The sequence below is a fragment of the Cryobacterium sp. Hz9 genome (assembly GCF_004402825.1).
In the GTDB taxonomy this organism is placed as follows: Bacteria; Actinomycetota; Actinomycetes; order Actinomycetales; family Microbacteriaceae; genus Cryobacterium; species Cryobacterium gelidum.
Genome location: NZ_SOFC01000023.1, coordinates 403,701 through 461,371, shown reverse-complemented (window position 1 = coordinate 461,371; position 57,671 = coordinate 403,701). Strand labels below are relative to the sequence as shown.

The 57,671-nt window shown below is 65.6% G+C and carries 49 protein-coding genes, 1 tRNA gene and 1 pseudogene (1 of these 51 only partly in view); 35 read left to right on the top strand and 16 right to left on the bottom strand.

Annotation, left to right across the window (positions count from 1 at the left end):
- Positions 1-149 precede the first annotated feature (149 nt).
- The 5 genes from E3N85_RS14585 to E3N85_RS14565 all read left to right on the top strand — a co-directional run bounded on the left by E3N85_RS14585 (position 150) and on the right by E3N85_RS14565 (position 5,796).
- The gene (locus tag E3N85_RS14585) at positions 150-1,316 is read left to right on the top strand and encodes an exonuclease SbcCD subunit D (RefSeq protein ID WP_134464348.1); all 1,167 of its coding nucleotides are present in this window, start codon (positions 150-152) and stop codon (positions 1,314-1,316) included.
- A complete protein-coding gene (locus tag E3N85_RS14580; protein ID WP_134464346.1) occupies positions 1,313-4,381 on the top strand; it encodes an AAA family ATPase in 3,069 nt (1,022 codons plus the stop codon). The genes E3N85_RS14585 and E3N85_RS14580 overlap by 4 nt, the downstream gene beginning before the upstream one ends.
- A 90-nt stretch (positions 4,382-4,471) precedes the next feature.
- Positions 4,472-5,011 carry a hypothetical protein gene (locus E3N85_RS14575; protein ID WP_134464344.1) on the top strand — a complete coding sequence of 180 codons (540 nt, stop codon included), beginning with the start codon at positions 4,472-4,474 and terminating at the stop codon, positions 5,009-5,011.
- 102 nt (positions 5,012-5,113) lie between these two features.
- Positions 5,114-5,503, top strand: a complete 390-nt coding sequence (locus E3N85_RS14570; RefSeq protein ID WP_241978526.1) for a hypothetical protein — start codon at positions 5,114-5,116, stop codon at positions 5,501-5,503.
- Complete coding sequence (locus E3N85_RS14565; protein WP_134464342.1) at positions 5,500-5,796, top strand: hypothetical protein; 297 nt, start codon at positions 5,500-5,502, stop codon at positions 5,794-5,796. Before E3N85_RS14570 ends, E3N85_RS14565 begins: the two co-directional genes overlap by 4 nt.
- A 25-nt stretch (positions 5,797-5,821) precedes the next feature.
- Here the strand turns inward: E3N85_RS14565 and E3N85_RS14560 are convergent, their stop codons facing one another.
- From E3N85_RS14560 to E3N85_RS14545, 4 genes are all read right to left on the bottom strand, one after another.
- Positions 5,822-6,691: an amino acid ABC transporter ATP-binding protein gene (locus E3N85_RS14560; RefSeq protein ID WP_134464340.1), complete on the bottom strand. Its 870-nt coding sequence runs from the start codon at positions 6,689-6,691 to the stop codon at positions 5,822-5,824.
- The gene (locus tag E3N85_RS14555) at positions 6,678-7,346 is read right to left on the bottom strand and encodes an amino acid ABC transporter permease (RefSeq protein WP_134464338.1); all 669 of its coding nucleotides are present in this window, start codon (positions 7,344-7,346) and stop codon (positions 6,678-6,680) included. Before E3N85_RS14555 ends, E3N85_RS14560 begins: the two co-directional genes overlap by 14 nt.
- Before the next feature lie 12 nt (positions 7,347-7,358).
- Positions 7,359-8,162: an amino acid ABC transporter substrate-binding protein gene (locus E3N85_RS14550; RefSeq protein ID WP_134464336.1), complete on the bottom strand. Its 804-nt coding sequence runs from the start codon at positions 8,160-8,162 to the stop codon at positions 7,359-7,361.
- Positions 8,163-8,324: 162 nt separating this feature from the next.
- Positions 8,325-10,472 (bottom strand): ATP-dependent DNA helicase RecQ, encoded by a 2,148-nt coding sequence (locus E3N85_RS14545; protein WP_134464334.1) that lies wholly within the window; start codon positions 10,470-10,472, stop codon positions 8,325-8,327.
- Positions 10,473-10,624: 152 nt separating this feature from the next.
- On the opposite strand from E3N85_RS14545, the gene E3N85_RS14540 reads away from it, so the two are divergent.
- The 4 genes from E3N85_RS14540 to E3N85_RS14525 all read left to right on the top strand — a co-directional run bounded on the left by E3N85_RS14540 (position 10,625) and on the right by E3N85_RS14525 (position 14,569).
- Positions 10,625-11,371: a hypothetical protein gene (locus E3N85_RS14540; protein WP_134464332.1), complete on the top strand. Its 747-nt coding sequence runs from the start codon at positions 10,625-10,627 to the stop codon at positions 11,369-11,371.
- 81 nt (positions 11,372-11,452) lie between these two features.
- On the top strand, positions 11,453-12,736 hold the full coding sequence (locus E3N85_RS14535) for a M18 family aminopeptidase (RefSeq protein WP_134464330.1): 1,284 nt from the start codon (positions 11,453-11,455) through the stop codon (positions 12,734-12,736).
- Positions 12,737-12,784: 48 nt separating this feature from the next.
- On the top strand, positions 12,785-13,423 hold the full coding sequence (locus tag E3N85_RS14530; protein ID WP_134464328.1) for a MerR family transcriptional regulator: 639 nt from the start codon (positions 12,785-12,787) through the stop codon (positions 13,421-13,423).
- A gap of 99 nt (positions 13,424-13,522) precedes the next feature.
- Positions 13,523-14,569 (top strand): hypothetical protein, encoded by a 1,047-nt coding sequence (locus E3N85_RS14525; RefSeq protein WP_174722494.1) that lies wholly within the window; start codon positions 13,523-13,525, stop codon positions 14,567-14,569.
- On the opposite strand, the gene E3N85_RS14520 is transcribed toward E3N85_RS14525, so the two are convergent.
- Positions 14,551-15,471, bottom strand: coding sequence for an oxygenase MpaB family protein (locus E3N85_RS14520; RefSeq protein ID WP_134464326.1), 921 nt, complete (start codon positions 15,469-15,471; stop codon positions 14,551-14,553). The genes E3N85_RS14525 and E3N85_RS14520 overlap by 19 nt on opposite strands.
- 124 nt (positions 15,472-15,595) lie before the next feature.
- Between E3N85_RS14520 and E3N85_RS14515 the strand changes: the two genes are divergently transcribed.
- Both E3N85_RS14515 and E3N85_RS14510 read left to right on the top strand, forming a co-directional pair.
- Entirely contained in the window at positions 15,596-17,059 is a 1,464-nt protein-coding gene (locus E3N85_RS14515; protein WP_134464324.1) for a sugar porter family MFS transporter, read from the top strand.
- Between the two features lie 105 nt (positions 17,060-17,164).
- Positions 17,165-18,403, top strand: a complete 1,239-nt coding sequence (locus E3N85_RS14510; RefSeq protein ID WP_134464322.1) for an exonuclease domain-containing protein — start codon at positions 17,165-17,167, stop codon at positions 18,401-18,403.
- Between the two features lie 49 nt (positions 18,404-18,452).
- Here E3N85_RS14510 and E3N85_RS14505 read toward each other — a convergent pair whose 3' ends face one another.
- On the bottom strand, positions 18,453-19,271 hold the full coding sequence (locus tag E3N85_RS14505; protein ID WP_134464320.1) for an RNase H family protein: 819 nt from the start codon (positions 19,269-19,271) through the stop codon (positions 18,453-18,455).
- Between the two features lie 281 nt (positions 19,272-19,552).
- Here E3N85_RS14505 and E3N85_RS14500 point away from each other — a divergent pair.
- From E3N85_RS14500 to E3N85_RS14475, 7 genes and pseudogenes are all read left to right on the top strand, one after another.
- Positions 19,553-20,963, top strand: a pseudogene (locus E3N85_RS14500) (MFS transporter).
- Between the two features lie 7 nt (positions 20,964-20,970).
- The gene (locus tag E3N85_RS14495; RefSeq protein WP_134464318.1) at positions 20,971-23,115 is read left to right on the top strand and encodes a molybdopterin oxidoreductase family protein; all 2,145 of its coding nucleotides are present in this window, start codon (positions 20,971-20,973) and stop codon (positions 23,113-23,115) included.
- The gene (locus E3N85_RS16885) at positions 23,108-23,749 is read left to right on the top strand and encodes an FAD-dependent oxidoreductase (RefSeq protein WP_370289346.1); all 642 of its coding nucleotides are present in this window, start codon (positions 23,108-23,110) and stop codon (positions 23,747-23,749) included. Before E3N85_RS14495 ends, E3N85_RS16885 begins: the two co-directional genes overlap by 8 nt.
- A complete protein-coding gene (locus E3N85_RS14490) occupies positions 23,664-24,749 on the top strand; it encodes an FAD-dependent oxidoreductase (protein ID WP_370289368.1) in 1,086 nt (361 codons plus the stop codon). The genes E3N85_RS16885 and E3N85_RS14490 overlap by 86 nt, the downstream gene beginning before the upstream one ends.
- A 130-nt stretch (positions 24,750-24,879) precedes the next feature.
- Positions 24,880-25,131, top strand: a complete 252-nt coding sequence (gene tatA / locus E3N85_RS14485; protein ID WP_134464316.1) for a twin-arginine translocase TatA/TatE family subunit — start codon at positions 24,880-24,882, stop codon at positions 25,129-25,131.
- 48 nt (positions 25,132-25,179) lie between these two features.
- Entirely contained in the window at positions 25,180-25,935 is a 756-nt protein-coding gene (gene tatC / locus E3N85_RS14480; RefSeq protein WP_134464586.1) for a twin-arginine translocase subunit TatC, read from the top strand.
- Between the two features lie 244 nt (positions 25,936-26,179).
- Positions 26,180-27,136 (top strand): ferritin-like domain-containing protein, encoded by a 957-nt coding sequence (locus E3N85_RS14475; RefSeq protein ID WP_134464314.1) that lies wholly within the window; start codon positions 26,180-26,182, stop codon positions 27,134-27,136.
- 202 nt (positions 27,137-27,338) lie between these two features.
- Here E3N85_RS14475 and E3N85_RS14470 read toward each other — a convergent pair whose 3' ends face one another.
- Positions 27,339-28,925 (bottom strand): molybdopterin-dependent oxidoreductase, encoded by a 1,587-nt coding sequence (locus tag E3N85_RS14470; protein WP_134464312.1) that lies wholly within the window; start codon positions 28,923-28,925, stop codon positions 27,339-27,341.
- A gap of 111 nt (positions 28,926-29,036) precedes the next feature.
- On the opposite strand from E3N85_RS14470, the gene E3N85_RS14465 reads away from it, so the two are divergent.
- Positions 29,037-31,535, top strand: a complete 2,499-nt coding sequence (locus E3N85_RS14465; protein ID WP_134464310.1) for an RNA helicase — start codon at positions 29,037-29,039, stop codon at positions 31,533-31,535.
- Between the two features lie 24 nt (positions 31,536-31,559).
- Here E3N85_RS14465 and E3N85_RS14460 read toward each other — a convergent pair whose 3' ends face one another.
- The 5 genes from E3N85_RS14460 to E3N85_RS14440 all read right to left on the bottom strand — a co-directional run bounded on the left by E3N85_RS14460 (position 31,560) and on the right by E3N85_RS14440 (position 37,533).
- Entirely contained in the window at positions 31,560-32,441 is an 882-nt protein-coding gene (locus E3N85_RS14460) for a sulfurtransferase (protein ID WP_134464308.1), read from the bottom strand.
- Positions 32,442-32,539: 98 nt separating this feature from the next.
- On the bottom strand, positions 32,540-33,079 hold the full coding sequence (locus tag E3N85_RS14455; protein ID WP_166783968.1) for a LysM domain-containing protein: 540 nt from the start codon (positions 33,077-33,079) through the stop codon (positions 32,540-32,542).
- Positions 33,080-33,150: 71 nt separating this feature from the next.
- Positions 33,151-34,536 (bottom strand): L-serine ammonia-lyase, encoded by a 1,386-nt coding sequence (locus E3N85_RS14450; protein WP_134464584.1) that lies wholly within the window; start codon positions 34,534-34,536, stop codon positions 33,151-33,153.
- Between the two features lie 182 nt (positions 34,537-34,718).
- Positions 34,719-35,819: an acyl-CoA desaturase gene (locus E3N85_RS14445; protein ID WP_134464304.1), complete on the bottom strand. Its 1,101-nt coding sequence runs from the start codon at positions 35,817-35,819 to the stop codon at positions 34,719-34,721.
- A 157-nt stretch (positions 35,820-35,976) separates the two neighbouring features.
- Positions 35,977-37,533, bottom strand: coding sequence for a dolichyl-phosphate-mannose--protein mannosyltransferase (locus E3N85_RS14440; RefSeq protein WP_241978523.1), 1,557 nt, complete (start codon positions 37,531-37,533; stop codon positions 35,977-35,979).
- Between the two features lie 52 nt (positions 37,534-37,585).
- On the opposite strand from E3N85_RS14440, the gene rsmI reads away from it, so the two are divergent.
- The 10 genes from rsmI (at position 37,586) to E3N85_RS14390 (ending at position 48,864) form a co-directional block, all read left to right on the top strand.
- Positions 37,586-38,464, top strand: coding sequence for a 16S rRNA (cytidine(1402)-2'-O)-methyltransferase (gene rsmI, locus E3N85_RS14435; protein ID WP_134464300.1), 879 nt, complete (start codon positions 37,586-37,588; stop codon positions 38,462-38,464).
- 56 nt (positions 38,465-38,520) lie between these two features.
- Positions 38,521-39,528: an NADP-dependent oxidoreductase gene (locus E3N85_RS14430; RefSeq protein WP_134464298.1), complete on the top strand. Its 1,008-nt coding sequence runs from the start codon at positions 38,521-38,523 to the stop codon at positions 39,526-39,528.
- Positions 39,529-39,567: 39 nt separating this feature from the next.
- Complete coding sequence (gene metG, locus E3N85_RS14425) at positions 39,568-41,142, top strand: methionine--tRNA ligase (protein ID WP_134464296.1); 1,575 nt, start codon at positions 39,568-39,570, stop codon at positions 41,140-41,142.
- On the top strand, positions 41,129-42,133 hold the full coding sequence (locus E3N85_RS14420) for a TatD family hydrolase (RefSeq protein ID WP_370289341.1): 1,005 nt from the start codon (positions 41,129-41,131) through the stop codon (positions 42,131-42,133). Before metG ends, E3N85_RS14420 begins: the two co-directional genes overlap by 14 nt.
- A 209-nt stretch (positions 42,134-42,342) precedes the next feature.
- On the top strand, positions 42,343-43,140 hold the full coding sequence (gene rsmA / locus E3N85_RS14415) for a 16S rRNA (adenine(1518)-N(6)/adenine(1519)-N(6))-dimethyltransferase RsmA (protein ID WP_241978545.1): 798 nt from the start codon (positions 42,343-42,345) through the stop codon (positions 43,138-43,140).
- Between the two features lie 51 nt (positions 43,141-43,191).
- Positions 43,192-44,118, top strand: coding sequence for a 4-(cytidine 5'-diphospho)-2-C-methyl-D-erythritol kinase (locus E3N85_RS14410; protein ID WP_134464580.1), 927 nt, complete (start codon positions 43,192-43,194; stop codon positions 44,116-44,118).
- A 41-nt stretch (positions 44,119-44,159) separates the two neighbouring features.
- Positions 44,160-45,953 carry an ABC-F family ATP-binding cassette domain-containing protein gene (locus E3N85_RS14405; protein ID WP_134464292.1) on the top strand — a complete coding sequence of 598 codons (1,794 nt, stop codon included), beginning with the start codon at positions 44,160-44,162 and terminating at the stop codon, positions 45,951-45,953.
- Positions 45,954-46,152: 199 nt separating this feature from the next.
- Entirely contained in the window at positions 46,153-47,043 is an 891-nt protein-coding gene (locus E3N85_RS14400; protein ID WP_134464290.1) for a MetQ/NlpA family ABC transporter substrate-binding protein, read from the top strand.
- 131 nt (positions 47,044-47,174) lie between these two features.
- Positions 47,175-48,203, top strand: coding sequence for a methionine ABC transporter ATP-binding protein (locus tag E3N85_RS14395; protein ID WP_134464288.1), 1,029 nt, complete (start codon positions 47,175-47,177; stop codon positions 48,201-48,203).
- A gap of 1 nt (position 48,204) precedes the next feature.
- The gene (locus E3N85_RS14390) at positions 48,205-48,864 is read left to right on the top strand and encodes a methionine ABC transporter permease (RefSeq protein ID WP_092340641.1); all 660 of its coding nucleotides are present in this window, start codon (positions 48,205-48,207) and stop codon (positions 48,862-48,864) included.
- A gap of 6 nt (positions 48,865-48,870) precedes the next feature.
- Here the strand turns inward: E3N85_RS14390 and E3N85_RS14385 are convergent, their stop codons facing one another.
- Positions 48,871-49,362, bottom strand: coding sequence for a MarR family winged helix-turn-helix transcriptional regulator (locus tag E3N85_RS14385; RefSeq protein WP_134464286.1), 492 nt, complete (start codon positions 49,360-49,362; stop codon positions 48,871-48,873).
- Between the two features lie 121 nt (positions 49,363-49,483).
- Between E3N85_RS14385 and E3N85_RS14380 the strand changes: the two genes are divergently transcribed.
- The 3 genes from E3N85_RS14380 to E3N85_RS14370 all read left to right on the top strand — a co-directional run bounded on the left by E3N85_RS14380 (position 49,484) and on the right by E3N85_RS14370 (position 52,011).
- Positions 49,484-49,555, top strand: a tRNA-Gln gene (locus tag E3N85_RS14380).
- 35 nt (positions 49,556-49,590) lie between these two features.
- Positions 49,591-51,033 carry a bifunctional UDP-N-acetylglucosamine diphosphorylase/glucosamine-1-phosphate N-acetyltransferase GlmU gene (glmU, locus tag E3N85_RS14375; protein ID WP_134464284.1) on the top strand — a complete coding sequence of 481 codons (1,443 nt, stop codon included), beginning with the start codon at positions 49,591-49,593 and terminating at the stop codon, positions 51,031-51,033.
- Positions 51,034-52,011, top strand: a complete 978-nt coding sequence (locus E3N85_RS14370; RefSeq protein WP_134464282.1) for a ribose-phosphate diphosphokinase — start codon at positions 51,034-51,036, stop codon at positions 52,009-52,011.
- 342 nt (positions 52,012-52,353) lie between these two features.
- Here the strand turns inward: E3N85_RS14370 and E3N85_RS14365 are convergent, their stop codons facing one another.
- The 3 genes from E3N85_RS14365 to E3N85_RS14355 all read right to left on the bottom strand — a co-directional run bounded on the left by E3N85_RS14365 (position 52,354) and on the right by E3N85_RS14355 (position 55,178).
- The gene (locus E3N85_RS14365; protein ID WP_134464280.1) at positions 52,354-52,719 is read right to left on the bottom strand and encodes a hypothetical protein; all 366 of its coding nucleotides are present in this window, start codon (positions 52,717-52,719) and stop codon (positions 52,354-52,356) included.
- A gap of 119 nt (positions 52,720-52,838) precedes the next feature.
- The gene (gene gndA / locus E3N85_RS14360) at positions 52,839-54,296 is read right to left on the bottom strand and encodes an NADP-dependent phosphogluconate dehydrogenase (protein ID WP_134464278.1); all 1,458 of its coding nucleotides are present in this window, start codon (positions 54,294-54,296) and stop codon (positions 52,839-52,841) included.
- A gap of 99 nt (positions 54,297-54,395) precedes the next feature.
- Complete coding sequence (locus tag E3N85_RS14355) at positions 54,396-55,178, bottom strand: FadR/GntR family transcriptional regulator (RefSeq protein WP_134464276.1); 783 nt, start codon at positions 55,176-55,178, stop codon at positions 54,396-54,398.
- A gap of 138 nt (positions 55,179-55,316) precedes the next feature.
- On the opposite strand from E3N85_RS14355, the gene E3N85_RS14350 reads away from it, so the two are divergent.
- The 3 genes from E3N85_RS14350 to E3N85_RS14340 all read left to right on the top strand — a co-directional run.
- Complete coding sequence (locus tag E3N85_RS14350; protein WP_198412121.1) at positions 55,317-56,609, top strand: sugar ABC transporter substrate-binding protein; 1,293 nt, start codon at positions 55,317-55,319, stop codon at positions 56,607-56,609.
- Positions 56,610-56,705: 96 nt separating this feature from the next.
- Complete coding sequence (locus E3N85_RS14345) at positions 56,706-57,629, top strand: carbohydrate ABC transporter permease (RefSeq protein WP_241978522.1); 924 nt, start codon at positions 56,706-56,708, stop codon at positions 57,627-57,629.
- Positions 57,626-57,671, top strand: partial view of a carbohydrate ABC transporter permease gene (locus tag E3N85_RS14340; protein WP_134464272.1) — the beginning only. It continues 836 nt past the right edge of the window; the window shows 46 of its 882 coding nt (coding positions 1-46); it begins with the start codon at positions 57,626-57,628; its stop codon lies beyond the right edge, outside the window. Before E3N85_RS14345 ends, E3N85_RS14340 begins: the two co-directional genes overlap by 4 nt.

Genomic DNA, 57,671 nt, shown 5'->3' with positions numbered 1-57,671 from the left:
GACTTTAGCTGTGTTTATTTTTGTTTGTCAAGAAAAAAGAAGATAAACAAAGAATAAAGCTGAGCGGCCGGGCGCGAGCAGCGTTGCGCGGATGCGGCGGTCGGCCCGGTCGGTGGGTCCTGTCAGTGGGCCCCGGTAGCGTGATTGGCATGAAGATTCTGCACACCTCGGACTGGCACATCGGGCGCACCTTCCACACCCATTCCACGCTCGAGCACCTCGGTGTCGTGCTGGATGCGCTCGTGCTGGTGGTGCAAGAGCGTGGTGTCGACGTCGTGGCCGTGGCGGGCGACGTATTCGATTCCGCCATGCCCTCAAAAGAGAGTTACGCGCTGCTGACCCGCGTGTTGCGGCGGATCAAAGCGGCCGGGGCATCCGTCGTGATGACGAGCGGCAACCACGATTCGGCCACCCGGCTCGGCTTTCAGTCGGAGTGGGCTGCCCTGGCCGGAATTCACATCGTGACCCGGCCCGAGCAGTATCTCGACCCGATCACCATCACCGACGAACACGGTCCGGTGCATTTCTACGGCATTCCGTATCTGGAGCCCGTGCTCATTCGCCACCGGCACCCCGGCGTGCTGTTGAAAACCCACGAGCAGGTTCTCAACTTCGCCATGACCCGCATTCGCGACGATTTGGCCGCCCGCGGGGGCCGCAGCCTCGTGCTCTCCCACTGTTTTGCGGCCGGCGTCGCCCCGGCCACCGAGTCGAGCGATGTGGAGCGCGATATCACCGCTGGCGGGCTCGACGTCGTGCCGCTGAGCGTGTTCGACGGCTGCGACTACGTCGCGCTCGGCCATATCCACGGGCGGGCCACTCTCACCGAGCGAGTGCGTTACTCCGGAGCGCCTCTGCACTACTCCTTCTCCGAGGTCGGCAAGCCGCGCGGAGCCTGGCTCGTCGAACTGGACGCCGCGGGCCTGGGCGCGGTCGAGTGGGTCGACCTGCCCGTGCCACGCCGGCTCGCGGTGCTCACCGGCGAACTCGTCGACCTGCTCGCTGACGCGGCGTGCGCCGAGAACGAGAGTGACTGGGTGAAAGCCGTTCTCACCGACCAGGTGCGACCGCTCGAAGCCATGCGCTCGCTGCAAACCCGTTTTGCGCACGCGGTCGCGCTCGAACACCGCCCGGCGATTCGGGTTGATCCGGGCGACACCAGCTACTCCGAGCGCATCGGCGCGGCCACGAGTGACCCCGAGATCATCGCCGGATTTCTCGCGTTCGTGCGAAACGGGGTCGGGCCGACCGTTTTTGAGAGTGCACTCGTGGCCGAACTGTTGACCGAACAGTCCGCGCAGGCGGTCAACTCATGAAAATTCTGCGCTTACGACTCGCCGGGTTCGGCCCCTTCAAGAACGAGCAGATCGTCGACTTCGAACGATTCGACGCCGACGGCATCTTTCTCATCTCGGGCAAGACCGGTGCCGGCAAGTCGAGTCTTCTCGACGCAATCTGCTTCGCCCTGTACAACTCGGTGCCGCGCTTTGACAGCGGTGAGCTCAAGCTGCGCAGCGACCATTGCGAGCCTGGCGACCCCACCTTCGTCGAACTGGACTTCAGCGTCGACGAGGCCCGGTATCGGCTGCGACGCAGCCCCGCCTATGAGCGACCGAAAAAGAGCGGAACCGGCGTCACCACGGCCGCTCCCACCGCGGTCTTGCAGATGTGGGACGACGGCGACTGGCGTGGAATCGCGGCCAAGCTTGTAACCGTCGGGCACGAGCTCGATGCCATTCTGCCGCTCAAGGTCGATCAGTTTCTGCAGGTGATCCTGCTCGCGCAGAACCGGTTCCAACGGTTTCTGCTGGCAAAGACCGAGGAACGCCGTGCGGTTCTGCGCAGCCTGTTCAACACGAGTCGGTTTGACCAGCTCGAGGCCGCGCTGATCCTGCGCCGCAAGGGTCTTGGGGAACGGCTCGCGATGGGCCAGCGCGACCTCGACGAGAACCAGGCGGCGGCTGCGCTGCTGTTGCAGAGCGAGGGTTCACTTGGCGCCCCCACCGCGCAGTGGTTCACCACCGCCCAACACGACCTCGAGACCCAGCGCGACGCGGCGACCGTGCTGGTCACACGCAGCAACGACCACCTGGCTGCGGCCACGGGCCGGCACGAGTCTCTCGTGCATACCCATGAGCGTCAGCTGCGGCGATCCAGCGCGATGATCGAGCTGACCGCGCTGCAAGCCAGACACGTCGACATCACCCGAGATCGCGCCGACCTGCAGTCCGCAGAGCGCGCGGCCCGGGTGTGGCCGCAGATTCGTGCGCGCCGCGATGCTGCGCTCGCCTGTGAGGTGGCAGAGGCGGCACTGGCGACGGCGCGGGCCGAGCGCCGGAAGAATCGAACGGCAGCGCCTCTGGCCGAAGATGCCGGTACTGCCGGTACTGCCGGCCTGCATCCGTCCGGTAGCGGTAATGACCACCCGCAAGCTCTGCCGCCCGAATCGCTCGAGCAGATCCAATCGGTGATTGACCTGCTGCTCGGCCGCCTCGGCGCTCTCGACAACGCCGTGGCCGATGAGCGCGCCATCCCCGGGCTCGACGTCGAGATCGCTGACCTGCTCGCGACACAGCAGGGGCATTCTCGTGCGCTCGATGCGGCGCGGGCTGAGTTGGAGGCCCTGCCCGAGCAGATTGCCACGCTCACGGCCGAGCACTCGGCGACTCTGCTGCTGGCCGCGCGCCGTCATGACACGACGATCGCGCTGGAGAGCGCACTGCTGTCCCTTGAGGCCGCGCAGGCCGTCGACCAGCTCAGCGCCACCCTGCTCACCGCGCAGCAGGAGGAATTGACCGCGAGCGGCGACAACGCTGCTGCGGCCACGCACTACGAGGGCGTGCTCGCACGTCGTTTCTCGGGTTTTGCCGCCGAGCTGGCCACCCGGCTGGTCACCGGCGACGCCTGCGCGGTCTGTGGGTCGACCGCGCACCCGCAACCAGCACGTCTCGAGCAAGAGTCGGTCGGGCCGCACGATTTGGAGGCTGCCCGCACCGCCGTTGCTGACCGGCAAGGTCAACTCGTGATCGCCCAGAGCGTCGTGCAATCGGTCGACCTTCGCCTCGCCGAAGCCCGCGCCCTGACCCGTGGCGGCGAGGTGCGTGCCCTCAAGGCCGAGCACGACGCGGCAACCACAGCGCACGAGCTGGCTGGCCGGGCCGCCACGCGGCTGCCCGCGATGCACGCCCAACTCTCTGATTTGCATGCCGCCATGACCCGGGCGACCTCGAACCTTGAGTCGATTCGGGAAGGCCGCGACCGCGCCGTCACGGCGCATGCCGCCCGGGTCAGTCAGCGAACGACCGTCGTCGACCGACTCACCGAGCAGCGCGGCGAGTTCGAGAGTGTTCAGGGGCAGGTCGCGTACCTGCGCGCTCACCTGGTCATCGCACGAACCTTGGCGGCAGCGTTGGTGCTGGTCGATCAGCGCCGTGCGCACCGGGATGCCGCCGAGACACACCTGTTTGCGCAACTCGTTGACGAAGGCTTCCTAACTGCCGAAGCAGCGCAGGCCGCCAAGCTCGACCAGACCGAGACCGAGCGGCGTACGAATGCCCTGCGCGTGCACGATGACGCTCTGGCGGCGGCCCGCGCGACCCTCGCCCATCCCGACCTAGCCGACCTGCCCGACGAAACGGTCCTCCTCGAACCGTCCAGGCTCGCTGTCGTCGCCTCGAGCACGGCCCGCGACGCCGCGTTGACGACGCACGGTTCCCTGCTCGATCGCACGCGCGCCCTCGCGGCCATCGTGGGCCGAGCCGCCGCTGTGCTTGCGGTGTCTGGTGCGGTGCAATCCGATTACCAGCAGGTGCGCGAGTTGGCCGATGCTATGCACGGTGACGAACCCAATACCAAGCGGATGCGACTGGAGAACTATGTGCTGGCGGCCCAGCTCGAAGAAATAGTGGCGGCCGCCAACACGCGCCTGCGCACCATGACCAGTGACCGCTACTCCCTCGAGCACGACGATTCGCTCGCCTTCGGCGGGGCACGGTCGGGGCTGGGACTCGCCATTCGCGATGAATACACCGGTCGCGCCCGCGCGACCCACTCCCTCTCGGGCGGCGAAACGTTCCTCGCATCCCTTGCCCTCGCTCTCGGACTGGCCGAGGTCGTGACCGGGCAAGCCGGCGGCATCACGCTCGATACGCTGTTCGTCGACGAGGGCTTCGGCTCGCTCGACAGTGAAACCCTCGAGACGGCCATGAGTACACTCGACACCCTGCGCGCCGGCGGACGTACGATCGGCCTGATCAGCCACGTCGATTCCATGAAGGAACAGATTCCGGCGGCGCTGCGTATCACGGTCACCGACGCGGGCTACAGCCGAATCGAGGCTGACCAGCCGCCGAGTGACCCCGGTGGCGGCGGCCAGTCGTGAGGGGGTTGGCCGCAGGTCTTGCCGTTCCGCTGCGACCCTGTCACGATCGAGGCGTTGCTGCAACGAAGCGCGCCGCGCCAGGGAGCCCGAATGAAGAAGATCCTCTACATCGACCTCGACAACACCCTCGTCAACGTGCAGTCGGGAATCGACCGACTCACCAACGCCGAGTACATCCGTTATGAGAAGCGGCTCGACGAAGTGCCTGGCATTTTCGCCCGGATGGAACCGATCAGCGGCGCCATCGACGCTTTTCACACCCTCGCCCAGTCCTTCGACACCTATATTCTCTCCATGGCTCCCTGGGGTAATGCGAGCGCCTGGCAGCACAAGCTCGAGTGGGTGCAGGAACATCTCGGAGCTGATACCGGCGGACCAGCCTACAAACGGCTGATCATCTCGCACCACAAGCATCTCAACCGGGGTGATTTTCTCGTCGACGATGGGTCAGCCATTGGTGCTGACCGGTTCGAGGGCGAGTTGATCAAGTTCATGACCCCGATGTTTCCCGACTGGAATACGGTGACCCGCTACCTGCTGGAACGAGCCGACAGCGCACCGTGCCCAGCGCGTGCACTTCGGTCGCTGCACCGATCTGCTCGGCAGGACTCGGCGGCGCTGCCTTGCTGACTCGGACGGCCGATTAGACATCGTTTAAATGTCCTGAATAGGGGTTTACCCACCTGTAAATCTGGGGTAATCTCACTTTTAGACAGGCGCTCGTCGGACGCGGTGATTTACCTCGACCGCTCCGCGCCACCAGATGATTGGGTGAAGACGATGGTGGAACTGAAGAAGATGACAGAACTGAAATCGGACTTCGTTCCGATGGGTGAAGTCAGTGCGGATGAGCGCTCCAGAATGGCTTTTGGTAAAGCTGGCGTGCACCGCGACGATCGTTACGCCGTCGCCGTGAACGCTGAGGGTGAAATTCTTCTGACTCCACTGGTATCCATTCCCCGTCGCGAGCTCCTGGTGTGGGACGACGAAGTTATCCGCGCCGCCCTGGTGCGTGGCCTTGAGCAGAGTAGTAACGACGAGACGAGCGAGGGCGGCGACTTCACCCGGTACGCCGACGAGGAGCCGGAGGAGGCAGCAGCGTTCGACGCGCCGAAGCCATGAGCTTCACCCTGCTCCTCACGCGGGAAGCGACGTCGGGGCTGTCACTTCTCGAAAAGAAACCACAGCTGATCGGTCGCCTCCAACGGGTGCGCACTGCGCTCGGTCGCCTGCAGCTGAATCCCGACGACCCCGCATTACGCTCGCACAAGTACGTGTCCCTGGCTGGCAAGAAGGGCGAGGCCGTCTGGGACTCCTATGTCGAGAACCAGACGCCCACGGCCGGGCGCATCTACTGGCACTACGGCCCTGGTCTCGACCGCATCACTGTTGTCAGTATCACGCCGCACGGGTAGCGCTTCTGGTGCCGGCTGCCAAATCCTAGAACGGATTGAGCAGCCGGTGCAGAAACTGTCGGGTACGTTCCTGCTGGGGATGCCGCAGAAGCTGTTTCGAGTTGCCGTGCTCGACGATGGTACCGCCATCGACGAAGGCGATTTCGTGCGCGACCTCGCGAGCGAATACGAGTTCGTGGGTGACGATCACCATGCTCCAGCCCTCATCGGCGAGTTCCTTGATCAGGCGCAGTACGTCGCCGACCAGCTCGGGATCGAGAGCGGATGTCGGCTCGTCGAACAGGAGCAGTTGCGGCCGCAGGGCGAGCGCCCGCACGATGCCGACCCGCTGCTGTTGGCCGCCGGACAGTTCAAACGGGTAGCTGTCGCGCTTGTCGGTGAGGCCGACCCGCTCGAGCAGGGCAAGCGCCTCGGTCATGACCTCGGCCACCGGGCGGCGCTGCACGACCACAGGCCCCTCGATCACGTTCTGCAGCACGGTTTTGTGGGGAAACAGGTTGTAGTGCTGAAACACCATTGCCGACCGGTCGCGCAGGGCACCGAGCTCTTTCGGTGAGGGCCTCGCGGCAAAATCTATGGCCATCGATACGGCGGAGGTGGCCCCCCGGCCGGGGGCAGTGCCGGTACCAGCACTGTCGGCACTGGCGGCCGCCGCGACCTCAATCGTGCCGCCCTCGGGCAGTTCCAAGCCATTCAGGCAGCGCAAGATGGTCGTCTTGCCCGAGCCGGACGGTCCTATCAGCGCGAGCACCCGACCTCGGCCGACCGTCAAATCCACCGAGTCCAGCACCCGGTCGCTGCCAAAACTCTTCTGCAGTCCGCGCACGCGGAGCAGGGAGGGTGCCCCGGCGTCCGCCCTGGAAACCGGCTCGGGCGGCAGATCAGCGGGCGACATAGCGGTCCAATCTCTTTTCGAGAAACCCCTGGCCGGTGGAGAGCACCAGGCAGATGACCCAGTAGATGAGGGCTGCTTCAAGGTAGAGCAGCATGAATTTCTGGCTGAAGGCCGTGATCTGTTGCGCCTCACGGAATAGTTCGGTGACCAGAATCAGGGAGGCGAGTGAGGTGTCCTTGACCAGGCTGATGAACGTATTCGACAGGGGCGGCACCGAAACCCGGGCAGCCTGCGGCAGGATGATGCGGGCGAGGGCGCGGCTGTGGGACATGCCGATCATGTAGGCGGCTTCCCACTGGCCCTTCGGCACGGAAAGAATCGCTGCGCGGATGACTTCGGCGGCATAACCGCCGACGTTGATGGAGAAGGCGATTACAGCGCTTGGCCACGGTTCGATCGTGACGCCGATCGACGGCAGCCCGTAGAAGATCACGAACAGTTGCACGAGCAGCGGCGTGCCGCGCACGATTGAGATGTAGCCGCGGGCGATGACGGAGAGGACACGTTTCGCCGACAACCTCATGAGCGCAAGCACAAGCGCGAGCACGAGACCGATCGCGAACGACGTGAGGGCAAGCGGGATCGTGCCGCGCACCGCGCCGTCCAGCAGTGGCCAGAGCGAGCTGACGAACAACTCCCAATCAGGCTGAATCATCGAATAGTCGAGCTATTGGCTGACGTCGGCGCCGAAGTACTTGTCGGAGAGCTCGGCGAGCGTTCCGTCGGCGGTGAGGGTCGCGAGCGCTTCGTTCACGGCCTCGGCCAGCGCGGTGCCGTCTTTCGCGAAGGCGAATGCACTCTCCGAACGTTCCGTCGTCTCGGCGGCGATTTTCAGGTTGTCGGCGCCGGTGGACTTCTGGTAGTCGAGGAAGGTCAGTTTGTCGTTGACCGTGGCATCCACTCGACCCTGCTCGACCAGGGTGACCGACTGGGCCCAGCCCTCGACGGCTTCGACGGTTGCACCGCTCTCGGTGGCCAGCGCGTTCCAGTTGCTGGTCAGCGACTGCGCCGTGGTGAGGCCCTTGAGGCTGGCGAACGACGTGATCGACGTATTGTCGGCGGGAACGACGATGACGCCGGTGGAGTAGGTATAGGGCGTGGAGAACTCGTACGAGCCCACGCGTTCCGGGGTGATCGACACCTGGTTGGCGATCATGTCCCAGCGGCCAGCGGTGAGGCCGGCGAAGATGGCGTCCCACTGGGTTTCTTCAAACGCGGCGTCGACACCTAGCTCGGCGGCGACAGCTCGCGCCACCTCGACATCGTAGCCAGTGAGCTCGCCCGAACCGCCTTCGTGGAACGAGAACGGCCGATAGGTGCCCTCGGTGCCGATCACGAGCGTGCCGGAGTCGAGTACGCTGCTGAGGGAATCGTCGGTGCCGGTTGCGCTGTCGCCGTTCGACGCGGAGCAGCCGGTGAGGGTGAGGGCGACGACGGACAGCACAGCGGCCGGAATAAATCTGAGCTTCATCAAAGAAACGCCTAACGAACTAGTTGGGGCGAGCGCGGGTTGTGCGGGTGCCGCTCCAGAATGTGCGGAGGCCGCGGTTATCGGCGTCCTTAGCGTAACAAGTCGCTACCGGCCGCGAATATTCCGGTTACGTCCGATGGCGCAGCGACATGATTTCTGCCGCTATGAACGCAGGGCCAGAGTGAACGGCAGCACCGCAGAGGCACCGTGCTGGCGCAGCACCCGGGCCGCCACCGTCACGGTCCATCGGCTGTCAGCCAGGTCGTCAATGAGTAAGACGGGGCGACCGGCGAACGGGGCGAGCGCCGCGGCGAGTGCGGGGCCGACCGCAAAGCGGTCCCACACGCCCTGCAGGCGGTAGGCGCTGTTGCCGCCGGGTTCCCCGGTGGGACCGCCGTTGGCCCAGTCCAGGGCGCCGAGCCAGGGCAGCCGGCCCACGTCGGCCAGCGATCGGGCCACCGAATCAATGAGCAGCGGTTGCCGCCGCGATGGCATCGAGACGATGGCCGCCGGTCTCTCGGCCCACCCCCACTCGGCGAGCACGCGCACACAGGCGGCCAGCATGGCCGGCGGGGCCGGGGCATCCGCGGCCTGGGTGCCGAACAGATCACGCAGGGGGCCGCCCCAGCCGAGGTCGGTCAGCCGGGCCAGGGCGCGTCCGGGCTCGGCGCGTTCGGCGAGCGGGATCTTTCCGCTGGCCGCGACGCCGAGGCTGCTCATGCCGGTGGGCCACTGGGCACGCACATCGATGGTGACGCCGACCCGGTCGAGCGATTGCGCGGCCGTGGCGTCGGCTCCCGCGGCCAGATCGACCGGATACCAGACGCCGCGGCAGTTGTCGCAGCGGCCGCAGGCCACGGCGGTATCGTCATCGAGGGCGCGCTGCAGAAACTCCATACGGCAGCCAGCGGTGCTTTCAAATTCGAGCATCGCCTGCTGCTCGCCCAGCCGCGCCGCGGCGATGCGTTCGTAGCGCTCAGCGTCGTAAACCCAGGGCTGCCCGGTGGACTGCCAGCCCCCCTTCACCCGGTGCACCGCGCCGTCGACGTCGAGCACCTTGAGCAGCAGCTCGAGGGGGGTGCGCCTGAGGTCGACCCTGGCCTCGAGGGCCGGCGTCGACAGGGGCGTGCCGGCGGCGTCGAGCGCGCCGATCACGGCGAGGGCCTTCGCTTGATCAGGCATCGAGGCGGTCGCGAAATAGTGCCAGATCGCTTCGTCTTCGGCCCCGGGTAGCAGCAGCACGTCGGCCGAGGCGGTGGCCCGGCCGGCACGGCCGACCTGCTGGTAGTACGCAACGGGGGAGGACGGTGCTCCCAGGTGCAGGACAAAGCCGAGGTCGGGTTTGTCGAATCCCATGCCAAGGGCACTCGTGGCGATCAACGCCTTGACCTGGTTGGTCTTGAGCAGCCCCTCTGACTCTTCGCGTTCGGCCGTGTCGGTCTGCCCGGTGTAGGCGCGCACCGCGTGTCCGGCCTCTCGCAGCAGCCGGGCGGTGTCCTCGGCGGCCGCCACGGTCAGGGTGTAGATGATGCCGCTGCCCGGCAGGTCGCCAAGGTGACTGAGCAGCCAGGCCAGACGGGCGCGCGAATCGGGCAGGCGCAGAACGCCGAGCCGCAGCGAGGATCGGGCGAGCGGGCCGCGGATTGTGACGACCTCGGCGGCACTGTCGGTGGTGCCAGCGCCTGCGAAACCGGCGGCGACCATGCCCACCTGTTCCGCGACATCCTGTACGACGCGGCTGTTGGCGGTCGCCGTCGTGGCGAGCACGGGCACGCCCGCCGGCATCTGGGCGATCAGGTCGCGCAGGCGGCGGTAGTCCGGGCGAAAATCGTGGCCCCAGTCGGAGATGCAGTGCGCTTCGTCGACCACGAGCAGGCCGACCCTGGCGATCAGGGCGGGCAGCTGCTCATCGCGAAAAGACGGATTGTTCAGTCGTTCGGGCGAGACCAGCAGCACATCGACCTCGTCGGCGTCGAGCTGGCGCAACACCGTGGTCCACTCGTGTGCGTTCGACGAGTTGATCGACACCGCCCGGACGCCGGCGCGGGCCGCGGCGGCGACCTGGTCCCGCATCAGGGCCAGGAGCGGCGACACCAGAATAGTCGGGCCGGCGCCCTGGCGCCGCAGCAACAGGGTCGCGACGAAGTACACGGCCGATTTGCCCCACCCGGTGCGCTGCACGACGAGGGCGCGCTTGCGCTGGTCGACGAGGGTGTCGATCGCCTCGTATTGTCCGTCGTGAAAGGCGGCGTCCTCATGCCCTACGAGGGTGCGCAGAATGGCCAGAGCGGATGCGCGGGTGTCGGTCATCCTTCAAGGGTGCCAGATAGCGCCGACACTGCCCGCCTCGCCGCATCGAATGCCGGTCTGGGGATCACGAGGGTGGTGCTGGGGAGTGGTGCACCACGCGTGTCGCGGGACATTCATCGTCTCCGAACGGGATCGCTCAGTAGGCTCGGTGGGTGAACGTGATTCAGGAGATCGAAACGCGACTGCCGGAACAGGCCGTCGGCGGTTTCCGTCGACTTATCGGGCAGGCCAGGGTGGGCGACCCAATCCTGCTGCAGCAGCGGGCCATGGCGCGCATGATCGCTCCGGCGCAATGGATTTTGAACCGGGTCGGGGCCGACGGCATCCGGTTGACCAAGGCGGGACACCTGCCGCCGGCGGTCATCGTCGAAGCGTCCGCCGAGCTCGACTGGGGCTGGCCGATCAGCGTCAACCGCGAGGTGCACCTGCGTCCGTTGCAGGAGCTGCGTGGGCACCTGCGCGCCGTCGGACTGCTGCGGGTCAGCAAGGGGACGCTCGTGCTCACCGTCAAGGGCCGCACCCTCGCGCAAGATCCCCGTGAACTCTGGTGGCATCTCGCCCGCACCATTCACCACAGTCGTACGCCCGCTGTGAGCGACGCCACCCGCCTGCTGCTGTTGTTCGTCGCGACCCGCGACCTGGCTCGCCGCGAGGACTACCTCACGACCCTGTCGCGCTCGCTTGGCTCGCTCGGCTGGGTGCAGTCCGACGGCCAGGAACCGACGACACAGTCGGTCTGGCACCTCGTCGACACGAAATGGAACCTGCTCGACCGCCTCGGAGTATTCGAACAGACCGAGGCCTGGCATGGCGACCGCGGCACGGTCACCGTCGGTGGCGCCGCCTTCGCGCGCGCAGCGCTGCAGTCCGACGCACCGAACGACGTGTCGTCCGAGTAGGCAGCGTCTCGGAGCCAACGGGAAGTTGACCGGCGGCTGAACGCGGCATCCGCTGCCCTGCACGGGTGGTTGGATGGACGAATGGACGCAACGCCCGACTACATCGCCGATTTCTCCGCCTTTCTCGCAGCGTCACCATCGTCGTACCATGCTGCGGCCGAAGTCGCCCGGCGCCTCGACGTTGCCGGCTTCACCCAACTGATCGAGTCTGAGAACTGGATCGACGCTGCCGCCGGCCACTACGTCGTGCGCGACGGCGCGGTCATCGCCTGGTCACAGCCGGTCGGCGCCGGGCCAACCACACCGTTTCGCATTCTCGGTGCCCACACCGACTCCCCGGGTTTCAAACTCAAACCCAAGCCCACTATCGGCGCGCACGGCTGGCTGCAGGCCGGCGTCGAGGTGTACGGCGGGCCGCTACAGAACTCGTGGCTGGACCGCGAACTCGAACTCGCCGGCCGTCTGGTCACCCGGGACGGCACCGAGCGCCTCGTGCGCACCGGGCCATTCCTGCGCATCCCGCAGCTCGCCGTGCACCTCGATCGCGAGGTGAACAACGGTCTAATCCTCGACCGGCAACGCCACCTCACGCCCGTCTTCGGTGTCGGTGATCCGTTCGAGGCTGACCTGGTTGCGCACCTGGCCGGTCTGGCGGGAATTTTGGCAGCGGATGTCGCCGGGTACGACATCCTCACCGCCGACACCCAGGCGCCCGCCACCTTCGGTCTCGGCCACGAGCTGTTCGCCGCCGGCCGCCTCGACAACCTCTCCTCGGTATACGCCGGGCTGCGCGCCCTGATCGAACGCAGCAGGCACGGCGCGCACACCGGCCCGATCAGCGTCCTCGCGGCCTTCGACCACGAGGAGCTCGGCTCGCAGTCCCGCTCTGGCGCGAGCGGCCCGTTCCTAGACGACATTCTCACCCGCATCGGCCACGGCCTCGGCGCGACCGGGTCGAATCGGCTGCAGTCCTACGCCGAGTCGTGGTGCCTCTCCGCTGACGCCGGGCATGCCGTGCACCCGAACTATCCCGAGCGCCACGATCTTGCCAACACCCCCATTCTCGGCGGTGGTCCGTTACTGAAAATCAATGCCAACCAGCGCTATGCGACGGATGCCCATGGAGCCGCCCTCTGGGCCCGCACCTGCGCGCAGGCGAACGTCCAATATCAGGAATTCGTCTCGAACAACACGGTTCCCTGCGGATCAACCATCGGGCCACTGACCGCGACGCGGCTCGGCATCCGCGTCGTAGACGTAGGTGTGCCGCTGCTGTCCATGCATTCCGCGCGGGAACTGTGCCACGTCAATGATCCGCCGGCGCTCGCGGCGGCGACCGCGGCCTTCTTCGCACCCGAGGTCTAATCCGTGCACTTATAGACACCGTAACTATCGGATAGTTATACTATCCATATGAAGATGGCCGAGTTGAGCGCGGTGAGCGGGGTGAGCGTCGCCACCGTCAAGTTCTACCTACGCGAAAACCTGCTCGCGGCGGGGGAGCGCACCGCGCCCAACCAGGCGGATTACGGCCCTGCGCACGTGGCCAGACTGCGTCTGATCCGCAGCCTGATCGAGGTTGGCGGCCTGGCGGTCGCCGACGCCCACGAGGTGCTTGCCGCCATCGACTCCGACCTGCCACTGCAAGACACTTTCGCGATCGCACAGCGCACGGTGTCGGAACATATCGACCCTGCCGGCATTGACCGCCGCGCGCTCGATCGAGTTGATGCGGTTCTCAACGGATGGCTCGTTTCCACCGACAATCCGGGTCGCCTGGCCGCCGCGCGGGTCATCGAATCGCTCGATGAGGTCGGTCAGCAGGATGCCCGCGGCTGGCTCACCCGCTACGCACACGCCGCTCTCTTGGTCGCCGAAGCCGATATCGACGAGATCGCAGTCCTCCCCGACCGGGCCGCCCAGGCCCAGACCGTTGTCGTGGGAACCGTGCTCGGCGACGCTCTGTTCTCAGCATTGCGCCGTGCCGCCCAGGAGCACGTCTCCGCACTGCGCTATTCCGCCGTTCCCGCGCGCGACCACCAGACCCCGTAACACCGCCCCGTCCCGAGACCGAGGCGCTCCACAACCCGTACCGATTGCTCCACAACCCGGACCGACCGCACCACAATCCCTCTGACCGAAGGAGCCACCATGTTCCGCGCCAGCACTTCTACCGCCGCCGCAACCTCGCAGTCCGGCGAAGTCCCCGCCCGCATCGCCTGGCATCGACCGCTGCTCGCGGTCGCCGCCGCCATGACGGTTCTCGCGATCGTGAGCAGCATCGGCCTGATCGTCGATCACCGTGAGGTGACCGGGCTTCCGCTCTGGGCCAAGCCGCTCAAATTCGCGCTGTCCATCGTGATCTACAGCGTCACCCTCGCGTGGCTGATCGGCCTGCTCCGGCGCGGCCGCCGCTTCGCCTGGTGGGCTGGCACGATCAGCGCCGTGCTACTCCTGGTTGAAATGGTCGCGATCGTCGGCGCCGCCGTGGGCGACACGACGAGCCATTTCAATGTCTCCACTGCATTTCATGCCGCGATCTGGGGCATCATGGCGGTCTCGATCGTCATCGTCTGGTTCGCGGCGATGGTCGTCGCCGCTCTGCTCGTGTTCGGCGGGCGACGCGGCGGCGCTGCCCTCGACGACCGCGCGCGCACCGTCGCCATCCGCTCCGGGATTGTGATCGCCGTCATCGGAATGGGCCTCGCCTTTCTCATGACCAGCCCAACCGCGGCCCAGCTCGACAATTTCCAGGGCATCGCCGGCGCCCACACCGTCGGCCTGGCCGACGGCGGCCAGGGTATCCCTATTCTTGGCTGGAGCACGGTGGCCGGCGACCTGCGCATTCCCCACTTCGTCGGCATGCACGCCCTGCAGCTGATTCCGCTCGCCGCCCTGATACTCGAACTGCTCATGAAACGGATGCCGGCACTCCGGCCCGAACGCACCCGCGTCGCGATCGTGGTCACTCTCACCGCCCTCTACAGCGGCATTCTTCTCCTGCTCACCCTGCAAGCGCTGGCCGGTGAATCCATCGTGCGCCCGAGCACGCTCACGATCACCGTCGCCGCCCTGCTGAACCTGAGCGCCGCGTGTGCCATCACGGTGATTCTGGTGCTGGGCGCGCGAAATCGGGCCCAGCGCGGGCAGACCGCGCTGTCAACGCGTGACCGGTGGAGTCACGGCTCGCTGGGGTGACCCAGCTGTTGCGCCCGTTCGATGCGCGCAATCCGATCGAGGGCGGCATCCTCTGAAGTCGACGTGGGGCCGAGCAGGGCGCGCACGACGCCGAGAACGAGCCGGGTACCCCAGATGACGGGCAGACGGGATCGTTTCAGACCGAGCATGTCGCGATACTCGCGCGGGATCGACGCCACGGCACCGGCGAACATGATGTTATAAAAGGGCAGCATGCCACGGCTGAGCGGCGGGTAGCGGATGAAGCGCACCGCGTCGGCCACGCGGGCGTCGCTTTTGAGGGTTCCGGCGCCGCGAAACGCCTCAAGTTGGGCGGCGAGCTCATCGGCCGAATGCGGGGCATCCTGCACGCCGATGAGTTCTCCGGCGATCGCCCATTCCCGCACGTAGCCGTCGGCGCCGCCGGGAATGGCGTCTTCCCAGAGCAGGTGCGATTGCAGAAAAGCATCGGTGAACACCACGTGCACCCAGGACAACAGCTCGGGATCACCCGCAGCATAGGAGCGTTTCTCCCCACGGGCATCGATATAGCTGCCGGCCACCCGATCGTGAAAATGGGCCACCCGACCAGACTCGCGTTCCGCGACGACGGTGTCCGCGAAGGTCACCGTGACGAGCCACTGAATCGTTCCGGAGAGGCGGCCGAGCGGATCTTCGTGGTACCGCGACCAGTCGTGCACGCCGGCCATGGCGCCGGGGTGCAGGGTCTGCATCAGCAGGGCGCGAATGCCCGCGACCATGGTCGCCATTCCGCCGTGCACGGCCCACGCGGCGCTTCCCGGGCCGAAAAATCCCGGGTCGTCTCCCGTGGCGATCTGCTCAACCCATTTCGGCCGCCCGTCGCTGTTGCCCGAAAGTGTCACCAGAAGGTGCGAGCGCCAGCTGTCAATGAATCTGCCCATCTTCGGATCGTAGCGCCGCCTCGCTGGGCGCCGGCCGCGAACGGCGACGGCGCGCCGACACCGGACGTAGGCTGGTCACGTTGAACAATCGACACAGGAGGCGGCAATTGACCGACACAGCACGATGACCGCGTCCGCGAAGCCGAAGAATGTCGGCACGCCGAGCACGAACAGAAAAGTTATCGCTCTGGCCGTCGCCGGGGCCCTCGGTGGTTTCCTGTTCGGCTTTGATTCCTCGGTCATCAACGGAGCCGTCAACGCGGTGCAGCAGGAATTCGGGCTGAACGCCGCCCTCACCGGGTTCGCCGTTGCCTGTGCACTGCTCGGCGCTGCGGCCGGCGCTTTCTTCGGTGGGCGCTTCGCCGATCGCTACGGACGCATCCCCATGATGATTCTCGGCGGAGTGGTGTTTCTGGTCAGCTCGATCGGCTCGGGGTTGGCGTTCGGTGTCGTCGACCTGATCATCTGGCGGATCGTCGGCGGACTCGGCATCGGCCTCGCATCCGTCGTGGCGCCGGCCTATATCGCCGAAATTTCACCGCGGCAGATGCGCGGACGTCTCGGCTCGCTGCAGCAGCTCGCGATCACCCTCGGCATCTTCACCGCATTGCTCTCCGACGCCGTGTTCGCCGGGAGCGCGGGAGGGGCCGGCCGTGAGTTCTGGTTCGGCTTGGCGGCCTGGCGCTGGATGTTCCTCGCCGGCGCCGTGCCGGCCATCGTCTACGGCGGCATCGCGTTCCTTCTTCCGGAATCCCCGCGTTTTCTCATTTTGAAAGACAAAGAAGCGGACGCCCGCGCCGTGTTCACCCGGCTCTGGCCGAGCGGCGACGTCGACCGCGAGATTCGCGACATGCGTCGCTCGATCGAGGTCGACGCCCGGTCGAAGAAATCGGGGTCGCTGCGCGGTAGCTCGTTCGGGCTCAAGCCGATCGTCTGGGTCGGCATCATCCTGTCGGTGTTCCAACAATTCGTCGGCATCAACGTGATCTTCTACTACTCGACCACCCTCTGGAGCGCGGTCGGCTTCGAAGAATCCAACTCGCTGACCATCTCCGTGATCACGTCGGTTACCAACATTCTGGTCACCCTCGTCGCGATCGCCCTGGTCGACCGGATCGGCCGACGGCCGATACTGTTGGCCGGCTCCATCGGTATGACGGTCTCACTCGCCACGATGGCGCTCGCCTTCAGTCAGTCGGTGACAGTAGGCGGCGCCCTGAACCTGCCCGGCGCGTGGGCGCCGATCGCACTCGTCGCCGCAAATCTGTTCGTGATCTCGTTCGGTGCCTCCTGGGGACCGGTGGTGTGGGTGCTCCTCGGGGAGATGTTCCCCAACTCGATTCGCGCCAAGGCTCTCGGACTGGCGGCAGCCGCCCAGTGGATCGCGAATTTTCTCATCACGGTCAGTTTTCCGCCGATGGCCGGCGCGTCCCTGCCGATCACCTACGGCCTCTACGCGCTGTTCGCCGGGCTCTCGTTCTGGTTCGTGCTGCGCAAAGTCCCTGAAACGAACGGCATGTCGCTTGAGGAAGCCGACACCCTGCTGCCGCCGAAGAACTCGGCCAAGAAGGCAGCCGCAGACAAGTAGGAATTTCAGACAGTATGCGGCGTTACCTACAACCCCCCGAACGGGCCGTCGCATCGCGTCGGGTTTGCAGATAACTTCACATCACAATGATTGTGGAGTGTGACCATGCCCGAACGTGGATACGCCGTTATTTGCTTGAAAACCACAGGACTGTTCCCGTATCAGCGGGATCGGATCGTCGAGGTCGCCGTGGTGCACCTCGACGAGGGTGGCCACATTTCAGCGCACTGGCAGACCGTCGTCAACCCCGGCAGTAATGCGGCTGACGTGACGAACCACGGCGTCAGTACAGCCGAACGGCTGCGTGCGCCGACGTTTGAGCAGATCGCGCCGAGACTGGTCGACCTGCTGCGCGGCCGGGTGTTGGTGGCCCACAACGCCCAGTTCGTCACCGGATTTCTGATGCGCGAGTTCGAGCTGATCGGCTATGCCCCGGGGCGGGGACTCGAGGCGGTCTGTACCATGCAGCTGGCTCGCAGCTACCTGCCGGGCGCCGGTCGGCTGCTCATCGATTGCTGCGCCGCATACGACATCGAGATCAAGCCCGGCCCCGGCGCCCTGATGCAGGGCGTTGCGTGCGCCAGTTTGCTGGCGGCATACGTGCAGGGGGCTCCCAGCGAGCTACCGTGGATCGACGCCCTGGATCGCGCCGGACGGTCCACCTGGCCAACCATCGCCAGCCACGCCGAGGCACAATGGGTGCAGCGCGACCCGTCGACGACGACAGACGCGGTGCCGACACCGAGCTTTCTGGCTCGGGCGGTCGTGAAACTTCCCGACTACACCGGCCCCGAGGAGCACCTGGACTATCTCGCCCTGCTCGATCTGTGCCTGCTCGATCGCGGGCTGTCGCCTCGGGAAACACGCGAACTTCGGATTTTGGCCGAATTGAACGGCATCAGCGCGACGGACTGTACGGCCCTGCATCGGCGGTACTTCGAGGATCTCGTGCGCGCATCCGGAACCAACGACGCCCGGAGCATCGCGGATTCCGCGGACCTGATCAGGGTCGCCCGCACACTCGACGTCGCTCCCGAGGTCGTCGCCGCCGCGCTGACAGCACCGTCAGCGGTGGCGCTCCCACCGATCGCCTCGACCGACACGGTACTTCTGGAACAGGGCGACATTGTCGTGCTGACCGGTGACATGGCCCGCGCCCGCTCCGACTGGGGCCGGGAATTGGTCGCGCGAGGGCTCTCCCTGGGAACGGCGGTCACCCTGCGCACGCGCCTGCTGGTGGCCGCCAACCCCGCATCGGTCACCGGCAAAACCGGTAAGGCTCGCGACTACGGCATTCCAATCGTCTCCGAATTCGGCCTGCGGTCCCTCATCGGAGTGCGCTGACCCGGTCGGACCCGGCATCCGCTCATTCGAGCGAATCTCGCAGCACCGGCTAGATCAGGCTGCGCAGGTGCTCCTCGACGGTCACGCCGCGGGCCGTGGCCTGCTGTACCAAACGCTGGTGCTCCTCGTTGCTAAGCGACAGCGTCACCCGGTGCAGCTCGCCGGTACTTCGCATGACAACGGGACCGTTCGGATCGGTGAGGTCGCGATAGTCTTCGCCGATGTCGCCGATGTCGCCGATGTCGCCGAGGTCATCGAACGAGAACAGTTCGTCGTGCGTGTAGGCGGCGGCCCGCTCGGCGACGCGGTCCGTGGTCCGGGTCGGTGCGGTCGGCAAGCGCGCAATGCCCGGCCCACCGGATGCCGCAGTGCGCGCCCGCACCACCGGTTCAGCTGCTGGCTGACTCCCGAAAAAACCAGGCCCGCCCGGCGCTGGCCGACCACGCTGGAAGGCTTCGGCGGCGCCGCGCGCGCGCGCGTCGGCGGCCTCGTTGAGCGGATGCCCGACGTGCCCCTTCACCCATTCAAATCGGTACCGACGCCCGGCAATAGCCTCGTCGATCTCCTTGAGCAGGTCGAGGTTCATGACCGGCTTGCCGTCGCCCTTGCGCCAGCCCTTGGCCTTCCAGCCCTTCATCCACTTGGTGACCGAGTTGATCACATACTGGCTGTCGCACAGTACGAGCAGATCGTCGTCGATGTGTGCGGTCGCGCGAAACAGCTCGAGCACGGCCTTCAGCTCGCCCTGGTTGTTGGTCGCGTGCTTCCAGCCGCCGGCCGCCCAGCAGGAGTCGTCCACGTACCAGGCCCAGCCGGCTGGTCCGGGATTTCCGAGGGCAGAACCGTCGGCGGCGGCGGTGATAGTCATGTGCGGGCCTTTCAAACAGCGGATACGCGGGCGCAGGTCGTACCAGTCTGCCACCCCGGCATCCGCTGCCCGTAGCGCTGGCGACTCAGCGCGGATTGTGTCCGTCGGGTAACAGCGCCCCAACAACCCACCGAAGGGCCTGTGATTATCTGGTGATCGAAAGGTAACGGGTGCCATCGTTGCCGGAAACACGCGCTGGCTAACGTCGGAGCAGGGAAGCCGCCGTGGCTGCCTGCAGATCGCTGCCCGCCGCTTCACTCCACAACTCAAGGGAGTTTTCAATGACATTCAGCGCCGTTGAATCAGCACCCGGCAGCACCACGTCCTTGATCGAAGACGCGGTGCTGGTGCACCGTCCCGGTCGATGGATCGACAATTGGAACCCCGAGAACACACCGCAGTGGGAACAGGGCGGCAAACTCATCGCCGCCCGCAACCTGAAATGGTCGATCGTCGCCGAGTTTCTCGGCTTCGTGGTTTGGCAGCTGTGGAGCATCGTCGTCGTGTCGCTACCGGGCGCCGGTTTCACCTTCTCCACCGCCGAGGTGTTCTGGCTTATCTCGATGCCGAGCCTGGTCGACGCAACCCTGCGTTTTCCGTATACCTTCCTGGTGCCCAAGTTCGGTGGCCGCAACTGGACCATCATCTCGGCCGGTCTGCTGCTGATCCCCGATCGCCCTCGGCGTCTGCGTCGGCAACCCGGACACCCCGTTCGGCATCATGCTGTTCGTCGCGGCCCTCGCCGGCTTCGGCGGTGGCAACTTCGCCAGTTCGATGTCGAACATCACTTATTTCTACCCGCAGAGCCAGAAGGGCTACGCACTCGGCCTCAATGCCGCCGGCGGCAACCTCGGCGCCGCGATGGCCCAGCTCGTCGTACCGATCGTGATCACGCTCGGCGCCGTGGGGACCCTCAACATCAGCTTCGCCGGCTGGTTCTGGGTGCCGCTGATCCTGGTCGCCATGTGGGGTGCCTGGAAGTACATGGACAACCTCGCCAACGCCAAGGCCGACTTCGCCGGCTCGCTCGCCGCCGTCAAAGAACCACACTTCTGGATCCTCGCCGTGCTCTACATCGGCACGTTCGGTTCCTTCATCGGCTTCGCCAGCGTGTTCCCCAAACTCATCGCCGACCAGTTTCCGGCCTACTCCACCATCCAGGTCGCTTCCGCATCGCTGTCGCTTGCCTTCATCGGAGCTCTCGTCGGTTCGCTGGCCCGACCGGCCGGCGGACGCCTGGCCGACCGTTTCGGCGGGGCATCCGTCACCGTTGCCGCCGTCGGCAGCATGGCCGTGGGGGCGCTCGTGGTGGTCGCCGTGCTGCCACTGGGCAGCTTCTAAGCGTTCCTCGGTAGCTTTCTGCTGATCTTCGTCGCGACCGGAATTGGCAACGGTTCGACCTACCGCATGATTCCGAGTGTGTTTTCGGCGCGCAGCGGGGTGGAAGACGCCCATCACAACTCGGGTGACGTCAACACGCAGCGCAAAACAGCCGCTGCCCTCGGCCTCATCTCCGCCGTCGGCGCCTACGGCGGATTCATCATTCCGCAGGTACTCGGCTACTCCAAGACCACCACCGGCGACTACTCCAGTGCGATCTACGCCTTCGCCATCGCCTACGTCGTCATGATGTGCGTGACCGCCTTCGTCTACCTGCGCCGCGGTTCGTCCGTCGCCGGCCAGAAGATCTAGGCGACCAGTGCCTGCCGCTGCCACGCACTGCCCGTACTGTTCCCTGCAGTGCGCCATGACCTTGACCCCGGTTGAAGCGGATGCCGCCGCATCCGCTTCGCCGGCCGCTTCATTGCTGGTGGCCGGCCGAGCATTCCCGACCAATCGTGGCGGTCTGTGCAAGAAAGGCTGGACCGCGGCCGAGCTGCTCGTGTCACCCGACCACATCCTCGAACCGCTGCTGCGGCAGGCGGATGGCACCTTCGAACCGGCCTCCTGGAGTGACGCACTCGACCTGGTCGCGGCCAAGCTGCGCGAGACCCGTGCCGAGTTCGGAGCCGACGCGGTCGGCGTCTTCGGCGGAGGCGGCCTCACCAACGAGAAGGCCTACCAGCTCGGAAAATTCACCCGGGTGGCGCTTCGCTCCAGCCGCATCGACTACAGCGGCAGATTCTGCATGTCGAGCGCCGCGGCGGCCGGTAACCGGGCCTTCGGCCTCGACCGGGGGCTGCCGTTCCCGGTCGAGGAGCTCGACGCGGCCGACACTATTTTGATTCTCGGATCCAACGTGGCGCAGACCATGCCGCCGTTCATCGGGCACCTGGAGGGAGCCCGAGCCGCCGGCGGCCTCGTGGTCGTCGACCCCCGGCGCACCGCCACCGCGCGGCTCACCGATGATGGCGCTGGACTGCACGTGCAGCCCACCCCTGGCAGCGACCTCGTGCTTCTGCTCGGCCTCACCCACGTCGTCGTCGCCGAGAATCTCGTCGATCTCGACTACCTCGCCAAACGCACCACCGGGTTCGACGCTGCGCGTCGTAGCGTCAGTCGATGGTGGCCGACTCGGGTGCAGGAACAGACCGGCGTTCCGGTCTGGCAGCTGCGGGAGCTGGCTCGCCGCCTCGCCGCCGGTGCTGCACGGGGAGCGGCGACCGGCAGCGGCACCTACATTCTCACCGGGCGCGGCGTGGAACAGCACGCCGACGGCACCGACACGGCCACCGCCGCGATCAACCTCAGCCTCGTGCTCGGCCTCGTCGGCACCACTCACTCCGGCTACGGCACCTTCACCGGCCAGGGCAACGGACAGGGCGGTCGCGAGCACGGGCAAAAATGCGACCAGCTGCCCGGCTACCGCAGGATCAATGATCCCGTTGCTCGCGCACACGTCGCCGGGGTCTGGGGCGTCGACCCCGACAGCCTCCCCGGCGTCGGACTGCCCGCGGTCGAGCTGCTGAGCGCGCTGGGCGAACCGGGCGGGATCCGCTGCCTGCTCGTGCACGGCTCCAACATCGTCGTCTCCGCGCCGAACGCCGACCGGGTGCGCGCCGCCCTGACCACCCTCGACTTTCTGGTCGTGGCCGACTTCTTCTTCTCCGAAACCGCGGTGGTCGCCGACGTCGTGCTGCCGGTGACCCAGTGGGCCGAGGAGGAGGGCACCATGACCTCGCTCGAGGGGCGCGTCATCCGGCGCCGCCGCGCCGTCGACGCACTGGAAGGCGTACGCAGCGAACTGTGGATCTGGCAGGAGATCGCGCGGCGACTGGAATCACCCGGCACCTTCGGTGCCGAACCGTCGGACGTGTTCGACGAACTATGCCGGGCGTCGGAGGGCGGACTGGCCGACTATTCCGGCCTGAGCTATGCCCTGCTCGACTCGGAGGAACCGGCCTTCTGGCCGTACCCGGTCGGGTCGACCGGAACGCCCCGCCTGTTTCTGGAGCGGTTCGCGCGCCCCGACGGCCTGGCGCGCCTGATCGCCGTCAAGGCGCGGCGCCTCAGCGCACCGGCCCAGGTTAGCGGTGCGCTGACCCTGATCACCGGGCGTCTGCTCGAGCACTACCAGAGCGGAACCCAAACGCGGCGGGCGCGGGAACTTTCCGGAGCCCAGCCCGACGCCCGCCTGCAGCTGCACCCGGCCACTGCGGAGCGGCTCGGCATCATCGACGAGGCCTGGGTCGAGGTCAGCAACGACCGGGGCCTCGTGCGGTGCCGGGCCCAGGTGAGCACCGACATCCGCTTCGACACAGTCTTCCTGCCGTTTCACTTCGCTGGCGACCAGCGCGCCAACCTGCTGACCGACGACGAGACCGACCCGATCAGCGGCATGCCCGAATTCAAGAAGACAACCGTTCGAGTGCGTGCACTCGTGGAAGCAGGCGCCCATGTCTGAACAGCGCAGCCCCGAGCGAATCGTGCTGGTCGGCTACGGCCCGGTCGGAGCCCGTTTCGTCGAGGAGTTGCTGCCCCTCGTACGGCAGGGCGCAGCCACGCTGACCGTGGTCGGGGCCGAGAACGCCGACGCCTACAACCGGGTGCTGATCGCCGACTACGCCGTCGGCAACACCGACCGGGAGAGCCTTGAAATCACCGACACGTTCGCCGCCCGCGAGGCCAGCGTGCACCTGCACCGCGGCGTGAGCGTCACGGCCATTCTGCGCAGCCGCCGCGCGGTGTCACTCAGCGACGGCACGCTGCTTTCCTACGACCGGCTCGTGCTCGCCACCGGTGCCCGCGCCAACGTTCCCACGCTCGACGGTGTCACCCGGATGCGCCGCGATCGACAGCTGCCAGCCGCGGACGCCGCCACTCTCGACAGCAACGGCGCCCCCGCTTCCGCGCGGGGTCACCGTGCTGCGCGACCTCGACGACGCGGAACGGGTCCTTGCGGCTGTGACTGCCGGAGCCCGCATCGTCGTGCTCGGCGCCGGCGTGCTCGGCATGGAGATCGCCCTTGCCGCGGTCGCCGCCGGAAGCCAGGCCTGCGTCGTCTACCACGGAGAAATTCCGATGGCCCGCAACCTTGACCGGGGCGGCGGCAGCGTGCTCGCGCAGAGCGCCAGGCGCGCCGGGGCCACCATGGTCAACCACTCTCGGGCTGAAAGTCTGCTCTTTCACCGGGATGACGACGGGGTCGACCGGTTCGACGCCCTCATCTGCGCCGATAACAAGCAGATTCACGGCGACCTGCTGTTGCTCTCCTGCGGGGTCGGCGCGCGCACCGAGCTGGCCCAGCTGGCCAGCCTGCCGGTGTCGACCGGAATCCTGGTCGACACGAACCTGCAGAGCTGGGGCGACCCGCGCATCTACGCGATCGGCGACTGCGCCCATGTGGCACCCGCGCCCCGGGCCAGCGACCTAAGGACGCTGCCGGCCGGTGGGCCGAGCGGCCTGATCGGGCCGGGCTGGCGCCAGGCCGACTGGCTCGCCGAGCGCGTCACCGCCGAGGTGCTGGGCCGGGGCGAGACAGCGGAACTCGCGGCATCCGCTTCGGCCGCGGTCATGCTCAAGTCCGAGGGCATCGACGTGGTGTCGGTCGGTAATACCGCAGCCGAACCGTGGGATCTTTTGGCCGAGGATCCTGCCGTGTCTCATCGCTCGGCCGGATGCCCATCCGCTCCACTGCGCGTGTCGCAGTGGAGCGATCCGGAACACGGCCGCCACGTCAAAATGGTCACCCGTGACGGCATTCTCGAAGGCTTCGTGTGCGTCGGTATGCCGCGCACCGCCGCCGAGCTGACCTTGCTATTCGAGCGCGGCAGCGAACTCCCGGCTGACCGCTCGATACTGCTGCGCTACGACGGACCGGATTACGAGCCCTCCGCCAGCGGCGCCTTCGACCCAACCGCGACGGTCTGCTGGTGCAACGGCGTCACCGTGGGCGCCATCGCCGACTCAGCCGGGTCCGGCCATACAAGCGTCGCCTGCATCGGCGCGGCCACCCGAGCGGGCACCGGCTGTGGCGGCTGCAAACAGCGCATCGGGGAGGTTCTCGAACGTTTTTCGACAATGGGTCCGACGCCCTGACAGCGTGAATTCTGCGCTCCGGCTGGGCGAAAATGTTACAGCCGGAGTAAATGATGAGATTTACCCGGTTTTAGTGGTGGTGAGACCGTTACACTGCTGCACGACCGATTCAATCAGAGGGAGAATTCGCATGCTGAACAATCTGACCGGATGGCATTTTCTTATCATTCTCGTCATAGTCCTGCTCTTGTTCGGCGCGCCGAAGCTGCCGGGGCTCGCCCGCAGCCTTGGTCAGTCGATGAAAATTTTCAAGAGCGAGATCACGCCGGAACGCACCGACGATGTCACGCCGAATACTTCAGCCGACAGTGTGCGCGCCGATGGTGCTCGCGCCGACAGTGCTCGCACCGACTCGAGCGGCACCCCGAACCCGAAGGCCTAGGCCACCGTGGTGGTGGAGGGCGTGCGCACCGCGCCCGCCAAGGGCAGGATGTCGCTCGGGGAGCACCTGCGCGAGCTGCGTAAGCGGCTTTTTCTCGCCGCAGCGGGTATCTTGATTGGCGCCATCGCCGGCTGGCTGCTCTCCAGTTTCGTCTGGGATGGTTTGCGCGAACCGATCTACGCGATCGTGCGTGCCCAGAATCGCAACGCCCAGATTAACTACCCCGATATCACGAGCGCTTTTGACCTCAAACTGCGCATCTCGTTCTACGTCGGGTTGATCGTTTCGAGTCCGGTGTGGCTGTATCAGATCTTTGCTTTTCTGATGCCAGGGCTGACCCGCCGGGAGAAGCAGTACTCCTTGGGTTTCTTCTTCACCGCCGTGCCCCTGTTTCTCATCGGGTGCGCGGCCGGCTGGTATGTGCTGCCCCATGTGGTTGCACTCATGACGAGTTTTGCGCCGAAGCAGGATGCCGCTCTCATCAATGCGCAGAACTATTTCGACTTCGTGCTCAAGCTCATGATCGCCATTGGGATCGCGTTCGTGCTGCCGGTATTCATCGTGTTGCTGAACTTTGCCGGGGTGATCAGCGCCCCGTCGATCATTAAATCCTGGCGCCTGGCTATCTTGGTGATCATCCTGTTCACGGCCATTGCGACGCCAGCGGCCGATGTCGTGTCGATGTTCCTGCTCGCCGTGCCCATGGTGATGCTCTATTTCGCCGCCTACGGGATCGCCGTGCTTCACGATCGCCGGGTTGCTCGCCGGGTAGCGCCCGTGGGCGTCGACGGTCTGCTGATCTAGGGCTGTCGCTCGCGTGCATCCGGTGCATCCGGTGCATCCGGTGCGGCTGGTGATGCGCCGAGAAAGTTCGTGCAGTTCGTGCCGTTCGTGCAGGCCACAACACGCAAAGCTCAAAAGGTGAGGCATTTTCTTATCGTTTGCTTACGTCTCGTGTCTAGTCATTCATGAGATTACTTTCAGCGGGTACATTTCCGTTGTTAGTTGAACCGGACCCGGTACTTTCATATACGTCAGGAGAACAAGGATGTTTGATCAGGGTTTCATTACCAACGCCATCAACCGCAGCGCAGAAAATCCATCGGACCGCCGAAACTTTCTACGCGCGGCCGGCGTGGCCGGCTTCGGTGTTGGAGCAGCGATGCTCGCCACCGGCGGGCCGGCACTGGCCGCAGAGGCTGAAACGGCACCGGCTGGCGCACCGAGCGACGCGGCTATTTTGAACTTCGCCCTCAACCTCGAGTACCTCGAGGCCGAGTTCTACCTGCGTGCCACGACCGGCAGCGGACTACCCGAGAACATGACGACGGGAACCGGCACCCGCGGCGGCGTGACCGGCGGTCGCATGGTGCACTTCAAGACCTCGATCATCAAGAAGTACGCCGACGAAATCGCCGCTGACGAGAAGGCGCACGTCGCCTTCCTGCGTTCCGCCCTGGGCAGTGTGGCTGTGTCCCGCCCCAAGATCAACCTGGACGCGAGCTTCACCGCTGCTGCACAGGCGGCCGGTCTGGTCAAGCCCGGCCAGAAATTCGACGTGTACGCCAATGAGGCGAACTTCCTGTTCGGGGCGTTCATCTTCGAGGACGTCGGAGTCACCGCGTACAAGGGTGCCGCTCCGCTGATCACGAACAAGACCTTCCTCGAAGCGGCTGCGGGGCTGCTCGCGGTCGAGGCTTACCACGCTGGTGTCATCCGCAGCACGCTGTACGCGCTGGGAATTGCACTGCCTTCGGTGTACGCGACCGCGCAGAAGATCTCCGACCTACGAGACGCCGTCGATGGCCCGACCGACCTCGATCAGGGCATTGGCAACGCGTCGAAGGCGAACCTCGTGCCGACCGACGCCAACGGCCTGGTCTACAGCCGCAGCGCCGCCCAGGTGCTGAACATCACCTATCTCAACGCGGCGCCGGTGAAGTCGGGCGGGTTCTTCCCGGCCGGTGTGAACGGTGTCATCAACACCAGCGGAGCCAACGGCTAGCTCGCACGAGATGACTGCAACTTGGCCCGCCGGCCGCACGTTCTATCGTGCGCCCGGCGGGCCAAGTTGCGCCCAGCCGCCTTCGCGCGGCGATCCCAGCAGCGCGCATCCACTCGCATACTGGGCGCAGGCTTGGTGGCGAGTCTCGGGTTTGATCGTGCGCCCAGCTGGTGAACCTGAGCCCGGGTGGCCGCCTGGCTGGTTAGGAGACGGACACGGAGATTTCGTGTAGTCCGGTGGATCCGTTGGGAGCAACGTCGGCGGTGGCCGATGTTTGCACGAGGCCAGCAGCATCCGTGGCCCGCACCTTGACTCGGTGGTCGCCAGCGGTTGCGTCGGTCCAGGTGTAGGCCCACTGGCGCCAGGTGTCGACCGAGATCGCATCGGCGAGCATCGCCTCAAGCCATGGACCGTCATCGATCTGCACGGCGACGGCGCTGACGCCCACGTGCTGGGACCAGGCGACGCCGGCGATGACGATGGAGCCGGCGGATACCGGTGTTCCGGCGCGCGGTACGTCGACGCGGGAGGAGAGCTTGACGGGTCCGAGTTCGGACCAGCCGCGGGGGGTCCAGTAGCCCTGCTCCTGGTCGAAGCGGGTGAGCTTGAGTTCGACGACCCATTTGGTGGCCGAGACGTAGCCATACAGCCCGGGCACGACCATGCGCACCGGGTAACCGTGCTCGAGTGGCAAGGGTTCACCATTCATGCCGACCGCGAGAATAGCGTTACGCTCGTCGGTCAGCGCCTCGATCGGCGTGCCAGCAGTGAAGCCGTCGTGGCTCCGGGACAGCACCATGTCGGCACCGTTCGTTGGCTTGGCGCGGGCCAGCAGCTCACGAATCGGGTAGCCGAGCCACGTAGCGTTACCGATCAGGTCCCCGCCGACGTAGTTCGACACGCAGGCCAGGGTGGTCGTGCTCTCCTCGAGCGGCAGTGCGAGCAGCTCGGCAAAGTCGATCTCAACCTCGGTTTCGACCATGCCGGTGATCTTGAGACGCCAGGTGGTCGGGTCGATGCGCGGCACGCTCAGGGCGGTGTCGATGCGGTAGAAATCGGCGTTCGGGGTGATCAGCGGCGTGATTCCGGCCACGTCCAGGCTCGCCGCGGCCGGAATCACGGCGGCCCGAACGGATGCAGCGGGCAGCGTGAACAGGGCGCGAGCGGCGTCCGCTGCGCGGGTGGCCGCTGCGCTGAGCTGGCCGCCGGCGAGGGCGAGCAGCCCGATGCCCGCGGTTATGCCGGTGTAGACGAGGAAGCGGCGCCGGTCAGGACCGGGCAGGGTGTCAGCGCTCGCCGGTGTCGATCGACTCGCCGGCAGTCGGGTGGTGAGAAAGGTCAGAACGATGGCGGCGACGCCCATGGCGACGACCGCGGGTACGGCGTCGAGGGTGGAAGCACTGGAACGAGAAAGCGCCGCGAACAGCGCGATCGCGCCGATGAGCACGACGAGCAGGCGGCCGAACGGCGGGCGCCTGCTCTCGAGGATACCGGCGAGGGAAGCGAGCACGACCAGCACGAGCACGATGGTCAGGATGAGCACGAACTTGTCATTGCTGCCGAACAGGCCGATCACGAGATCCTTGACGCTGGCCGGAACAATGTCGATGACCAGCGCGCCGACAGTGAGCACCGGGCTGGCGCCGGGGAATAGCCAGGCGGCGGTCAACTCGGCCAGGCCCAGGCCGGCCAGGGCGGCAGCGAGGCCGGCGCCCGCCGGTCGCCAGAACCGCTCCGCCATGGACGCGCGCGGCCGGGTCAGAGTGTTCGATATGTCGGGGGTGGCCATGCCGTCAGCCTAGAACGAGCGGCTGTGATTAGCACCCTGCGGGGACGTGTGGGCGTTTTCGTCAGACATCCGTCACATCTTGACCTCGCGGTAGTGCAGTCTTGATGGACTATGTCTCTGCTTGCGCGCCTCGAAAATGAAACCGACCCCGACGCTCTCTTCGAGGCCTTCGAAAGCTGGGCGACCGAGCAGGGCCTCACGCTCTACCCCGCGCAGGAGGAAGCGGTCATCGAGATCGTCTCGGGTGCCAACCTCATCCTGAGCACACCGACCGGAACCGGCAAATCCCTCGTGGCCGTCGGCGCGCACTTCGCGGCGCTCTCGGCCGGCAAACGAAGCTTCTACACCGCGCCGATCAAGGCCCTCGTGAGTGAGAAGTTCTTCGCGCTGGTCGAAACTTTCGGCGCCGAGAACGTGGGCATGATGACCGGCGACTCGAGCGTCAACGCCGACGCCCCGATCATCTGCTGCACCGCCGAGATTCTCGCCAACCTCGCGCTGCGGAACGGCGAAGATACCGAGGTCGACCTCGTCGTGATGGATGAGTTTCACTTCTACGGCGATCCGGAACGCGGCTGGGCCTGGCAGGTGCCGCTGCTGCTGCTGCCGCGCGTGCAGTTCATTCTCATGTCGGCCACGCTCGGCGACGTGAAGTTCATCAGCGATGACCTGAGCCGGCGAACCGGGCGGGCCACGGCCGTCGTCACCGGTGTGGAACGACCGGTCCCGCTCAGCTACTACTACGAGCAGACCCCCGTGCACGAAACGGTCGAAGAGCTGCTGCACACCGACAAAGCGCCGGTGTATATCGTGCACTTTTCCCAAGCGGCCGCCCTCGAACGCGCCCAGGCGCTCGCGAGCGCCAAGGTGGCCACCCGCGAACAGCGTGATGTGATTGCCGAGCTGATTGGCGAGTTCCGATTCACCACGAGCTTTGGCAAGACCCTGTCGCGACTCATTCGCATGGGAATCGGCGTGCACCATGCCGGCATGCTGCCGAAATATCGCCGGCTGGTGGAACAACTCGCCCAGCGCGGCTACCTGCGCGTGATCTGCGGCACCGACACCCTCGGCGTCGGCATCAACGTGCCCATCCGCACCGTGCTCTTCACCGCCCTCACCAAATATGACGGCGTGAAAATGCGCCAGGTGAACGTGCGCGAGTTTCACCAGATCGCCGGGCGGGCCGGGCGGGCCGGTTATGACACGGCGGGCACCGTTGTCATCCAGGCGCCGGAGCACGAGACCGACAACCTCAAAGCCATCGAGAAGGCCGGAGACGACCCGAAGAAGAAACGTAAAATCGTGCGTAAGAAGGCGCCGGACGGCTTCGTGTCCTGGGGCGAACCGAGCTTTCGCCGGTTGGTCGATGCCGAGCCCGAAACCCTGTCGCCCTCCATGCAGATGACCGCGGCGATGCTCATCAACGTGATCGGACGCGGCGGCGACGCTTTTAGCCACGTGCACTCGCTCGTCTTTGACAACCATGAACCGTGGCGGCGCCAGCTGGTATTGGCCCGACGGGCCCTCGGGATCTACAAGACCCTGCGCGAAGCCGGCATTGTGGAGCAGAGCGTGAGCGGCAACATCCGCTTGACCGTTGACTTGCAGTCGAACTTTGCGCTCAACCAGCCGCTGTCACCGTTTGCCCTGGCCGCCTTTGAACTGCTCGACCCCGAATCGCCCACCTACTCACTCGACATGATCTCAATTCTGGAATCGACCCTCGACGACCCGCGGCCGGTGCTCATGGGGCAGCAATTCGCAGCACGCGGTGAGGCCGTGAACGCGATGAAACGGGAGGGCATCGAATACGACGAGCGGATGGCCCTGCTCGAGGAGATCACGCACCCCAAGCCGCTCGAAGAACTGCTGAATTACACTTTCGACACCTACAAGGCCTCCCAGCCGTGGATCGCCGACTTCGAGCTCAGGCCCAAGGCCGTCGTGCGTGACATGTACGAGCGGGCAATGTCATTTGGCGAGTTCATTGCGTTCTACAAACTCGCCCGCAGCGAGGGCGTGGTGTTGCGCTACCTGTCCGACGCCTACCGCGCTGCGCGTCAGACCATTCCCGACGAAGCCAAGAACGACGATCTGCTCGATCTCATCGAGTGGCTCGGTGAGCTCGTGCGCCAGGTGGACTCAAGCCTGCTCGATGAGTGGGAAGAACTGCTGCATCCCGATCTCGCCGCGCACGAGGCCGGCTCACACGCCATTTCGCCGCCGCCGCCGCGCCGGCTCACCACCAATGTGCGCGCATTTCGCATTCTCGTGCGCAATGAGTTATTCCGCCGGGTGCAGCTGGCCGCGTTGGAGCACTACGACGAGCTCGGTGAGCTCGACCGAGAGCACGGGTACTCCGGCGATGTTTGGGCCGAAGCGATGGACGGCTACTTTGCCGAGCACGATGAGGTGCTCACCGGCGGCGACGCGCGCAGTTCGGACCTGCTGCTGATCGACGAGGGCGCCGAGGAGTGGACCGTGCGCCAGATTCTCGATGATCCGGCCGGCGATCACGACTGGGGCATCAGCGCGAGCGTGAACCTTGCCGACTCCGACGAGCTCGGGGCCGCGGTCCTGCGTGTGACCGGCGTCAACCGGCTGTAGCACGGCGTTCCCGCCGTGCTGGCGTTACACGCCGGGCGCGCTGAGCGGAGCGGTGGCGTCGGTGGCCCACTCGTTGAGCGAGCCGTCGTAGATCGAGACGTGGTCGTTGCCGGCGCGGATGAGCGCGAGGGCGCCCGCGGCGGCGGCGATACCACCACCGCAGTAGGTCACGAGGTGCCCGGACGCCGCCGCGGCAGGGGCGACCATGGCGGCGAGCTGGTCACCACGCAGGAACGCATTCGTAGCGGGGTCGACGAGTTTCGCAGCGGGCAGGCTGATGCTGCCGGGAATGTGCCCGGCGCGCGGGCGTGACCCGGCCGCGCCAGCGAACTCCGCCGGTGGCAGGGAGCAGACCAGGGCGGCATCCGCACCGCCTGCGACGATGGACTCGACGAAAGTCTTGTCGACCCACAGCTCGGGTCGAAGCGCAGCCGTGAACCCGCCAGCGACGCGCGGACGGACTCCGCCGGTCGCGAACGGGCGCGTTTCCGCATGCCACTTGGTGAGACCCCCGTCGAGCACGGCGACATCATCGTAACCGAAGGCGCGGAAGAGCCACCAGATGCGGGCCGCCCACTGACTGACGGCGGCGTCGTAGACAACAACGGTTGTGCCGTTGTCGATGCCGACGGATGCCGCGGCCACCTCAAACAGCTCGGCGCTCGGCCGCGAAAAATCGAATTCACCGGCCGGGTCCGAGAAGACGTTGAGCAGGTCGGCGAACACGGCGCCGGGTATGTGTCCCTTTGTGAGGTAGTCGTCCCGCCCGCTGATGTAGCGCGGACCAACGTTGGCCGCGGCGCGTGTGAACACGGTGGCGTCGAGAATGACCAGATGGTCAGAACCGAGGTGATCGGCAAGCCACTGGGTGGAAACGACCGGTGAAGACGAAAGGGGCGAACTCATGGTTCAAGGCTAACGGGGCCTACCGACACCGGGCAGGTCCGGTGCCGGAACGAGTCATCCGGCGACACACAACAACGGGAAACACTTGCTCCCGGTGGCTATAGTTTGGCGGTCCAGTCCAGATTGATGGTCTGCTTGATGTAGATGTTCTCGCCGAGCCCCGGCACCGACGGATTCATGGTCAGCAGCAGCTGGACCGGAATGTTGAATCGTTGGGCGATGTCGAAGAAGGCGTCGCCCTCGACGACAGAGTACGTGAGCAGGGCTCCGGCACCGTCAGCCGTCGCGGTGCCGCGGGCCCCCGGTGTGCTGCCCAGGTCGACGGCCGGCCCCTGCGGCAGCTCCACGGGCGCAGCGTTCGGAACGAGGTCAGGAACCGCCGGGTTGGGAATCAGCGCAGCCTCTTCGGTGGGCGTGGGCGTGGGCGTGGGCGTGGGCGTCGGTGTCGGTGTTGGCGTTGGCGTGGGGCTGACGGACGGCCTGATGGTGACCGTGACGGCCGGTGCCGGTTCTCCGGCGCAACCGGACACCGTCACGAGCAGGAGAGCGGCAACGATGATGCCCCACGGTTGGCGTGCGAGTGTGCTGCGAATGGTCCGACCCTTCCAGAGAGGCGCGCTGCGACCTCGTCGATGCACGCGTGCTGCCAGCCTAGACCGACACCGCGGCGCGGCGGCGGAGTCGGCTACCCCCCTTCGGGGATGCCCGGTCAGCACTCGATGACGTTAACCGCGAGGCCGCCCTCGCTGGTTTCCTTATACTTCGTCATCATATCGAGCCCGGTTTGCCGCATTGTTTCGATCACGGCGTCCAGCGAGACCAGGTGGGTTCCATCGCCGTGCATCGCTAGGCGGGCCGCGGATACCGCGGTCGAGGAGGCGATCGCGTTGCGCTCGATGCAGGGCACCTGCACGAGGCCCCCCACCGGGTCGCAGGTGAGCCCCAGGTGGTGTTCCATAGCGATCTCAGCCGCATTTTCGACCTGTCGGGGTGTGCCGCCGAGTACAGAGCACAGCGCGCCGGACGCCATTGCGCACGCCGCGCCGACCTCGGCCTGGCAGCCGCCCTCGGCGCCGGAAATTGACGCGTTGGCCTTCACCAGCGAACCGATGGCGACGGCGGTGAGTAAATATTGACGGATGCCGGCGGCATCCGCTCCGTGAATGAACCGCAGGTAATAGTGGCCGACGGCCGGGATAATGCCGGCCGCCCCGTTGGTCGGCGCGGTGACGACACGTCCGCCGGCCGCATTCTCCTCGTTGACCGCGAGAGCGAAGGCGTGCAGCCACTCGGTTGAAGTGTCGCGGTCGCGCAGTGGCAGGCCGTCATATGCCTCCAGGCGCATACGTACCGCTGCTGCGCGGCGCTTGACCTTGAGTCCGCCCGGCAGCACGCCGGTGGTGGTGAGTCCGACCTCGACGCAGGTGTGCATGGCGTCCCAAATTGCGTCGAGTCCCTGGTTGAGCCCCGCGGCGCCGTGAATGGCCTCCTCGTTGCGACGGGCGACCTCGCAGATGGTCAGGTTGTGGGCGTCGCACAGGGCGAGCAGTTCTGCGCTGGAATCATAGGGGAGTGGCTGGGCCACACGGGTCTGGGCGCTCGAACGCTCGGTACCGCGGCGAATGAAGCCGCCACCGATCGAGTAGAACGTCTGTTCAAGCAGCGGGGCGGCGTCCGCCGCACTGTCGGTCGTGAAGGCGGTGAGCGTGAGCGCGTTCGGGTGCCCAGGCAGTCGGGTGCGGGGCTCGAACCGGATATCGTCGGGGCTGATGGCGATGCTGTGTCCGCCGAGCAACGTGAGCGTGGCGCCGGCTTCGAGGCCCGACCAAGCGGTGCGGACCAGTTCGGGGTCGCACGTTTCCGGGCGCAGACCGGTGAGGCCGGCGAGCACGGCATCCGGGGTACCGTGGCCGAGACCGGTTGAACCGAGCGATCCAAACAGCGAACACCGAATGCGCCGGACTGCACCGAGGCGGCCGGTCGCGAGGAGGTCTTCGGCGAACATGCGGGCAGCACGCATCGGGCCCACCGTGTGGGAACTGGAGGGGCCGATTCCAATGGAGAACAGGTCCAGGGCGGAGACGTACGCTGTCACGGTCTTCATGCTACGGCACCCAGTCCCGAGCGGCCCAACCCAACAACGTCCCGCTCCGACAGGTGCGTGACGTTGTTGGGTGGCAGCTCACCCCGGGGTGAGGACGGATGCTCGAATTATCCCATGCACGCGAAACGGGCCGTCTCCCCGAAGGCAGACGGCCCGGCACCCATGGTGTGGTGTTAGTGCGTGCGGAAGCGCTGAACCATCGGGCAATCGAACGGGTCACGCGCTGCCAGGCCGACTCGATTGAGGTAGGCGATCACGATGCCGTAGCTCTCAAAGACGCCGGTTTCCGTGTATTTCACATCGTGTGACAGGCAATACGCTTTGGCGATCACCTGCGCCTTACGCAAGTGCGGGCGGGCCATGTTCGGAAACAGGTGGTGCTCGATCTGATAGTTGAGACCGCCCATGTAGTGGTCGATGAAGGTGCCACCGCGAATGTTGCGACTGGTTAGCACCTGGCGTCGAAGGAAATCGACCCGGCTTTCGGCCGGAAGCTGCGGCATTCCCTTGTGGTTGGGTGCGAACGTCGCGCCCATGTACACCCCGAACACGGCCATTTGCACGCCGACGAAGGCGAACGCCATGCCGAGCGGAAGAAAGTAGAAAATCACGGCGAAGTAGAGTGAGAGGCGTGTGACGAGCATGGTGATCTCGACCCAGCGCTCGCTGACTTTGTTCTTGCCGAAGACAGTCTTGAAACCCTGGATGTGCAGGTTGATGCCTTCGAGCATCAAGAGCGGGAAGAACAGGTAACCCTGCTTGCGGGTGACGAAGGAGGTGAGCCAGTTGACCTGCTTCGCGTCACTCTCGGTGAACACGATGAAGTCGGGCTCAATGTCGGGGTCCTTGCCAATGACGTTGGGCTGCGCATGGTGACGGCTGTGCTTGGTCATCCACCAGGCGTAGCTGATGCCGACGAAAAGGTTGGCGAGAATGCGGCCGGCGCGGTCATTGGCCTTGCCGGAGGTGAACACGGCACGGTGTGATGCCTCGTGGGCGAGAAAGGCGAACTGGGTGAAGATGAGGCCGAGTGCGGCCGCGACGATCAGCTGATACCAGGTGTCACCGAGCAGAACGAAGCCGGCCGCGGCGCCGAGGGTGGCCACCACGAGAACGGAGAAGAGCATCCAGTAGAAGCCGGTACGTCGGCCGAGGAGGCCGAGATTGCGCACGGTGTGCAAGAGCGCCGAGTATTCGGTTGTGGGGTTCTGCGTGTCTCCACCCGGCCGGGTCCTGATGATGCGGACCGAGGGTGCGGCTAGTGTTTCCGACATGAGGCCTTAGTGGTTCGGGGGACTTCTCAGTCGGGACGTGAGCGAATGCTCGTGGATCAGATAGCCGTTAGTCTACGTTCGCGAAGCCCACGCAAGGGCGTAATTCACACGCGTTTCTCAGACATCATATGCCAAAAATGGAATGTATACAAGCGGTCTATCGCCAACTTGGCATCCATATGTGGAGCTGCCAAAACGCGAACGGAGTCTGCATCCCGGTCCACACAGGGAAGAAGAATGCGGTGAGCAAAAGTGCGACCCCGAGGCTGGTGGCCACGGCTGCCAGGGCGCCGGTGCGCGGTTGGGGGTCATATTCGTACGCCTGCGAATGTGCTGAACGCCGTCGGTGTGGCCGGGCTTGATCGGGAATTCGCTTGAGGACCATCCCTATGACGAAGGTGAGGCCCAGCAGCAGGTAGGGCTCAAAGGCGATGGTGTAGAACTGAAAGACCGTGCGGTTGAGATACATCAGCCACGGTAGGTAACCCGCGACCATCCCCATCAGGATGAAACCGACCCGCCACTCCCGATATCGGGCCAGCCGATAGACCAGGTAGAACAACGCGCCCGTAGCCGCCCACCAGATCAGCGGGTTGCCGACCGAGGTGATGGCCTCCGAGCAGTTTTGAAACTGGCAGCCGAGTTCGCCCTGGCTGGAACCGCGGTAGTACATGCTGGTCGGTCGGGTCATGAACAGCCAGGTCAGCGGATTTGCCTGATAGGGATGCGGAGTGGCCAGCCCGACGTGATACGTATACGCGGCCGACTGGTAGTGCCAGAAACTCTGCACCGCGTGCGGCACCCAGGAAAGCGGCCCGGTCCAAGCAGCGCCCGCGCCGTCGGCCCAGTCCCGGTAGTACCCGCCGCGGGTGACAAACCAGCCCGACCAGGAGACCAGGAACGTGGCTGCGGCCACGGGGACCAGAAGCAGAAACGTAGCCACCGCCTGCTTCAAGATGGCGGCACTGAGCCAGAAAAACACACCGCCCCGCCGTCTTGCGAGCGCATCGACAACGACGAGGTAGATGCCGAAAGCGGCCAGAAAATACAGCCCCGACCACTTGACCGAACTGGTGAGTCCGAAGGCGAGCCCCGCGGCGAGCAGCCAGGGGCGCCACCACAGAGTGGGACCCCAGCCGCAGTCGCCCATGGTCGCCAGCCGGGTAGCGAGTCGCGTGGCATGCCACTGGCGGTCCATCAGGATCGCGCCGAAGCCGAGCAGCGCGAAGAACATAACGAAGTTGTCGAGCAGGGCCACGCGGCTCATGACGATGGCGTGGCCGTCAATGGCGAGCAGAAAGCCGGCGATCACCGCCAGCAGGCGGGATTGAAACAGTTTTCCGGCTATGAGCATGATCAGCACGACCGCGAGTACTCCCACCACCACGGTCGCCAGGCGCCAGCCCCACGGATTGCCGGGGCCGAGCAGATTCATGCCTAGGGCGATGAGCCACTTGCCGAGCGGCGGATGCACCACGAACGACGGGTCAGTCGTGAAGATATCGGTGTGCCCGGCCTCGAACTGGGGATTGGCGTCGGCCGGCCAGGTGGACTCGTAGCCGTTGTTGAAGAGCGTCCAGGCGTCCTTGACATAAAAGGTCTCGTCGAAGACGAGCGCGTGGGGCACCCCGAGGTTCCACAGGCGCAGCGCGGCGGCCAGCAGGACCACTGCGAGGTAGCCGCCCCAGCGAACCCATCTACTAGTTGCGAGCACCTGACCATCGTATAGAGCGCTGGTCGACCGCACAGGCTGCGAGAATTACAGCATGATCATTCTTGCTGCCACCCCGATCGGAAATCTCGGCGACGCTTCCCGGCGCCTGATCGAGACCCTGAATACCATCACCATCGTGGCGGCCGAGGACACCCGCGTCACCGTACACCTGCTGAAAGCCCTTGGAATCGAGAACCGGCCCAGGCTCATCGCCCTGCACGACCACAACGAACGCGGTAAGGCAGCCGAGCTCGTCGAACTGGCCCGCGATGTCGACATTCTGGTGTTGAGCGACGCCGGAATGCCCACCGTTTCCGACCCCGGCTTTCATTTGGTGGATGCCGCGGTCGCGGCTGGCGTGCAGGTCACGGCCTTGCCCGGCCCGTCCGCCGTACTGACCGCGCTCGCCGTCTCGGGGCTTCCGACGGACCGGTTCACCTTTGAGGGGTTTCTGCCGCGCAAGCACGGCGAGCGGGTCAAACTGCTGCGTGACCTCGCTGCCGAACGTCGCACCATGGTGTTCTTCGAATCGCCCAACCGCCTCGCCGGTTCGTTGCTCGACCTCGCGTCGACGCTCGGCCTCGACCGCCGGGTCGTGGTCTGCCGAGAATTGACCAAGTTCTTCGAGGAGGTCAAGCGCGGCACGGCGAGCGAACTGGCCGAGTGGGCGGCGGCGGGGGTGCGCGGCGAAATCTGTATCGTCGTGGCTGGCGCGGAAGTGCGGGTTTTGGACCTGGCCATGGGCGTGGCCGAGGTTCTCGACCTGGTGGCTGGCGGCATCCGTTTGAAAGACGCGGCGGCCGACGTATCCGCGGCCAGCGGGCTGAGCAAGCGCGAACTCTACGAGCACGCGCTGCAGGCCAAGGCAGGCCCCGGTTTGAATGGCGCGTCCGTGAAAAAACCGGAATACCCGAGTCTTCCTCAGCGTTAAAACGAGTAGGTGCAAATCGTGCGGACGCGATAGCGAGGTTCTGTAAGGAGGGACATATGTGGCACTCGGTGCAATTCTCCCGTTATGGGGGCCCGGAAGTACTCGATATGGTCGAGATGACCGCCCCCGTTCCCGGTTCTGGTGAGGTGGTCGTCGAAGTCATGGCCGCCGGCCTGAACCCGGGCGAGTCCAGTATTCGGGAAGGTCATGTGGACAAGGAGTGGCCCGCTCGCTTCCCGGCAGGGCAGGGGAGCGACTTCGCCGGCTTCATCGCGCGTATCGGAGCGGGCGTCACCGGTTGGAAAACCAGCGACGCGGTGCTCGGCCACACAGTGCGCGGTGCGCAGGCAAATTTTGTCACCGTCCCGGCGGGGAATGTGATCGTCAAGCCCGAGCGCCTGGCTTGGGAGATCGCTGGCAGCCTCTATGTCGCTGCAGCGACCGCCTGGCAGGCAGTCCAAGGTGCCAACCCCGGCCCGGGTCGCACAGTGCTGGTCCATGCAGCGCACGGCGGTGTCGGCGTCATCGCAGGGCAACTGGCCAAACGACGCGGATCGCGGGTGATCGGCACCGCCAGCCTGGACAGTTTTGACTACCTGCGCCAGATCGGCGTGATTCCGGTGGAATACGGCCCAGGATTCGAGGAGAGATTGCGCCGCATCGCACCCGAGGGCATCGATGCCGAGCTGAATCGTCTCGGTGACAACGTGCTGATGAATGTCGACTCGACCGACACCACCGTGCTGCAGAAAATCGCAGGCCTGGTCGCCGACCGCCAGATCGTCATCCCGGTGGCCGCGATTTACGAATTTGCGCGGGTACGGGACGCGTATCGGGAGCTGGAAGCCGGGCACGCGCACGGCAAGATCGTGCTCTGCATGATGCCGGTCAGGTATGCGCACCAAAAGGTGCACGGCATCGACCTGCGCGCGAGTGAGGCCACGAAGGATGCCCCGAATCGGCCACCGGTTCCACCCAACCACGAGGCACTTCCGCCGGTGATCGGGCATCGACACCGACATCCGGTCGCCAGCCCAGCGGCAGATCGCTCCCACGCCGAGTGACGAAACGTGGGGTGCCGCCCGCCCGCATAAGATGAACGCATGTCCGCAGGCTCTTTCTACATCACCACGCCCATTTTCTACGTGAATGATGTGCCGCACATCGGGCACGCCTACACCGAGGTGGCCGCCGACGTGCTCGCGCGCTGGCACCGGCAGTCAGGCGATGACGCCTGGCTGCTCACCGGCACCGACGAACACGGCCAGAAGATTCTGCGCACCGCGACCGCCAATGGCGTCACGCCGAAGGAATGGGCCGACCGCCTGGTGGAGACCGCGTGGAAGCCGCTGCTCGAGACCGTCAACATTGCCAACGACGACTTCATCCGCACCACCGACGAACGCCATGAGGTAAACGCGCAGAAGTTTCTGAAACACCTGCACGACGAAGGTCACATCTACACCGGCGAGTACGAGGGCTACTACTGCGTCGGCTGTGAGGAATACAAGCAGACCACCGACCTCGTCGACGGCGCCGGCGAGTACGCCGGCCAGCTCGTCTGTGCGATCCACTCCAAACCGGTCGAACTGCTGCACGAGAAGAATTACTTCTTCAAAATGAGCGCCTTCGCAGACCGACTGCTGGCACTCTACGACCAGAACCCCAACTTCGTGCAGCCGGAAGCGGCCCGCAACGAGGTCATGTCCTTCGTCAAGCGCGGACTGAGCGACCTGTCGATCTCCAGGTCGAGCTTCGACTGGGGAATCAAGGTGCCGTGGGATGAATCGCACGTTGTCTACGTCTGGTTCGACGCGCTGCTGAACTACATCACCGCGGCCGGTTACGGCCAGAACGATGAGGAGTTTGCGAGCCGCTGGCCCGCGACGCACATCGTCGGTAAGGACATTCTGCGTTTTCACGCCGTCATCTGGCCGGCCATGCTCATGGCCGCCGGCATCGAGGTGCCCAAGCAGGTCTTCGGCCATGGTTGGCTGTTGGTCGGCGGCGAGAAGATGAGCAAGTCGAAGCTCACCGGCATCGCCCCGAGCCAAATCACCGACACCTTCGGCTCCGACGCCTTTCGCTACTACTTCATGCGAGCCATCAGCTTCGGCCAGGACGGCTCGTTCAGCTGGGAAGACCTCTCGGCCCGCTACCAGTCCGAACTGGCCAACGGTTTCGGCAACCTCGCGTCCCGCGTGATCGCGATGGTCGTGCGCTACTGCGACGGCGTCGTGCCGGCCGCTGGCGCGTTCACGGCCGACGATCTCGCGATCCAGGCCACCGAGAAGCGGGTGACGGATGCCGCGGCGGCCGCCATCGACCAGCTCGCCATTCACGACGCCCTCGCCACCGTGTGGGAACTCGTCGACGAGCTCAACGGCTACATCACCCTGCAGGAACCGTGGGCGCTCGCCAAGAAACCGGAAAGCCGCGAACGCCTCGGCACGGTCCTGCACACCGCAGTGCGCGGCCTCGGTACCCTCGCAGTGCTGCTGTCCCCGGTCATCCCGGTCGCGACCGGCAAGCTGTGGAGCGCCCTCGGCGGCGACGGCGCCCTCGTCGACCAGCGCGTCGACCTGGCCTGGGAATGGACCGGCGGCGCACAGGTGACCGCCCTCGAACCACTGTTCCCACGGATCGAATCGATCGTGGAGCCGAATGATGGTCAGTGACTCGCCCGTCGACGGATACGGCAGTGCCATTCGCCGCCGCGAGAACACCAGGGGCCGCGATCTGAGCTACCCGCCGCTACCTGAGCCGCTCACGGTGCCCGTCTACGACAACCACACGCACCTCGAAATAGCCGACGGGGAGCATCCGCTCGGCTACCGGGAACAGCTCGACCGCGCCTCGAGTGTTGGCGTGCGCGGAGTGATCCAGGTCGGCGGCGACGTCGAAACCTCGCGCTGGTCTGCTGCGGCAGCGTTGATCGAGCCGCGCATGCTCGCCGCCGTCGCGATTCACCCCAATGAGGCGCCCGCGCTGGCAGCGGCCGGAACCCTCGACGACGCTCTCGCGGTGATCAACGAACTTGCCGGGCAACCCCGCGTGGTCGCAATCGGCGAGACCGGCCTCGACTTCTTTCGCACCCCCGAAGAAGGCCGCGCCGCCCAGTTTCGCTCCTTCGAGGCGCACATTCGCATTGCCAAGGAGCACAACCTAGCCCTGCAGATTCACGACCGCGACGCCCACGAGGCCGTGATTGAAACCCTGCTGCGGGTCGGCGCCCCCGAACGCACCGTTTTTCACTGCTTCTCCGGAGACTCCGACATGGCCAGATTCTGCGCCGCCCAAGGCTGGTACATGTCTTTCGCCGGCAACGTGACGTTCAAAAACGCCGACAACCTGCGTGCTGCCCTGTCCGCCGCCCCGCGCAACCTGCTGCTGGTTGAAACGGATGCTCCCTTCCTCACCCCGCTGCCCTACCGCGGCCGGCCTAATGCGCCCTATCTGCTGCCCAACACGCTGCGCGGCATGTCCGCTCACCTCGAGACGGATGTCTCCCTGCTCTCCGCCCAAATCACCGCCAACACCGAACTGGTCTACGGTCGCTGGGACGCCGAACCCGTCACCGCCGCCTTCGCTGCCCCTTCTGGTGGTTCAAGTACCGGTCCCGGCGACGAGCAGCGGGCCACTCAAACACCCCGAGGAGGCCTCGCATGACCGGCCGTCACTCCCCGGAGCACATCCCGCAGGCCCCGTCCGTGCCCGCCGCGACGGCCGCTGAGCGTACCGAAGCAGCTCCCCAAAACGCACTCGTCCTGCCGGTCGAACCGGCCGAGATCGCCATACCGACGCCGCAACGGCCGACGGACCCGGCCAGGTCCACGAAGACCCTCCTCGGCCCGGCCGAGATTCGCGACCTCGCCGAGATGCTCGGTGTCAATCCGACCAAGAAGCTCGGCCAGAACTTCGTCATCGACGCCAACACAGTGCGGCGCATCGTCAAGGTCGCCGCCGTCGCGCCCGGCGATACCGTCGTCGAGGTGGGCCCCGGCCTCGGCTCGCTCACCCTCGGCATGCTCGAAATCGGCGCACGCGTCGTCGCCGTCGAAATCGATGACCGCCTCGCCGAGCAGCTGCCGCTCACCGTCGAACTGATGCAGCCGGATGCCCGACTCACGGTCATCCGCGCCGACGCCCTGAAAATCACCGAGCTGCCGGGCGACCCCACCCGACTCGTCGCCAACCTGCCCTACAACGTCTCGGTGCCGGTGCTGCTCTACCTGCTCGAACACTTCGCATCCATTCGGGCCGGCGTCGTCATGGTGCAGGCCGAGGTCGGCGAGCGCCTTGCCGCCCCGCCCGGCAACAAAATCTATGGCAGCCCGAGTGTCAAAGCCGCCTGGTACGGCGACTTCCGCACCGCCGGCAAGGTGAGCCGCCAGGTTTTCTGGCCGGTTCCGAACGTCGACTCGATCCTGATCGCCTTCGAACGCCGCACGGCGCCGCTGGAATCCGAAGAACTGCGACTCAAGACTTTTGCGCTCGTCGACGCGGCTTTTCAGCAGCGCCGCAAGATGCTGCGCCAGTCGCTGTCGGTCGTTCTCGGAGACTCGGCGGCGGCATCCGCTGTCATGACGGCGGCCGGAATCGACCCGACAACCCGCGGCGAGCAGCTCACCGTGCACGACTTCCTCGCGATCGCGCGCGTCTGGATGCCCGCGTAGCCGCAGGGGCGGTCCGTGCGGGCCGACAGGCTGGGCTAAGTTAAAAGCATGATGACGTCCGCCGGCACCAGCGTTGTGCACGCGCGGGCACCCGGCAAAATCAACGTTTTCCTCAAGGTTGGCGCCGTTCTCGAAGACGGCTACCACGACCTCGCGACCGCCTACCAGGCCGTCTCCCTGTTCGAGGAAGTGCGGGCCACCCCGGCCAGCGACTTCTCGGTGGAATTCAGCGGCAGCATCGACACCTCCGGTCTCGCGACCGACGGGAGCAACCTGGCTATCAAAGCGGCCAGGGCCCTGGCCCGCAAGACCGGCTATCGCGGCGGTGTTCACCTCGAGATCGAGAAGAACGTGCCAATCGCCGGTGGTATGGGTGGCGGCTCGGCCGATGCCGCGGCCACCCTCCTCGCCTGCGACGCCCTCTGGGCTACCGGCGCCACCAAAGATGAACTTCTCGCCATCGCGGCGGAGCTTGGCGCCGACGTGCCGTTCTCCTTCACCGGCGGGACCGCCATCGGAACCGGGCGCGGCGATCGGCTCAGCCCAGCCCTGGCCAAGGGCAAATTTCAGTGGGTACTCGCCCTCGCCGACTTCGGCATGTCCACGCCGGGCGTCTTCCAGGAGCTTGATCGGCACCGCGATCGCCACGCACAGGACATCTATCCGGCTCAGCATCAGCCCTCCGTCGACGCCAACGTGCTGCAGGCGCTGCGAGCGGGCGACCCGCACATGCTCGCCGACGCGCTGCACAACGACCTGCAGGCCCCCGCCCTGCACCTCGCGCCCGGCCTCGGCAAGGTGCTGCAGCTCGGCGAAGAGAACGGCGCCCTCGCCGGCATCCTCTCCGGTTCCGGCCCGACCGTGGCTTTTCTGGTAGCGGATGCCGACAGCGCGCTCGAACTGCAGGTCGCGCTCTCCGCCTCCCGCCTGCGCGTCGTGCGCGCCACTGGCCCGGTGCACGGCGCCCGCCTCATCTAGCCCGGAATCGTGCGTCCCGGCGTGCCGTAAACTGGGAGGCTATGGCACATCTTCTCGGGGCTGAGTCCCTGCACCTCGAATTTCCTACCCGCGTCATTTTTGACAGCGTCACCGCCGGCCTCAACGAGGGCGACCGCATCGGCGTCGTCGGCAAGAACGGCGACGGCAAGTCCACCCTCATGCGCCTACTGGCCGGCCGTATGGAGCCCGACGAGGGCCGCGTCACTCGGCGGCGCGGCGTCACCATCGGCATGCTCGACCAGTCCGACGACCTCGCCTCCGGCCAGACGGTCGGCCACACCATCGTCGGCCGCATCGAAGAACACGTCTGGGCCGGCGATGCCAAGGTGCGCGATGTCATCGGCGGACTCGTACGCGATATCCCCTGGGACGCCCTCGTCGACGACCTCTCCGGTGGGCAGCGCCGCCGGGTGGCCCTGGCCGCCGTGCTCATCGGCGACTACGACGTGATCTTTCTCGATGAGCCCACCAACCACCTCGACGTGGAGGGCATCTCCTGGCTCGCCGGTCACCTCAAGACCCGCTGGGCCGCGCAGAGCGGCGGACTCGTGGTCGTCACCCACGACCGATGGTTCCTCGACGAGGTCTGCAACATTACCTGGGAGGTGCACGACCGCCTGATCGAACCCTTCGAGGGGGGCTACGCCGCCTACATCCTGCAGCGCGTCGAGCGCGATCGCATGAGCTCGGTGGTCGAATCCAAGCGTCAGAACCTGATGAAGAAGGAACTGGCCTGGCTGCGCCGCGGCGCCCCGGCCCGCACGGCGAAGCCCAAGTTCCGCATCGATGCTGCGAACGTACTGATCGAGAACGAGCCGCCGCCCCGCGATACCGTGTCGATGCAGTCCATGGCCATGCAGCGCCTCGGCAAGGACGTCGTCGACCTCATCGACATCGGCGTGAAGTTCGGTGACAAAACCGTGCTGAACGACATCACCTGGCGCATCGCGCCGGGGGAGCGCACCGGCATCATGGGCGTCAATGGTGCCGGCAAGTCCACCCTGCTCAACCTGGTCGCCGGCACCCTGCAGCCCACGACCGGCCACGTGAAGCGCGGCAAGACCATCAAGGTCGCTGTGCTCACCCAGCAGCTGTTCGAACTCGACGAGATTCGCAACGATCGCGTGAGCGACGTCATCGGCCGTCAGAAGACAAGCTACATGGCCGGCGGCAAGGAGATCACACCGGGCCAGATGCTCGAACGCATGGGCTTTCTGAGCGCCCAGCTCACCACCCAGGTGAAGGACCTCTCCGGTGGTCAGAAGCGCCGCCTGCAGCTGCTGCTGATCGTGCTCGACGAGCCCAACGTACTCATCCTCGACGAGCCCACCAACGACCTCGACACTGACATGCTCGCCGCCATGGAAGACCTGCTCGACTCCTTTCCTGGCACCCTGCTCGTCGTTTCGCACGACCGGTACCTGATCGAGCGTGTCACCGACAATCAGTACGCGGTCATGGACGGCGGTTTTCGCCACCTGCCGGGCGGCGTCGACCAGTACCTCGAGGTGCGCCGCAAGGCCGTCGCCGGCCCAGCCTCCGGAACACCCGCGGATGCCTCCGGCTCGGCGAAGAAGATCCCCACCCTCGGCGGGGCTGAACTGCGTAACGCGCAGAAGGAACTCGGGTCGATCGACCGCAAGGTGGTCAAACTGCAGGAGCGCATCGCGCAGGCGCACGAGAATCTGGCCGTGCACGACCAGTCCGACTTTGCCGGTTTGGGCGCGCTCGGCGTGAAGCTGACCGAACTCGAGGAGACCATCGTCACGCTCGAAACCCGCTGGGTCGAACTTACCGAGTTGATCGAAAGCTAACGTCGCAGAAACTGTGACGCAGTGTGTCCGGGAGGCCCACGCGTCGCAGTTTCGGCGCGTATCGTAGTTGAGTGCCTCGCAGAGCTGCGGCACAGACCCCCACCCCCAATACCCTGGGTTGATCTGTGCCCAAATAATCGCTGTGCCCATAATCGCCATCGGCGCTCTCGGGGAATTCACACAGCGAAAGAGACCCTCCATGAAAAAGCCACGTTCCTTCAAGAAGTCCGCACTGGCCGCACTCGCGATTCTGCCGCTTGCGGCACTGCTGGCCGGGTGCGCAGGCGCTGCTGGTGGTGAAGATGTCGTGAAGATCGGTGTCGTCGACGAGAGCGAACCGTACTGGGGCGTCTTCAAGGAAGCCGCAGCCGACGCAGGGATCACGGTCGACCTGGTCAACTTCGCTACCTACGAGCAGCCGAACCCTGCCCTGACCGCCGGCGAAATCGACCTCAATCAATTCCAGACCATCGTCTACCTCGCAAACTACAACGTGGCGAGCAGCCAGGACCTCTCGGCGATTGGCGCCACCGCAATCTACCCGCTGGGTCTCTATTCCACGCAGTACACCAGCGTCGATGAGATTCAGAAGGGCGACACGGTCGCCGTGCCCAATGACCAGAGCAACATGGCCCGCGCCCTCGTCGTACTCCAGTCAGCCGGTCTGATCAAGCTCACCGACGGCGGCACGATTTCGTCGTCACTCGACGACATCGACACCGCCGCGTCGCGGGTGAAAGTGACGGCTCTCGACGCGTCGCTCACGACGACCTCGCTGCCCGACGTCGCCGCCGCGATCGTCAACAACGAGTTTGTTGGAAAGGCCGGGCTCAGTTTCTCGGATGCCATCGCCCAGGACGATCCGGCCGACTCCAAGTCCGTGCCCTATGCGAACGTCTTTGCCGCGCGCGCCGAGGACAAAGACAACGCGACATACCAGAAGCTCGTCGAGATCTACCAGACCACGAAGGCCGTTCAGGATGGCGTTCGCGAAGCGTCCGGCGACACGGCAGTGCTGTTGACGACCCCGGTTTCCGAGCTTGAAGCGTCGCGCGTCGCGGTCGAGGCCGACACTAAGGCTCAGAAGTAAGCATCAGCGTTACCGCGTGAGCAGTTTCGGTTCTTTGTGAGATTCACGGCCACAAGCCGAGACTGCTCGTTCGTGTTCCGGGTGCGACATCACGACACATCAGCAACAAGAAGGTTTTTGAGGAACAACGGATGGCTCTAGTAAGCCTGAGGAATGTCAGCAAGGTGTACCCGCCCGCGAGCAAGGGTGCACCGAGTGTCACGGCGATCGACTCGGTCAGTCTCGACGTGGAGGCCGGGGACATCTACGGGATCATCGGATACTCCGGTGCCGGTAAGAGCACCCTTGTGCGACTCGTGAATGCTCTCGAACATTCAACGAGCGGCGAGATCATCGTCGACGGACAGGATATCGCCGTGCTGTCGGAGCGCGAGCTGCGCAAGGTGCGCCTGGGCATCGGCATGATCTTTCAACAGTTCAACCTGCTCGGCTCTCGCACGGTAGCGCGCAACGTGGCCTACCCGCTCGAAGTGGCCGGGCATCCCAAGGAGCAGCGCGCCGCCCGCGTGGCTGAACTGCTCGACTTCGTCGGCCTCGCCGACAAGGCCGGGTCCTTCCCCGACCAGCTTTCCGGCGGTCAGAAGCAGCGCGTGGGCATCGCCCGTGCCCTCGCCACCCAGCCGAGCATCCTGCTCGCTGACGAGGCCACGAGCGCGCTCGACCCGGAAACCACCCACGAGGTACTCGCTCTGCTGAAACGGGTGAATGCGGAATTTGGGGTCACCATCATCGTGATCACCCACGAAATGGACGTCATCCAGACCATCGCGACCAAGGTCGCCGTGATGGACCAAGGCCGGGTCATCGAGCGCGGACCCGTCTTTGACGTGTTCTCGAACCCGCAAGCCGCGGCATCCGTTCGCTTCGTCTCGACCGTGGTCAAGGGGGTGCCGTCTGCGGCCGAACTCGCCGTGCTGCGCGAGCGGCACACGGGCCGCATCGTGACGCTCGCCTTCCGCGACAGCGCGGTTGACCAGACGGCCGTTTTCGGTGAGCTCTCACGGGCCGGAGTGGCGTTCGAGGTCGTCTACGGCGGCATCAATGAGATCCAGGGGCGCCCGTTCGGGCATCTCACGCTCGCTCTTTCCGGCGTCGACCCGGTCATCGACCAGGTACTCGCCCACATTCGAACGCTCACGACCGTCACGGAGGTGCGCTGATATGGATGCACTCATCGACCTGCTGCCCGAACTGTGGACGGCCACCTACGAGACCCTCTATATTGTCGCGCTCACCCTGTTCTTCGGCGGCCTCGGCGGCCTGCTGGTCGGCCTCGGGCTCTACCTCACCCGCGCGGGCAGCATCCTTGAGAACAAGCCGCTGTTTTTCGTGCTCAACCTGCTGGTCAACTTCATACGCCCGATTCCATTCATCATTTTTCTCGCCGCGGCGCAACCGCTCGCCCGGGCCGTCACCGGCAGCGGCATCGGCAACAATGCGATCATCTTCACGATCGCCCTCGCGGCGTCCTTCGCCATGGCCCGCATTGTGGAGCAGAACCTGCTCACCGTGACGCCCGGTGTGATCGATGCCGCCCGCAGCGTCGGCGCCGGGCCGATTCGCATCATCTTCACGGTATTGCTGCCGGAGGCCTTGGGCCCGCTGATTCTCGGCTACACGTTTATCTTTGTCGCCCTCGTAGACATGTCGGCCGTCGCCGGTTACGTCGGTGGCGGGGGCCTGGGTAATTTCGCGCTGCTCTATGGCTATCGTCAGTTCAACCCAATCGTGACCTGGGCGGCCGTGCTGCTCATCATCGTGCTGGTGCAGTTCGTGCAGTTCTTCGGCAACTACCTCGCGCGTAAGGCTCTCCGCCGGTAGCGGTGGCTAGTCGAAGTCGAGGCTGAGCTTGCGCAGCAGCGCCGCCAGGCGTTCCTGGTCGGTCGCTGAGAGGGTGTCGAGCAGGTCGGCTTCCGCGTCGACCAGCCGGGTGATGGCGGCATCCACTCGGCTGAGCCCGGCGGGCGTCATACCCACCAGAATGCCGCGACCGTCGTTCGGTGCGGAGCGGCGCGTCACCAGCCCGCGGTCGACCAGCCCGTCGATGCGGTTTGTCATGGTGCCGCTCGAGACGAGCGTCTGCTGCAATAGGGCTTTCGGACTGAGCTCGTAGGGTGTGCCGGCCCGGCGCAGGGCCGAGAGCACGTCGAACTCCCACGAGGCGAGTTCCGAGCGGGAGAACGCGGTGCGGCGGGCCCGATCGAGGTGTTTCGCTAGCCGCGCGACCCGGCTGAGCACCTGCAACGGCGCGAAATCAAGATCCGGGCGTTCGCGCAGCCACGAATCGACGATCCGATCGACTTCATCATGGCCAGGCATTTCTCCATTATCCCGCTTGTCCGGGGGTTTCCTCGCCGGAGGGTCGTTTGGGGGCCGGGTGTGCGCCGCGAGGCGTGAGAGTCTGGCAGACTTGACTAGTTGCTGGTCTCGGTCGGCATGGTCCGCCATAGTGTAACGGCAGCACGGCAGCCTTTGGAGCTGTTCGGTCCAGGTTCGAATCCTGGTGGCGGAGCACTTAATTTCTCTCATCACTGCGTTAGGAATACCGTGACAGACGCCCGCCTCGCCATCATCGTGTTGGCCGCCGGCCAGGGCACGCGCATGAAGTCCAGTTTGCCCAAGCTGCTGCATCCGCTCGCCGGAGTTCCCATCGTGAGCCACGTGCTGGCCACCGCGCGTGCCCTCGATGCGGCCCACGTCATTACCGTCGTGCGGCACGAACGCGACCTGCTGGCCGCCGTCGTGGCCGAAGACCTGCCGGGCAGCACGATCGTCGACCAGGACGAAATCCCCGGCACCGGCCGGGCCGTCGAGCAGGCCGTCGCCGCATTGCCGGCCGATTTCGATGGCGACGTGCTCATCATCAATGGTGACGTGCCGCTGCTGAACGCCGCCACGCTCGCCTCGTTCATCGCCTCCCACCGTCAGGGTGCAGCCGCGGGTACCGTGCTCTCCGCCTACCCGGACGATGCGACCGGCTATGGCCGCATCATCCGCTCGGTCGAAGGCGCTTTCGATCGCATCGTCGAGCAGAAAGATGCGACGGATGCTGAATTGGCCGTGGCCGAGATCAACGCGGGCGTCTACCTGTTTGGCCTGGCCGCGCTGCGCGAGCAGCTCGACCAGCTCACGACGGCCAACGCGCAGGGCGAGAAATACCTCACCGATGTGATCGAACTGCTGCGCCGGGCTGGTTCCGAGGTGAGCGCCGTTCCCGTCGCCGACGCCTGGATCGTGGCCGGCATCAATGATCGGGCCCAGCTCGGCGATACCGCGCAGAAACTCAACGCGCTCATCGTACGTGGTTGGCAGCTCGCCGGCGTGACCGTGCAAGACCCGGCTACCACCTGGATCGACCTCAAGGCCGTGCTCGCGGCGGACGTCACCCTGCTGCCCGGTACCCAGATTGTCGGGGCCACCGTGGTGGCTTCCGGCGCGATCATCGGCCCGGATACCACCCTGCGCGACTGCGAAATCGGCGAGGATGCCCGCGTGAATCGCACCGACGCGACCCTGGCGGTCATCGAGGCCGGGGCATCCGTCGGCCCGTTCTCGTACCTGCGGCCGAATACCGTGCTCGGTCCCGACGGCAAGATCGGCGCCTTCGTCGAGACCAAGAACGCCCAGATCGGCGCCGGGAGCAAGGTGCCGCACCTGAGTTATGTGGGCGACGCCACCGTCGGTGCGCAGTCGAATATCGGTGCCGGAACAATCTTCGCCAACTACGACGGCGTCGCCAAACACCGCTCGACGATCGGGTCGCACGTGCGCACCGGGTCGCACAACGTGTTCGTCGCGCCGATTACAATTGGGGACGGAGCGTACACGGGGGCAGGTACGGTCGTCCGCAAGAATGTGCCTGCCGGGGCGCTGGCCATTACGGTGGCTCCCCAGCGCAATATGGACGGCTGGGTCGAGACCAACCGTGCAGGCACTGCTGCGGCCAGAGCTGCCGCAGCGAGCAGCAGCACCATAGAGACTGGAGAATAAGTGTCGGAAATCAAGACCAGCGGCGAAAAACGTTTAGTACTGGTTACGGGGCGAGCACACCCGCAACTCGCGCTCGATATCGCCACGGAGCTTGGTTCTGAATTGCTCCATACCGACGCGCGCACCTTCGCCAACGGCGAACTGTACGCCCGATTCGATGAGAGCGTGCGCGGGTCGGATGCCTTCGTCATTCAGTCCCACACGGCGCCGATCAATGAATGGCTGATGGAACAGCTCATCATGGTGGACGCGCTCAAGCGCGCTTCGGCCAAGCGCATCACCGTCGTCGCCCCGTTCTACCCCTACGCCAGGCAAGACAAGAAGGGGCGCGGCCGCGAGCCGATCTCGGCGCGCCTCGTCGCCGACCTGTTCAAGGTTGCCGGCGCCGATCGCATCATGTCGATCGACCTGCATGCCGCCCAGATCCAGGGTTTCTTCGACGGTCCCGTCGACCACCTGTTCGCGATGCCGGTGCTGCTCGAGCACTTCCGCGAGAAGCTCGACCCCGCCACCCTTACCGTGGTCTCGCCCGACATGGGCCGCGTGCGCGTCGCCGACATCTGGAGCGACCGTCTTGGAGTGCCGCTGGCGATTATCCACAAGCGCCGCGACCCGCTCGTGCCCAACCGGGTCTCCGTGCACGAAATCGTCGGCCAGGTCGAGGGCCGCGTCTGCCTGCTCGTTGACGACATGATCGACACCGGTCGCACGATCGCCCTGGCGGCCGAAGCCCTGCGCGACGCTGGCGCCATCGGCGTCGTCGTCGCTGCCACGCACGCCGTGTTCAGCGACCCGGCTGTGGACATGTTGCAGAACCCGGCCATCAGCGCCGTGGTCGTCACCGACACCCTGCCGATCCCGCCGGAAAAGCGCTTTCCGACCCTCACGGTGCTGCCGATCGCCCCGCTGTTGGCCCGCGCCATTCATGAGGTCTTCGACGAGGGGTCGGTCACCTCGATGTTCGACGGCGCCGCGTAGCGGTAGGTCATCCGGCCGCGGGAGTGGCTAGTTTCGGGAGGCGGTGGCTGCGGCCGCCGCCTCCCGTTCGTTGACCGCGCGCCACACTGGGTGCGCCAGGAATGCTTGCTTCTACCCGTATAGCGAACATTGTCGCTTTCGCGCCGCCCCACCACGAGAGTTGGGCTGTGCTCAGGGCTGAAAAGTGCCGACCGGTGGAACTCACCTCGCCGAGCCGTGGGTTTAAGTTGTCGAGCCGTGAGTTTCGGCTCGTGTGAGTCGATTTCGGGGCCGAAAGTCACGGCTGAGCGGGGCGGACGCAACCAAGCTCACGGCTCATGGTGCCGCAGCGCCCCGGGGCCGCTAGGTGGGGGTGCCGGGGGGTAGCTGGCGAGGCGCAGAGGGGATGATCCCGAGCGGCGTCACGAAAGTGGCGCGCTCGTTGTCGTCGATGGCATAGCACTGCCAACCGAATCCGCCGGGTCCGGCAAGGTCGAAGCGGGCGTCGAAGTCGACCGCCGAGGGATAGTACTGGGCGACGGCCGTCGCACAGGTGTTGGCGGCGGTGTCGGAGGCGACCCGCACGGTCGTGAGCACGCCCGGCACGACCAGGGCGATGAGCCCGAACACGACGACGACCCGCAGAACGGTCGCGAAGTGCTTGCCGCGCAAGGGGCGGTAGTTATCGCTCGGCTCGTAGCCGGAGAGTTCAGGGTGATTGTCAGTCATGGAGACCCCCAGTCTCTCAGAACTTGGTGTGAAGCTGCCGGTGAGAAAGAACTGGCCGGAGGCATCCGCTCAAACCCTAGGGTAGGAGCGGATGCCGCCGGCCGGCCACGCTGCTGCTGTCAGTGCGTAGACGCCTCAGTGACGATCTCGGTGCGGTCGCCAGACCACAGGGTGTGGAAGGTGCCGGGCATGTCGACGCGGTGATAGGTGTGCGCCCCGAAGAAGTCGCGCTGTCCCTGCACCAGGGCGGCTGGCAGACGTTCGCTCGCGAGCGAGTCGAAGTAGCTCAGGCTGGCACCGAAACCGGGAACCGGGATGCCCGACAGCGCGGCGGTCGAAACCACGCGGCGCCAGGCGGCCTCGCCGGCGGCAACGGCCTCGGCGAAGTACGGGTCAACGAGCAGGCTCGGGATGGACGGGTCGTTGGCGTACGCGTCCACGATCCGGTTGAGGAACTGGGCGCGGATGATGCAACCGCCGCGCCAGATGGTAGCGATGGCGCCCTTGTCGATGTTCCACTTGTACTTGGCCGCACCGGCGATGATCGCGTCGAAACCCTGAGCGTAGGCGACGATCTTCGAGGCATAGAGCGCCTGGCGCACGTCTTCCTGAAAGGTGTGGCCGACGACGGCGAGCTCGGGTCGGGCGGTGATGCTGGCGCGCACCGGTCCGCGCTGCTCCGGGTGGCTCGAGACGGCACGGGCGAAAACCGCCTCGGCGATGCCGCCGACCGGAACGCCGAGGTCGAGGGCGTTCTGCACGGTCCAGACGCCGGTTCCCTTGGAGCCGGCCTCGTCGAGTACGACGTCGATGAACGGCTCGCCGGTCTTGGCATCGACCTGGCGCAGAATCTCGGCGGTGATTTCGATCAGGTAGCTGTTGAGCTCCCCGCCGTTCCAATCGGTGAAGACGTCGGCGATGGCCTCGGGGGAGTGCCCGCTGACCTTGCGCAGCAGGTCGTAGGCCTCAGCGATGAGCTGCATGTCGGCGTACTCGATGCCGTTGTGGATCATCTTGACGAAGTGGCCGGCGCCATCGGTGCCGATGTGCGTGACGCACGGCACGCCGTCGACGACGGCGGCGATGGATTCGAGAATGGGTCCGAGGGTCTTGTACGCCTCTACCGAGCCGCCCGGCATGATGCTCGGGCCGTTGAGGGCGCCCTCTTCGCCACCGGAGATGCCGGCGCCGACGAAGTTGAGGCTCTTGGCGCTTTGCTCCTTTTCACGACGGATGGTGTCGGTGAAGTCGGCGTTGCCGCCGTCGACGATGATGTCGCCGGGTTCGAACAGCTCAGAGAGCTGAGAGATGACGGCGTCGGTTCCGCGTCCGGCCTGCACCATGATGATCGCGGTGCGCGGGCGGGTCAGCGAGGCGACGAAATCGGCGATGTTCTCGGAGGCCACGAAATTCGCCTCGGGGTGCTCGGTCGTGAGCAGGCGGGTGCGCTCGGGGGAGCGGTTGTAGACCGCGACAGTGTTTCCCTCGCGGCCAGCGAGGTTGCGGGCGAGGTTGGAGCCCATCACCGCCAGACCGACGACACCGATATTTGCCTGTGCTGAACCGGACTCTGACACGTTTTCTCCTTTGGGGCTGAGATCAACAGACCACTCTCAAGGGTACTCCACGAGGCTGCGCGGTCGCACATTCATGGATCAGTACACGCGTGATCGGGCTCAGTGCGTCGGATTGCCGTCCCAGATGCTACTCATCTCGTTGAAGGCGCGTTCCATAATGCCGAGCATGGCTTCGTAGGCTGCCTCGGGATTGCCTCGCTGAATGGCGCTGGCGACGTCGACGTGAAGTTGCAGCGCTTCGTTGTGTGGATGCCGCGGCATCAGCCCGTAGTTCGTTCGACCGGTCAGTACCTCGGCAACCAGGGTGTTGAGTTTGGCGAACATCTCATTGCCCGAGCTGGCCAGCACCAGGCGGTGAAACTCGATGTCGAGCACGAGAAAAGCTTCGGGGTCGTCGGCCTGGCCGGCGGCCCACAGCTTGCCGGCCAGCCCCATCAGCTCGCTGGCATCCGCTAGTGGAGCGCGGATGGCGGCGAGCCTGGCGGCCTGCGGTTCAATAGCGGTGCGCAGCTCGGTCAGTGAGCGCAACTGGGCGATTCGGGCCGGCGAGGCAAGCCTCCAGCGGATGACCTGTGGGTCATACAGGTTCCACGCTGACGCTGGCAGAATTTGTACGCCGACGCGGCGGCGGGAGGCGAGCATGCCCATGGAGGCGAGCACGCGAATGGCTTCGCGAACCACCGATCGCGAGACGCCGTATCGTCCCTCGAGCTCTTCGATGCGGAAGACCGACTTGCTCGCCAGTTCTCCGGCGCAGATGGCCAGGCCGAGCAGATCGACCACGCGCGCGTGCAGGCTGGTCGAGGGGGTGCCGTCGTCAAGGCTCGGGGGCGAATCGACGAGCGAGTCGGCGCCGGGCCAGGTCGTCACATTGTGCGTCATGCGCTTGATCATATCGTTACCGCAATAAACTTGAATAAGTATGCTTTATTCGGTAACGTTTTCTTTCGAGACAGATGTAAAGATGCATTTTGTTGGGAACCGTGGCTCAAAGCGCCGGTTCTGCGAATGGGAGACACAGTGAAGCGTCATTCAGTTGTTCGCGTTGCGGCCATCGTCGCGGCGACATTCCTCGCGGCGGGCACACTCACCGCATGCAGTGCCGGTGCCGGTGACGACGGGGGCGCGAAGACTCTTCGGGTCACCCTCGCCAACCACGTCTGGACCGACACGATCAAGAGCAAGTTGCCCGAGTTCGAGGCGGCAACGGGCCTGAAGGTCGAGCTCAGCCAATACGGCGAAGATCAGCTCTCCGATCAGTACAACGTGAAGCTCAATGCGGGCACCGACGAGATCGACGTCATGATGTATCGCCCGCTTCAGGAAGGCAAGCTGTTCGCGAAGAACGGCTATCTCGCCGATCTGAGCGACGACGTGGAGTCGAACGCTGACTGGAACTGGAGTGACTTCCAGTCCGGACCGGTCGAGTCGACCACCCATGACGGCAACGTCGTCGGGGTACCGATCATCACCGAGCAGGAAGTGCTCTACTACCGCAAGGACCTCCTCGCCAAGGCCGGACTCGAGGTACCGACCACGATGGACGAACTCGAAGCTGCGGCTCAGGCGATCAAGGAACAGAACCCCGGCGTGGCCGGCTTCGTTGCCCGCACCGGCAAATCCGCCGCCGTCACCCAGTTCTCCAGCTTTCTCTACAGCTTCGGCGGTGACTTCATCGACGAAGACGGCAACTCAGCCATCAATAGCCCGGAAGCCAAGGAAGCCTATGCGTTCTATGGCGGACTAATCCGCGACTACGGTCCCGAGAATGTCAGCACCGACATGAGCTGGCCGGAAGCCATGGCCATCTTCACCCAGGGCCAGGCCGGACTCTACACCGAGGCCGACAGCCTCTACAAGAACGCGACCGACCCCGCGACGTCCAAGGTGTCCGACACGGTCGGCTTCGCGCCGATGCCGGCTGGCCCCGGCGGCTCCGTCGCCTACAACGTGCCGTCCTGGGCACTCGGCGTCAACGCCGAATCCGCCTACTCAGCCGAAGCCTGGTCGTTCATCGAATGGGCGACGAGTGCGAAACTGACCCTGGAGGTGCAGCAGGACGGCGTTCCCGGTGCGCGCCAGTCGGTTTGGGGAGACCCCGAGGGCACATCGACCTACCCGGCTGACCTCGCCGCTGCGATCGCCACGAGCACGAAGAATGGCGTCGGTCATGACCGCCCCCGCGTCATCAAGGTGCCCGAAGCTCGGGAGATCGTGGGAGATCCGATCGTTATCGCCATCACCGGCGGCGACTCCGATGCAGCAGCGGATGCCGCGAGCGATGCTTTCCAGGGCATCCTCGACGACGAATAGCCCGTACCACTGAGCCGGGGCGGATGATCGAGCGCGGTCATCCGCCCTGCCAGCCCCCGTCATCCTGTACGTGCAACACCAAGTGTGAGGTGAACGATGACCACAATGGTCACCACTAAGCCCCCAATGTGGAAGAACTATTCCACCTGGGCAAACCGTCATCGCAAGTGGCTCTTCGCCTCTCCAGCAATGATCTTCGTCGGACTGCTCATCGCGGTGCCGCTGGGCTGGACCCTGTATCTCAGCGTGACCGACTCCGAAGGTTCGGTTCGCGCTGCATCCAACCTAGTCGGGCTCAGCAACTACCTCGAGGTTCTCACCGACACCGAACGGTTCTGGCCCGCCGTGATGCGCACGTTCGTCTTCACCGGCGGAGCGCTCGCCATCGAGCTTGTGCTGGGAATGTGTATCGCCCTGCTGCTCTGGCGTCCGTTCCGCGGCGAGAAATGGGTTCGCGTCGCGATCCTGCTGCCGCTGGTGGCTACCCCGGTCGCCGTGGGCATGATGTGGCGCCTCATCTTCGACCCGAACATCGGCTTCGCCAACCAGGTGCTCAGCTGGATCGGCATTCCCGCCCAGCCGTGGCTTTCTGGTCAATACACGGCGCTGCCGACGCTCATGTTCGTCGACATCTGGCAGTGGACGCCGATGGTCGTACTGATGCTGCTGGCCGGTCTCACCTCACTCTCCGACGAACCCGACGAAGCGGCACGCATCGACGGCGCCAACTCCTGGCAGCGCTTCTGGTTCGTCACATTGCCGCTGCTGCGCGCCACCGTCATCGTCACTATCGTGCTGCGGGGAATCGACGCCCTGAAAACCTTTGACATCCTCTATGCCACCAAGGGCAAGGGCGGCGGGTCATTCCACGAGGTAGAGACGCTCAACATCTACGCCTTCGGCCTGAGCTTCGACTACAACGACTACGGGATCGCCTCCACTGTGCTGATCCTGTTCTTCCTGCTCATCATCGCGATCATGTGGGTGCTCACGTACCGCAGAAAGGCGAACCGGTCATGACCACGACCCTGCCAGCCCGTCCCGTCATCGAGACACCGCGCC

Coding starts and splice junctions, on each gene's coding strand:
- E3N85_RS14445 (WP_134464304.1), bottom strand. CDS start 35,819: ATGTCGGAAACACTAGCCGCACCCTCGGTCCGCATCATCAGGACCCGG.
- E3N85_RS14510 (WP_134464322.1), top strand. CDS start 17,165: ATGCCCGAACGTGGATACGCCGTTATTTGCTTGAAAACCACAGGACTG.
- E3N85_RS14405 (WP_134464292.1), top strand. CDS start 44,160: ATGGCACATCTTCTCGGGGCTGAGTCCCTGCACCTCGAATTTCCTACC.
- E3N85_RS14465 (WP_134464310.1), top strand. CDS start 29,037: ATGTCTCTGCTTGCGCGCCTCGAAAATGAAACCGACCCCGACGCTCTC.
- E3N85_RS14520 (WP_134464326.1), bottom strand. CDS start 15,471: ATGGGCAGATTCATTGACAGCTGGCGCTCGCACCTTCTGGTGACACTT.
- rsmA (WP_241978545.1), top strand. CDS start 42,343: ATGCTCGGTGTCAATCCGACCAAGAAGCTCGGCCAGAACTTCGTCATC.
- E3N85_RS14385 (WP_134464286.1), bottom strand. CDS start 49,362: ATGCCTGGCCATGATGAAGTCGATCGGATCGTCGATTCGTGGCTGCGC.
- E3N85_RS14460 (WP_134464308.1), bottom strand. CDS start 32,441: ATGAGTTCGCCCCTTTCGTCTTCACCGGTCGTTTCCACCCAGTGGCTT.
- E3N85_RS14550 (WP_134464336.1), bottom strand. CDS start 8,162: ATGAAGCTCAGATTTATTCCGGCCGCTGTGCTGTCCGTCGTCGCCCTC.
- E3N85_RS14490 (WP_370289368.1), top strand. CDS start 23,664: ATGGAGATCGCCCTTGCCGCGGTCGCCGCCGGAAGCCAGGCCTGCGTC.
- rsmI (WP_134464300.1), top strand. CDS start 37,586: ATGATCATTCTTGCTGCCACCCCGATCGGAAATCTCGGCGACGCTTCC.
- E3N85_RS14580 (WP_134464346.1), top strand. CDS start 1,313: ATGAAAATTCTGCGCTTACGACTCGCCGGGTTCGGCCCCTTCAAGAAC.
- E3N85_RS16885 (WP_370289346.1), top strand. CDS start 23,108: ATGTCTGAACAGCGCAGCCCCGAGCGAATCGTGCTGGTCGGCTACGGC.
- E3N85_RS14475 (WP_134464314.1), top strand. CDS start 26,180: ATGTTTGATCAGGGTTTCATTACCAACGCCATCAACCGCAGCGCAGAA.
- E3N85_RS14470 (WP_134464312.1), bottom strand. CDS start 28,925: ATGGCCACCCCCGACATATCGAACACTCTGACCCGGCCGCGCGCGTCC.
- E3N85_RS14395 (WP_134464288.1), top strand. CDS start 47,175: ATGGCTCTAGTAAGCCTGAGGAATGTCAGCAAGGTGTACCCGCCCGCG.
- E3N85_RS14525 (WP_174722494.1), top strand. CDS start 13,523: ATGTTCCGCGCCAGCACTTCTACCGCCGCCGCAACCTCGCAGTCCGGC.
- E3N85_RS14575 (WP_134464344.1), top strand. CDS start 4,472: ATGAAGAAGATCCTCTACATCGACCTCGACAACACCCTCGTCAACGTG.
- tatA (WP_134464316.1), top strand. CDS start 24,880: ATGCTGAACAATCTGACCGGATGGCATTTTCTTATCATTCTCGTCATA.
- E3N85_RS14365 (WP_134464280.1), bottom strand. CDS start 52,719: ATGACTGACAATCACCCTGAACTCTCCGGCTACGAGCCGAGCGATAAC.
- E3N85_RS14355 (WP_134464276.1), bottom strand. CDS start 55,178: ATGACGCACAATGTGACGACCTGGCCCGGCGCCGACTCGCTCGTCGAT.
- E3N85_RS14530 (WP_134464328.1), top strand. CDS start 12,785: ATGAAGATGGCCGAGTTGAGCGCGGTGAGCGGGGTGAGCGTCGCCACC.
- E3N85_RS14585 (WP_134464348.1), top strand. CDS start 150: ATGAAGATTCTGCACACCTCGGACTGGCACATCGGGCGCACCTTCCAC.
- E3N85_RS14345 (WP_241978522.1), top strand. CDS start 56,706: ATGACCACAATGGTCACCACTAAGCCCCCAATGTGGAAGAACTATTCC.
- E3N85_RS14560 (WP_134464340.1), bottom strand. CDS start 6,691: ATGTCGCCCGCTGATCTGCCGCCCGAGCCGGTTTCCAGGGCGGACGCC.
- E3N85_RS14430 (WP_134464298.1), top strand. CDS start 38,521: ATGTGGCACTCGGTGCAATTCTCCCGTTATGGGGGCCCGGAAGTACTC.
- E3N85_RS14505 (WP_134464320.1), bottom strand. CDS start 19,271: ATGACTATCACCGCCGCCGCCGACGGTTCTGCCCTCGGAAATCCCGGA.
- tatC (WP_134464586.1), top strand. CDS start 25,180: ATGTCGCTCGGGGAGCACCTGCGCGAGCTGCGTAAGCGGCTTTTTCTC.
- E3N85_RS14545 (WP_134464334.1), bottom strand. CDS start 10,472: ATGACCGACACCCGCGCATCCGCTCTGGCCATTCTGCGCACCCTCGTA.
- E3N85_RS14400 (WP_134464290.1), top strand. CDS start 46,153: ATGAAAAAGCCACGTTCCTTCAAGAAGTCCGCACTGGCCGCACTCGCG.
- E3N85_RS14515 (WP_134464324.1), top strand. CDS start 15,596: ATGACCGCGTCCGCGAAGCCGAAGAATGTCGGCACGCCGAGCACGAAC.
- E3N85_RS14420 (WP_370289341.1), top strand. CDS start 41,129: ATGATGGTCAGTGACTCGCCCGTCGACGGATACGGCAGTGCCATTCGC.
- E3N85_RS14555 (WP_134464338.1), bottom strand. CDS start 7,346: ATGATTCAGCCTGATTGGGAGTTGTTCGTCAGCTCGCTCTGGCCACTG.
- E3N85_RS14535 (WP_134464330.1), top strand. CDS start 11,453: ATGGACGCAACGCCCGACTACATCGCCGATTTCTCCGCCTTTCTCGCA.
- E3N85_RS14410 (WP_134464580.1), top strand. CDS start 43,192: ATGACGTCCGCCGGCACCAGCGTTGTGCACGCGCGGGCACCCGGCAAA.
- E3N85_RS14565 (WP_134464342.1), top strand. CDS start 5,500: ATGAGCTTCACCCTGCTCCTCACGCGGGAAGCGACGTCGGGGCTGTCA.
- E3N85_RS14390 (WP_092340641.1), top strand. CDS start 48,205: ATGGATGCACTCATCGACCTGCTGCCCGAACTGTGGACGGCCACCTAC.
- metG (WP_134464296.1), top strand. CDS start 39,568: ATGTCCGCAGGCTCTTTCTACATCACCACGCCCATTTTCTACGTGAAT.